Annotated in this window: 54 protein-coding genes (1 of these 54 only partly in view); 38 read left to right on the top strand and 16 right to left on the bottom strand. The window is 37.6% G+C overall.

Translation table 11 applies throughout. From position 1 onward, the window contains the following. Positions 1-41 precede the first annotated feature (41 nt). The 6 genes from QP437_RS01680 to eno all read right to left on the bottom strand — a co-directional run bounded on the left by QP437_RS01680 (position 42) and on the right by eno (position 5583). Complete coding sequence (locus QP437_RS01680; protein WP_285266718.1) at positions 42-1187, bottom strand: iron-containing alcohol dehydrogenase; 1146 nt, start codon at positions 1185-1187, stop codon at positions 42-44. A 48-nt stretch (positions 1188-1235) separates the two neighbouring features. Then, entirely contained in the window at positions 1236-2417 is a 1182-nt protein-coding gene (locus tag QP437_RS01675) for a glutathionylspermidine synthase family protein (protein WP_285266717.1), read from the bottom strand. 2 nt (positions 2418-2419) lie between these two features. Further along, positions 2420-3046: a hypothetical protein gene (locus tag QP437_RS01670; protein ID WP_285266737.1), complete on the bottom strand. Its 627-nt coding sequence runs from the start codon at positions 3044-3046 to the stop codon at positions 2420-2422. Positions 3047-3053: 7 nt separating this feature from the next. Further along, entirely contained in the window at positions 3054-3761 is a 708-nt protein-coding gene (locus QP437_RS01665; RefSeq protein WP_285266716.1) for an HAD-IA family hydrolase, read from the bottom strand. A gap of 8 nt (positions 3762-3769) precedes the next feature. Beyond that, complete coding sequence (locus QP437_RS01660; protein ID WP_049364023.1) at positions 3770-4189, bottom strand: DUF2251 domain-containing protein; 420 nt, start codon at positions 4187-4189, stop codon at positions 3770-3772. 83 nt (positions 4190-4272) lie between these two features. Continuing rightward, positions 4273-5583 (bottom strand): phosphopyruvate hydratase, encoded by a 1311-nt coding sequence (gene eno / locus QP437_RS01655; RefSeq protein ID WP_285266715.1) that lies wholly within the window; start codon positions 5581-5583, stop codon positions 4273-4275. 286 nt (positions 5584-5869) lie between these two features. On the opposite strand from eno, the gene QP437_RS01650 reads away from it, so the two are divergent. Further along, positions 5870-7642, top strand: a complete 1773-nt coding sequence (locus tag QP437_RS01650; RefSeq protein ID WP_197547070.1) for a DUF4153 domain-containing protein — start codon at positions 5870-5872, stop codon at positions 7640-7642. Positions 7643-7715: 73 nt separating this feature from the next. Here the strand turns inward: QP437_RS01650 and QP437_RS01645 are convergent, their stop codons facing one another. The 3 genes from QP437_RS01645 to QP437_RS01635 form a co-directional block, all read right to left on the bottom strand. After that, positions 7716-8651, bottom strand: coding sequence for a glycosyltransferase (locus QP437_RS01645; RefSeq protein WP_197547069.1), 936 nt, complete (start codon positions 8649-8651; stop codon positions 7716-7718). A gap of 226 nt (positions 8652-8877) precedes the next feature. Next, positions 8878-10443: a hypothetical protein gene (locus tag QP437_RS01640; RefSeq protein WP_285266714.1), complete on the bottom strand. Its 1566-nt coding sequence runs from the start codon at positions 10441-10443 to the stop codon at positions 8878-8880. Between the two features lie 36 nt (positions 10444-10479). Further along, the gene (locus QP437_RS01635; RefSeq protein WP_285266713.1) at positions 10480-11319 is read right to left on the bottom strand and encodes a hypothetical protein; all 840 of its coding nucleotides are present in this window, start codon (positions 11317-11319) and stop codon (positions 10480-10482) included. Positions 11320-11613: 294 nt separating this feature from the next. Between QP437_RS01635 and QP437_RS01630 the strand changes: the two genes are divergently transcribed. Then, positions 11614-12534: a hypothetical protein gene (locus QP437_RS01630; protein WP_285266712.1), complete on the top strand. Its 921-nt coding sequence runs from the start codon at positions 11614-11616 to the stop codon at positions 12532-12534. Between the two features lie 93 nt (positions 12535-12627). Here QP437_RS01630 and pyrG read toward each other — a convergent pair whose 3' ends face one another. Continuing rightward, positions 12628-14265 carry a glutamine hydrolyzing CTP synthase gene (gene pyrG / locus QP437_RS01625; RefSeq protein WP_197544942.1) on the bottom strand — a complete coding sequence of 546 codons (1638 nt, stop codon included), beginning with the start codon at positions 14263-14265 and terminating at the stop codon, positions 12628-12630. 257 nt (positions 14266-14522) lie between these two features. Between pyrG and glmU the strand changes: the two genes are divergently transcribed. The 3 genes from glmU (at position 14523) to ispH (ending at position 17442) form a co-directional block, all read left to right on the top strand. After that, complete coding sequence (gene glmU, locus QP437_RS01620) at positions 14523-15893, top strand: bifunctional UDP-N-acetylglucosamine diphosphorylase/glucosamine-1-phosphate N-acetyltransferase GlmU (protein WP_285266711.1); 1371 nt, start codon at positions 14523-14525, stop codon at positions 15891-15893. A gap of 116 nt (positions 15894-16009) precedes the next feature. Continuing rightward, on the top strand, positions 16010-16501 hold the full coding sequence (lspA, locus tag QP437_RS01615) for a signal peptidase II (protein WP_049364014.1): 492 nt from the start codon (positions 16010-16012) through the stop codon (positions 16499-16501). Then, positions 16498-17442 (top strand): 4-hydroxy-3-methylbut-2-enyl diphosphate reductase, encoded by a 945-nt coding sequence (gene ispH, locus QP437_RS01610; protein ID WP_285266710.1) that lies wholly within the window; start codon positions 16498-16500, stop codon positions 17440-17442. Before lspA ends, ispH begins: the two co-directional genes overlap by 4 nt. Positions 17443-17490: 48 nt before the next feature. Here the strand turns inward: ispH and QP437_RS01605 are convergent, their stop codons facing one another. Next, positions 17491-17862 carry a DUF305 domain-containing protein gene (locus QP437_RS01605; protein WP_049357924.1) on the bottom strand — a complete coding sequence of 124 codons (372 nt, stop codon included), beginning with the start codon at positions 17860-17862 and terminating at the stop codon, positions 17491-17493. 131 nt (positions 17863-17993) lie between these two features. Here QP437_RS01605 and rdgB point away from each other — a divergent pair, with 131 nt between their 5' ends. The 7 genes from rdgB to QP437_RS01570 all read left to right on the top strand — a co-directional run bounded on the left by rdgB (position 17994) and on the right by QP437_RS01570 (position 24305). Beyond that, a complete protein-coding gene (gene rdgB / locus QP437_RS01600) occupies positions 17994-18593 on the top strand; it encodes an RdgB/HAM1 family non-canonical purine NTP pyrophosphatase (protein WP_285266709.1) in 600 nt (199 codons plus the stop codon). A gap of 38 nt (positions 18594-18631) precedes the next feature. Continuing rightward, a complete protein-coding gene (locus tag QP437_RS01595) occupies positions 18632-18949 on the top strand; it encodes a heavy metal-binding domain-containing protein (protein ID WP_005698058.1) in 318 nt (105 codons plus the stop codon). Between the two features lie 144 nt (positions 18950-19093). Further along, entirely contained in the window at positions 19094-19444 is a 351-nt protein-coding gene (locus QP437_RS01590; protein WP_285266708.1) for a helix-hairpin-helix domain-containing protein, read from the top strand. Positions 19445-19656: 212 nt separating this feature from the next. Then, positions 19657-20511, top strand: a complete 855-nt coding sequence (focA, locus tag QP437_RS01585) for a formate transporter FocA (RefSeq protein ID WP_049369830.1) — start codon at positions 19657-19659, stop codon at positions 20509-20511. Between the two features lie 53 nt (positions 20512-20564). After that, positions 20565-22877 carry a formate C-acetyltransferase gene (pflB, locus tag QP437_RS01580; protein ID WP_065244605.1) on the top strand — a complete coding sequence of 771 codons (2313 nt, stop codon included), beginning with the start codon at positions 20565-20567 and terminating at the stop codon, positions 22875-22877. 129 nt (positions 22878-23006) lie between these two features. Then, positions 23007-23747, top strand: a complete 741-nt coding sequence (gene pflA, locus QP437_RS01575; protein ID WP_014064228.1) for a pyruvate formate lyase 1-activating protein — start codon at positions 23007-23009, stop codon at positions 23745-23747. A 54-nt stretch (positions 23748-23801) separates the two neighbouring features. Further along, the gene (locus tag QP437_RS01570; RefSeq protein ID WP_054420262.1) at positions 23802-24305 is read left to right on the top strand and encodes a surface-adhesin E family protein; all 504 of its coding nucleotides are present in this window, start codon (positions 23802-23804) and stop codon (positions 24303-24305) included. A gap of 121 nt (positions 24306-24426) precedes the next feature. Here QP437_RS01570 and efp read toward each other — a convergent pair whose 3' ends face one another. Then, positions 24427-24993 (bottom strand): elongation factor P, encoded by a 567-nt coding sequence (gene efp, locus QP437_RS01565; protein ID WP_007241760.1) that lies wholly within the window; start codon positions 24991-24993, stop codon positions 24427-24429. 36 nt (positions 24994-25029) lie between these two features. On the opposite strand from efp, the gene epmB reads away from it, so the two are divergent. The 9 genes from epmB to QP437_RS01520 all read left to right on the top strand — a co-directional run bounded on the left by epmB (position 25030) and on the right by QP437_RS01520 (position 35329). Then, positions 25030-26046: an EF-P beta-lysylation protein EpmB gene (gene epmB, locus QP437_RS01560; protein WP_285266736.1), complete on the top strand. Its 1017-nt coding sequence runs from the start codon at positions 25030-25032 to the stop codon at positions 26044-26046. A 75-nt stretch (positions 26047-26121) separates the two neighbouring features. Beyond that, positions 26122-27513, top strand: a complete 1392-nt coding sequence (gene oapA / locus QP437_RS01555; RefSeq protein ID WP_285266707.1) for an opacity-associated protein OapA — start codon at positions 26122-26124, stop codon at positions 27511-27513. A gap of 105 nt (positions 27514-27618) precedes the next feature. Beyond that, positions 27619-28026 carry an MliC family protein gene (locus QP437_RS01550; RefSeq protein ID WP_049364780.1) on the top strand — a complete coding sequence of 136 codons (408 nt, stop codon included), beginning with the start codon at positions 27619-27621 and terminating at the stop codon, positions 28024-28026. A gap of 7 nt (positions 28027-28033) precedes the next feature. Further along, entirely contained in the window at positions 28034-28738 is a 705-nt protein-coding gene (gene recO / locus QP437_RS01545) for a DNA repair protein RecO (RefSeq protein WP_285266706.1), read from the top strand. Between the two features lie 36 nt (positions 28739-28774). Continuing rightward, on the top strand, positions 28775-30085 hold the full coding sequence (gene rlmD, locus QP437_RS01540) for a 23S rRNA (uracil(1939)-C(5))-methyltransferase RlmD (RefSeq protein ID WP_285266705.1): 1311 nt from the start codon (positions 28775-28777) through the stop codon (positions 30083-30085). A 101-nt stretch (positions 30086-30186) separates the two neighbouring features. Beyond that, positions 30187-32436, top strand: a complete 2250-nt coding sequence (gene relA, locus QP437_RS01535) for a GTP diphosphokinase (protein ID WP_285266704.1) — start codon at positions 30187-30189, stop codon at positions 32434-32436. A 20-nt stretch (positions 32437-32456) separates the two neighbouring features. Next, the gene (locus QP437_RS01530) at positions 32457-32813 is read left to right on the top strand and encodes a diacylglycerol kinase (protein ID WP_005695266.1); all 357 of its coding nucleotides are present in this window, start codon (positions 32457-32459) and stop codon (positions 32811-32813) included. Between the two features lie 114 nt (positions 32814-32927). Next, entirely contained in the window at positions 32928-34184 is a 1257-nt protein-coding gene (locus QP437_RS01525) for a GntP family permease (RefSeq protein WP_285266703.1), read from the top strand. A gap of 14 nt (positions 34185-34198) precedes the next feature. Beyond that, the gene (locus QP437_RS01520; RefSeq protein ID WP_285266702.1) at positions 34199-35329 is read left to right on the top strand and encodes a glycerate kinase; all 1131 of its coding nucleotides are present in this window, start codon (positions 34199-34201) and stop codon (positions 35327-35329) included. Positions 35330-35387: 58 nt separating this feature from the next. Here QP437_RS01520 and xerD read toward each other — a convergent pair whose 3' ends face one another. From xerD to proC, 3 genes are read right to left on the bottom strand one after another with little or no spacing between them, the layout of a single operon-like run. Continuing rightward, on the bottom strand, positions 35388-36281 hold the full coding sequence (xerD, locus tag QP437_RS01515) for a site-specific tyrosine recombinase XerD (protein WP_005698164.1): 894 nt from the start codon (positions 36279-36281) through the stop codon (positions 35388-35390). Positions 36282-36283: 2 nt separating this feature from the next. Then, positions 36284-37444 (bottom strand): 3-phenylpropionate MFS transporter, encoded by a 1161-nt coding sequence (locus tag QP437_RS01510; protein ID WP_285266701.1) that lies wholly within the window; start codon positions 37442-37444, stop codon positions 36284-36286. Beyond that, on the bottom strand, positions 37444-38259 hold the full coding sequence (gene proC, locus QP437_RS01505) for a pyrroline-5-carboxylate reductase (RefSeq protein ID WP_285266735.1): 816 nt from the start codon (positions 38257-38259) through the stop codon (positions 37444-37446). The genes QP437_RS01510 and proC overlap by 1 nt, the downstream gene beginning before the upstream one ends. A 68-nt stretch (positions 38260-38327) precedes the next feature. Between proC and rdgC the strand changes: the two genes are divergently transcribed. After that, positions 38328-39239 (top strand): recombination-associated protein RdgC, encoded by a 912-nt coding sequence (rdgC, locus tag QP437_RS01500; RefSeq protein WP_285266700.1) that lies wholly within the window; start codon positions 38328-38330, stop codon positions 39237-39239. 84 nt (positions 39240-39323) lie between these two features. Here rdgC and typA read toward each other — a convergent pair whose 3' ends face one another. After that, positions 39324-41174 (bottom strand): translational GTPase TypA, encoded by a 1851-nt coding sequence (gene typA, locus QP437_RS01495; protein WP_197570398.1) that lies wholly within the window; start codon positions 41172-41174, stop codon positions 39324-39326. 248 nt (positions 41175-41422) lie between these two features. On the opposite strand from typA, the gene glnA reads away from it, so the two are divergent. The 16 genes from glnA to QP437_RS01415 form a co-directional block, all read left to right on the top strand. Next, complete coding sequence (glnA, locus tag QP437_RS01490) at positions 41423-42841, top strand: type I glutamate--ammonia ligase (protein WP_128786879.1); 1419 nt, start codon at positions 41423-41425, stop codon at positions 42839-42841. A gap of 203 nt (positions 42842-43044) precedes the next feature. After that, entirely contained in the window at positions 43045-44178 is a 1134-nt protein-coding gene (locus QP437_RS01485; RefSeq protein ID WP_285266699.1) for an LPS O-antigen chain length determinant protein WzzB, read from the top strand. A gap of 2 nt (positions 44179-44180) precedes the next feature. Then, complete coding sequence (locus QP437_RS01480; RefSeq protein ID WP_014064211.1) at positions 44181-44810, top strand: acetyltransferase; 630 nt, start codon at positions 44181-44183, stop codon at positions 44808-44810. Between the two features lie 2 nt (positions 44811-44812). Next, positions 44813-45850 carry an N-acetylneuraminate synthase gene (gene neuB / locus QP437_RS01475; protein WP_285266698.1) on the top strand — a complete coding sequence of 346 codons (1038 nt, stop codon included), beginning with the start codon at positions 44813-44815 and terminating at the stop codon, positions 45848-45850. 14 nt (positions 45851-45864) lie between these two features. Further along, a complete protein-coding gene (locus tag QP437_RS01470) occupies positions 45865-47124 on the top strand; it encodes a GDSL-type esterase/lipase family protein (protein WP_285266697.1) in 1260 nt (419 codons plus the stop codon). Then, a complete protein-coding gene (neuC, locus tag QP437_RS01465; protein ID WP_285266696.1) occupies positions 47121-48290 on the top strand; it encodes a UDP-N-acetylglucosamine 2-epimerase in 1170 nt (389 codons plus the stop codon). The genes QP437_RS01470 and neuC overlap by 4 nt, the downstream gene beginning before the upstream one ends. A gap of 62 nt (positions 48291-48352) precedes the next feature. After that, on the top strand, positions 48353-48790 hold the full coding sequence (locus QP437_RS01460; protein WP_269446108.1) for a serine O-acetyltransferase: 438 nt from the start codon (positions 48353-48355) through the stop codon (positions 48788-48790). A gap of 6 nt (positions 48791-48796) precedes the next feature. Continuing rightward, a complete protein-coding gene (locus QP437_RS01455; RefSeq protein ID WP_285266695.1) occupies positions 48797-49990 on the top strand; it encodes an oligosaccharide flippase family protein in 1194 nt (397 codons plus the stop codon). A 3-nt stretch (positions 49991-49993) separates the two neighbouring features. Beyond that, positions 49994-50896 carry a glycosyltransferase family 52 gene (locus QP437_RS01450; protein WP_285266694.1) on the top strand — a complete coding sequence of 301 codons (903 nt, stop codon included), beginning with the start codon at positions 49994-49996 and terminating at the stop codon, positions 50894-50896. A 13-nt stretch (positions 50897-50909) separates the two neighbouring features. Then, on the top strand, positions 50910-51983 hold the full coding sequence (locus QP437_RS01445) for an EpsG family protein (RefSeq protein WP_285266693.1): 1074 nt from the start codon (positions 50910-50912) through the stop codon (positions 51981-51983). Positions 51984-51992: 9 nt separating this feature from the next. Then, positions 51993-52964: a glycosyltransferase family 2 protein gene (locus tag QP437_RS01440; protein WP_285266692.1), complete on the top strand. Its 972-nt coding sequence runs from the start codon at positions 51993-51995 to the stop codon at positions 52962-52964. Positions 52965-52972: 8 nt separating this feature from the next. Then, positions 52973-53788 carry a glycosyltransferase gene (locus QP437_RS01435; RefSeq protein ID WP_285266691.1) on the top strand — a complete coding sequence of 272 codons (816 nt, stop codon included), beginning with the start codon at positions 52973-52975 and terminating at the stop codon, positions 53786-53788. A gap of 13 nt (positions 53789-53801) precedes the next feature. Beyond that, positions 53802-55013: a DegT/DnrJ/EryC1/StrS aminotransferase family protein gene (locus QP437_RS01430; RefSeq protein WP_285266690.1), complete on the top strand. Its 1212-nt coding sequence runs from the start codon at positions 53802-53804 to the stop codon at positions 55011-55013. Positions 55014-55015: 2 nt separating this feature from the next. Then, positions 55016-55603, top strand: a complete 588-nt coding sequence (locus QP437_RS01425) for a sugar transferase (RefSeq protein ID WP_285266689.1) — start codon at positions 55016-55018, stop codon at positions 55601-55603. A gap of 37 nt (positions 55604-55640) precedes the next feature. After that, complete coding sequence (locus QP437_RS01420; RefSeq protein ID WP_285266688.1) at positions 55641-57536, top strand: nucleoside-diphosphate sugar epimerase/dehydratase; 1896 nt, start codon at positions 55641-55643, stop codon at positions 57534-57536. Positions 57537-57541: 5 nt separating this feature from the next. Then, a protein-coding gene (locus QP437_RS01415; protein WP_285266687.1) for an O-antigen ligase crosses the window boundary here: on the top strand, positions 57542-57671 show its 5' end (the start). Its footprint extends 1124 nt past the window's final position; the window shows 130 of its 1254 coding nt (coding positions 1-130); it begins with the start codon at positions 57542-57544; its stop codon lies off the right edge, out of view.

Raw genomic sequence — 57671 nt, 5'->3', positions numbered from 1 at the left:
TTCCATTGTTTTGTGAATTTGACCGCTCTTTTTATGAGAGATTACTTCGCTAAAGCGAAAATTGCTTCAATAGCTTCTTTGGTGTAAATCTTATCCATTTTCGCCTTAATCGCAGTTTGAACCGCATTATCAACAATTTCAGATAAGGTTTTATCATCAATGCTGAGTTGCTCAAGGCGAGTTGGTGTGCCGATTTTATCAAACCAAGCTTTTAAGGCTTGAATACCATCTTCAGCCTTATCTAAGCCAAATATTTCTTTAGCAAAGCGTTTGAATTGAGTAGGTCTTTGAGATTGATACCATTGCATCCACGCAGGCATAATTACGGAAAGGCCAGCACCATGTGGCACATCTGAAATCGCACTCATGGAATGCTCAATCATATGATTTGGGAAACCGTAAGGTGAGATACCTAAATGCGTTAAACCATTCAACGCAAGTGTAGCAGCCCAGGCAAATTCACCACGAGCATTGAGATCTTGTGGATCATTGAGCAAGATTTCAGTCGTACGAATAACAGTTTTAATATTGCTTTCTACTAAGAAATCAATAATTTCAGGACGATATTCAGCTGTGAAATAGGCTTCAATAGAATGAGCAATAATATCTGCGGCAGAATACACTAAATAATCACGACTGACGGTCGCTTGCAATTTCGGGTTAATGACAGATACTTTTGGGAATAAATGATTGCTGTGAATTGAATATTTTTGCTGTGTTTCTTCATTGGTAATGACGGCTCCCCAGTTCATTTCACTGCCTGTTGCCGCAAGGGTTATTACATCAAAAATCATCAACGCTTTTTGCACCGGTGTACCTTTAAAAAAGTCCCAAGTATCACCCTCATAGCACGCACCAGCCGCGATAGCTTTCGCACTATCAAGGCAAGAGCCTCCACCGATACTCAGCACACTATCAGCACCAAAGGCCTTCGCCATTGCAACGGCTTCACGGACTTTGCTGATTGTCGGGTTACTTTTTACCCCGCCACATTCAATGTATTCAATTCCCTGCTCACGCAAGCTTTTCGCCACATCTTCAAATAAACCAGATTGTTTGACTCGCTCACTGCCATAGATAATTAAGGCCTTTTTTGCACCGTATTCGTGCATATATTTACCCATCTCTTTTTCTTTATCGAGGCCAAATTCAATACGAGTAGGGTTTTGAAAACTAAATGGATACATATTTATCTCCTTATTATCTGTTAAGTGCGCTTAGTTTTGGCGTTGTTTTTATTCTACAAAGTAATGCGGAATGAAGTGGCTATCATTGCCGGTAACTGGGGTAAAATCTTCTCTTAATCCGATGCCGCATGCCACATCACCCACTACCCAAGAACCAATCATAGGGTACATGCCATCAAAATTTGGCAGTTCAAATTTTTGTTGATAAATGTAACCTGCTTGATCGTAAAAAGCAGAATGTTCACTGCCTTTAGCGGCAAATTCCAGACCATTACGTTTTTCATAGTAAGAAACATTGGCGCCCTCACGACCTAAAGTCGGTTTTTTCACCCATATTGATTGACGATCGGTAATATCATGCTTGCTAAAGTAAGCGGGTAGTAATAATGGATGATTTGGATGTTTTTGCCACAATTTCGCTAACAGCACTTTATTGCTTAATAGTAATTTCCACGCAGGTTCAATAAAAGTGGTGGATGAATTAAGCATGTGTGGTGCATATTCTGTCGTAGTCATCCATTCAAGCGGGTAGAGCTTAAATAAACAATCAATAGGCTGATTATTCAGATCGAGGAATTGCTGACTGTCTTTATCGTAGCCCACATCTTCAATAGCGAGCTGATGAATATGCCAACCTGCGTTGTAAGCTACATCTGCCAAGTAATCGATATTGCCCCAATCTTCACGACCCGCTTCTTGCATGGCACTAAAATGGAAATCGTTTAGTCCTGTTTGCTGTTGAATAAACTGAAAGCGATTGAGCAATTCTTCGTGAATCCAATTAAATTGGTCACGATGCGCTAAGCCTTCAATTTGCTCTAACCATTGCCATTGCACCACAGCAGCTTCAAGCAGGGAAGTAGGGGTGTCGGCATTGTATTCAAACATTTTGAGGTTTTCACCGTCATAACCAAAATCAAAACGACCATATAAGTGCGGTACGTTTTTAGCCCATGTTTGTTCAATCAGATTTTTCTGTAAATCGGTGAAGCGATAATGGGTATAATCACCTTGTTTAATTTCATCGGCAACAAAATCCATACACATTGCATGTAATTCGTTGGTGGCATCTTCAATACGATCAATTTCAGCTAGGGTAAATTCATAAGCCACATTGTCCGACCAATAATGGGAGCCATCAGAAGAAGGCAGATTATAATAATCAAAGCCCACATCTAATAATTGTTGCACCATATTGTGGCGAGTAGGAAAGCCCGTAATTCGTTTCATATTTAACCGCCTGAGCTACGGCTGCTGCTTGAGCTAGAGCTTTTAAAGCCACCGCGTGAAACCGGTTTGCTGTAAGTGCTACCTGCATTGCCTTTAACTAATACAGGCTTACCGACAGAACGATTGGTTTGCGGTTGGATAACTTGCCCCGTTGGTGTTGAAACGGCGCGATTACTTGGATTGTAGCTAGGGCCTAAAAATGAACCCATCGTACGCGCAATCATATAGCCCATTGCGGCACCTGCAATCGCACTGCCCATACTGCCGTGTCCTTCTCCTGTTGCAGAACTCGTGTGGCTTGTTCCCTCAGAACCGCTTGAGTTGCCAGAGTGAGTTGCACCATCAGGATTTAAGGTTTGTTTGACGGTTTGATTGTCTTCTGACCATTCACTATTATTGCTTGGACGTGTATTTAAATTGCCCGAGAGAGAGGAGCCAGAGCCAGCATGTGCAGTTGTACCGCTGTTATTTTCATTAGATTGGTCAGCTTCGCATAATTCGATTTTTTGCCAATCGGCTAAACAATCCTCAAGGCTGTTATAAACATCACGTTGAACTTGCTCTTCTGAGCAACCGCCCAATAAAGCCACAATAGAAAGGCTTACAAGAACTTGATTTTTCTTTTTCATCATAGGGTTAAAGTGTTAATAATTCAGTTAAATGATTAATTTCTAATGTAGGCAAAACACTTGCTTCAGTAAATGAATTGAGATCTTTGCCTGATAAATTGATCCATACAGCTTGGCAGCCAGCTTGAATAGCGCCTTGAACATCCGTGGTTAAGTTATCACCAATATGTAAAATTTCATTCGGTTTTACGCCAAAATGATCGGCGGTTTGGTGGAATAAATCTTGATGAGGTTTCGCTCTGCCTTGCTCTCCTCCACGTAAACTCAATTGAAAGTGTTCAAGCCCAATGCGTGTTGCAATCACATTGCCGTTAGTAATCACGCTTAACAGGTAGCGATCTTTCAGTTGATTCAGCAGTTCAATACTTTCTGCGGGTACATCAATTTTATGTCGCCATTCAATAAATTCTTCCATGGCAAGGGCCAAAGTGCGGTCAATTTCAACCGCACTTTTACCATGATGCGTCAGTAAGTGCCGTAACGTTTCGACACGCCAGGCAATCACATCTTCAGCAATCAAGGGATCTTTCTCCGCCAGTTGCCATTTCCATTCTCGCCAATATTCTGAGGTAAGTTCACTCAGTTGCGCGTATTCTTGCACACATTGAAGAAAGCGTTCTTCGGCTAAACGAATGACATCACTGTTATCGTAAAGGGTGTCATCAAGATCAAAACTCATGATCTTGAAAGGCTGAAGACCGCGGTAAAATCGCATAGTTAATCCTATTTAATGGTATTCACACCAAGCCATGCGGTCGCACGTTCATTGGTAATTTCTTCGTGTGTCCACATGCTCATTAAGTCAGGCTGAGGATGCTTGTTGGTGTTATAGCCGATCAAATGAGCAAAATCAAATACGGCATGCGGATAGCCATTAATAAGCAATAAGGCTAAATAACCACTTTCATCCCAGCAGATTTCTAATTTACGTGCTTCGTGGTGATTGCGAGTGTTATCGACGTTATAAACATGTAAGCAATCGACAACAGGCTGCGCATTTTGACGCATATCTAATGCATAAAAATAGCCGGTTTCACCGTCATCTTCAAACATCACTGCTAGGTGATCATGCACAGTCGAGTGTGTGCCGACTTGTTTTGGTTGACCGAGAAAGAGTTGGTCTTCGAGGGTTAAGTGTAACATTTTCTTTCCTTTAAATATTAGATAGAAAAACACCGCACTTTTATGCAAAGTGCGGTGCTATTTTACATTAAATTAAGCAAAAATTATGCTTGACCTTTAACCGCTTTTAAACCTAAGAACGGAGCCGGTGTGCCAGCACGTTCTAATGCTTCTTCGATACGGATTAATTGGTTGTATTTCGCAATACGGTCAGAACGGCTCATAGAACCAGTTTTGATTTGACCTGCTGCTGTACCAACCGCTAAATCAGCGATAGTCGCATCTTCAGTTTCACCTGAACGGTGAGAGATAACCGCGGTGTAACCTGCATCTTTAGCCATTTTGATTGCTGCTAAAGTTTCAGTTAAAGAACCGATTTGGTTGAATTTGATTAAGATAGAGTTTGCGATACCTTTTTCGATACCTTCTTTTAAGATTTTGGTGTTAGTGACGAATAAGTCGTCGCCCACTAATTGAACGCGGTCGCCTAACACTTTAGTTTGGTATGCAAAACCATCCCAGTCAGATTCATCTTGACCATCTTCGATAGACACGATTGGGTATTGTTTGGTTAATTCTTCAAGATAATGTGTGAACTCTTGAGAAGTGAATGAACGGCCTTCGCCTTTCATTTCGTATTTGCCAGTTTCTTTGTTGTAGAACTCAGAAGAAGCACAGTCCATTGCTAAAGTCACGTCTTTACCTAATACATAACCTGCTTTTTCAACTGCTTCTTTGATACATGCTAAAGCGTCAGCGTTAGATGCTAAGTTAGGCGCGAAACCACCTTCATCACCTACAGCAGTGCTCATGCCTTTAGATTTTAATACTTTCGCAAGGTTGTGGAATACTTCAGCACCGATACGAAGTGCTTCACGTAACGTTTTCGCACCAACTGGTTGAATCATGAATTCTTGGATATCAACGTTGTTATCTGCGTGCTCACCACCGTTGATGATGTTCATCATTGGTAATGGCATAGAGTAAACGCCTGGAGTGCCGTTAAGTTCTGCAATGTAAGCGTAAAGAGGTAAACCTTTAGACGCTGCTGCAGCTTTCGCGTTTGCTAAAGATACCGCTAAGATTGCGTTTGCACCGAAGTTAGATTTGTTTTCAGTACCGTCTAAATCGATCATGATTTGGTCGATTTCAGATTGGTTAGACGCTTCTTTACCTACTAATGCATCAGCGATAGGCCCGTTTACTGCAGCAACCGCTTTTAATACACCTTTACCTAAGAAACGAGATTTGTCGCCGTCACGTAATTCTAATGCTTCACGAGAACCGGTAGATGCACCTGATGGAGCAGCTGCTAAACCAACGAAACCACCTTCAAGATGAACTTCAGCTTCTACAGTTGGGTTACCACGAGAGTCGATGATTTCACGACCAATGACTTTAACGATTTTTGCCATTTTGTTTTCCTCTGTTTAAAGTTAATTAAAATTAGTTAGGCGAACCTAAAACGGGGATATAATAAAGCAAATTTAGAAATTTGTCTTGGAAAAATAACCGCACTTTGATCTGTATCTTATTTTTCACTCAAGTGCGGTGAGATTTTATCTCTTTTTATCCAATATCTATTTAATTTTAGTGGATTTATCCACAAAAGTTCGTTAAAGTGTCAGTAAATTCCATACTGTTTTAGTATGAATTATTAAGTGTTAATTAAGGCTTTATAGAATAAAAAAAGGAATGATTATGTCTGTTTCAACATTTTTCGAAAAGACTAAAGCGCAGATAAAAAATGCAGTGTCTGCACATCCGATTGAAATTTTTCTAATTAGTGCATTTGCAATTGGAATTTGGTTTATGGAATTAGAGCCTCATCAAGGAAATGATCATTTGGCTTATTGGGTATTTGAGCCAATGCTGTTTATCTTTGTTTATCTCTCTCGCCCTTATTCTTGGTATCGTTTTTCATGGATTGTGCCATTGGTAGCGCTGGCTATCATTGGCATGACTAATGATAGCGCAGAGTTTTATCTATCGAGCCCAAAATTCTGGGGCGCAAATTTTATTGCGTTACTGGTGTTATTAGGGTTTCCATTTGAAAAAAATAATCAAGGGTTTACCTACCGTAATTTTATCAATCTATTCCATCTTGGCTTAGCAACGGCGGTATGGTTATTGGTATTTGGATTAGTAGCGGCTATTTTATTTACGATTACAACGCTCTTTAATGTCGAGTTTTCTGATAGTTTCTACAGTCATTTTTATACTTCTTTAGGCATTTTTACTCAGCCACTGTTTTTCTTAGTATTCCAACAGCGCCAAGCTAAATCGGAAATGACGTTAAATCGCATTTTTGAAATTTTAGTTAATTTCGTATTAGCACCCGCATTGATGATTTTCACTGTGTTGCTTTATGCTTATGTTGTTCAAATTATTTTTGAAGGCGTATTACCAAAAGGCATGCTGGCTAATATTACCTTGCCTTACCTGCTTGGTGGTTTAGGCGTATATGCATTACGTTCTATTTGTGCTAAAGCCCGCTGGGAAACTTTCTTTAAGTTCTATCCATATCTTGCTATTGTGTCAATCGTGTTGCTATGGCTGGCGATTGATCGCCGTATTAGTGCGTATGCTTGGACTGAACCACGAATTTATTTAGTAGCCTTAGCTACGGCGATTACGATTGCTTATGCGATTCTAACTGTGCCGAAAATTCGTCAATATCGTTTAATCTCTGCAGTTGTAATATTGGCAATTTTTGCCATGACTTGGGTGGTGAAACCACAAGAAATTGCTTACCAAAGCCAAACTGCACGTTTTGAACAGTTATTGAAAAAGCTTAATTTATCAGATGATTCAGGCAAAATTCGTGATGATGTAGATTTTGTCGAACGTTTAGAAAATATGCCAAAAAGCGAGCTTAAGGATTGGAAAGAATTAGACAGTGTATCAGACTATTTGCTTTACAGTATAGAGCTAGACTCTTCTGTAGAAGATGCTTATCAAGAAAGACGAGAGGTATTTCAGAAGCAATATGGTGAAAAATCGAAAGAACTTTTGAAAGTCGATATTTATCGTGATGAGATCCGCATCGATGGCCAAGCAATTAGCGACCAAGGTACAAAAGTAGCATTTCTATGGGAGTCAATTGATGTCACGCCGTATAAAAAATGGATTCGTGTACCGATGCCTGGATTTGATCGTACAGAGGTTCAGACTTATATGAAATCTGATGGAAAAGCGGATAAGCCCGAAGAGAAGCCAGAGGTTTGCTTTATTGAAGATCATGACAGATATTGTACGAATATGGATGAACATATTCATAAAGTATTCAAAGAACATCAGCTAGACCCGATGAAAAAAATCTCTAACGCTGAGCTTAAATCGCTTAGCCAAGATTTATTAAAAATTGATAGACCAAGCTTTACGATTTATTTGAATGAGCTTTATATGGGATTTAGACCAGAAAGTGGTTATTACTATAGTCGAATATATACGAAAGCTATTTTTGATAAGTAATCGTAAATATAAAACGCTGTGATGTTTCACAGCGTTTTTTGTAAAAATTAGCTAAAAATGACCGCTTTAAATATTAAGATATGTGTTTATAGAATACATTTTTTAAAGCTTGCGTATGTCTGTCTAAAATACTAAACATTATCTCTCGATCTTCTCCGAATCTCGAATCTCCATTATTGGAACGAACTTTGTCATAAGCCGAAAAGGCGATTTCAAACTCTTCAGTGCGTAATTTAATGGTTTTGCCGTGCAGTATAAGACTTAATAGGCTGACTTCTTTAGGTGTTAATTCTGGAAATAAATGACTTATCCATAGCTCCATAGAGTATTGAACAGACTCGCTAATTTTGTCATGTATTTTACTCGCTTGGGCTTGATGTATCCGATAAAGCAACAAGGGTTCTGGTAAATTCGCAAATGTCTTTTTGTGTAATGCGCATTGTACCCACATATGAAAATCGGGTGCAGTGGCTGTTTGTGCATAATTGATCCCGAGCGCCTTGATACTAGAATGTCGCCACATTGAAGAGGGATTAATGATATTGTCTCGAGCTAAAGAAAAATGTGCTTTTATATCTTTATCTAAAAGAGGAAGTGTACTCACTTTAGTCGCTTTATCAGTTTGCCCATCATTAAAGAGCAGTGCATTACTTCCTAAAATATCAATTTCGGAATGCTCGTCTAAATATTGAACTTGTTTTTCAAAACGGTGTGGAACACAAATATCATCAGCATCCATCCGAGCAACATATTCAACATTCATATAGTTAAGCATATCCATGGCAAATTGCATTACAGCAGGTTCACCTTGGTTTTGAGGTAAATGGTAAACACGTAAGCGAGCATCTTTTTCTGCATAAGTTTCGAGAATCTTGCCTGTGTTATCGGTAGAAGCATCATTAACCGCAAGAATACAAAAATCACTAAATGTCTGATTCAATAATGAATCTAAACATTCAGCAATAAAATTTTCTGCATTATATGCGGGTAAAATAACAGCAAGTTTCATTTTTTCATTTCCGTGTAGATAAAAGCGTATTCTATTTAAATTACGACCGCAGCGATAGTCAGAAGTTTAACTGTGTTAGTTATCTAAAATATTTTTATAGATCGGGGTTTTAATTACTTTTCACTCACATTACAAATTCCGCTATTCAATCACTGAGATATTTTGCAAAAATGCAACAAAAACTGACCGCTCTTTATTGCTGCTAGGACGTTTTCCTATCTGAAATTTAATGGTTGATAGGTAAATTTAATATATCTGCAATTTCTATTATGCAAGGTGCTGCTGATTTTGGACAAACTAAGCAATAGAAATTATCGGAACCCGTATCAACATAAAGCAAAGTATAATCACTTTTTGCTTCTACTTTAGCCTTAATGCGTGCAAACTCATGCTTTGCCTCTTCGAAAGTGATTTCGAAAGTTTGTTCAAGAGACTCAGAAAGAAAATGATTGAGTGAGTCATAATCAATTTTCCAGTCATCTTGGTAGCAATGTAGATAACTTCTGATAAGCTCTAATTTAGCGTATTCTTCATCGAAATCTTCGTCCTCATAGATATCACCAAATGCGATCATTTTCTCTCGACATTTCTCTAGGTCTTTATTTAGCCATTTATAGAGGCTTTTAACTTGCTTAATGTATTTTGCTTTGATGTATTTTTTCGTTTCAAGCAACATAAGTAACTCATCAAATAAGGCATCTTGATTGATTTCAGTTTCACGTCTGTCAATGCTATCGCAAATCAAATCAACGGCTTGTTTTAACAAATCAAACTTGTAATGTTGTTCATCAAGCGGTTTGGCATAATAAATCGCTGCCATTAAATTAGAAATAAAAAGCTTATCAGCATGTTGTAATGAATATGCGCCATCGCAAATAGATTGCCCAGCAAATAACTCAATTCTTTGCGGAAATTCAAATTCAATTTCTTTAATAATATGTTCATATTCCTTATGCGGTTTTATGCCGAACCCAATATTTAAAAAAGAATAGCCAGAACCATTAAAAAATTCTTCTCGAGAAGCAGGTACGAATCCCATTGGGTTACAGAATTGGCTTTGTAAATCATACATATCGCCGTCAAAATCTAATTCCTTAAATTTTTCTTTGGAATAATCATCCCAATTGTCGGAATAGTAAAATTGATAGGCATGGATAGGCGTTTCAAAGAGGGTGTTTTTGACGTCGATACATCCATCTTGTTGCGTTTGAAGATAATGCTCAATTTTGGCGAGTTTTTGGTCTAATAATGCAAAATCTTCAGGCTTTTCAATAGCTTTTAAAACCGCATCAACTGAAGATAAAAATTTCTCATAATGTGGACTATGTTGATTAAATGGCTTTGCCTGTATCATACTCTGAAAAAGGTTGTTCGCTTGATCCGTTTCGGCGAAAACGAAGCTATCCTGATCAGGAAAAATAAAAACTCTAAAAAGTGAGCTATCTGTTGGGTTTAATTTAAAATCAATAGAAAGAAATAATTGACCCCAATTTTCCTCTTCAAATTCTATGCGCGTAATACAAGGCAGTTTCATTGTTTTTGTCAGAAGCAATTCTAGAGGTTGGTATAAATCAGATAACCCCGTATTTTCTAGAAATTCAGATTCATCTAAATTGGCTTTACCATAATGCCAATAGGTTGCGATTGCCATTGGCGCAACTTTGTGATTTCGGGCAAACAACCACTCAGATGGTTCTTTTTTCGCCTTAAAATATTGAAAGATTTTGTCTAGTTTGGTTGTTAATGTGTAGTCTAATTTTTCAGCGCGTGGTTTAGATTTAAAAAACATCATATGTAGTCTAGTTAGAATAGGTAGTTCAAAAGTAGTTTATTGATAATATTCATATTTCTTTGTGGTTTTATTTAACCATATACCTTTTTCATCATACATAATGCTTTCAATTACATTACCGTGTTGATCAAATTTATGACGTGTTGTGAGCGTCTCTTCTAATTTCCCATGTAGGTCAAAAATTTCGCGTTTTAATTCATTGTGGTTTTTATCATAAGTAAAATCTGCTCGTCCATTATTAAAAGATGTGTTATTTACAAAGTTACCATTTTCTAGATAACGATAAGTTTCGCAATTGCTTTCTTTTCCATTGTCATCAAAGTCACAAGCTTTGATGAGTTTATCGTCCTTGTAATGGAATTTTTTCGCATGGCCGTCAAGCATCCCTGCATAAGAAACGTCTTCAGAGATGAGTTTGCCATCTTTGTCGTAAACTCTTTTGATGTAATCTTCTTGAAAATTCGGTTTTTTCGGCTTTTTGCCTACATAGGTGATTTCTAAAATGACGCCTGAACCATCGCGGTTTTCTTGATAGTGGTAGAGTCTTCCATGAGTCTCTTTATAGATATCGGAACGAATTTCTTCTAATCGATTGTTTTGATCATATCGATAATTCGCCGTCGTTTTATCGGAAAATTCAGATTCTTGGGTAATCTCTTCAGTCTTAATTAAAAAGCCTTGTTCGTTATAAAATTGACGAACATCGTTCGTGACCACTTCTCCTTCTGCCGCTTCAGGATTATCTTCCGAATGTGAAATAACGGATTTCACTTTGCCTTGTAAGTGATTCGCTTGCCAATCAGTTTGAACAGGGAAAAGTGCGAAAGCAGAGGTAGAAAGGCTAGCGAGAAGGGCTGTCAGTAAAAATTTATGCATGGTTATTCCTTTTATCATAAGCGGTCGGATTTAATAAATGTTTTGCAAATAAATGCTGAAAAATAACCGCTTGTTTAAGTTGGGTAAATAGTTGATTTAAATGTTATACTAATTTAAATTGGTTTTAAAGTGCAGTGAAATAATCTCGCTTTTTTATAAGGCAAGCAGATTATAAATGTATTCAAAAAAGTAAAAGTTTAGCGCTATCGCTTAGAAAAACATCATATACAGATATGTTGATTAAGAGAGATATTAGAAAATATGCAAAGGTTAAAGACATCATTAGAAATATTTTTGTGGACAATTGGTATATTGTTTGGAATTGTCACGTTATTATTTATTTTGAGTTATTTTGTATTTTATGTTTTGTTCTCTTCAGCTCCACAAGATTGGGGGCTTAGAGGCGTTCAGTTACAAGATAAACCGTATTTAGCAGGTATTGATGATTTATCTCCGAATGCATTTGTTTTTGCAACAACCGGAGAAGATGCACCAGATTATGTTATTACGCTCGATAATACGTATTTTAAGTGGGGCGATTTTCGTTTAAATAAACTTTCATTAAATAGTAATGTAGTTGAAATCAATGATTTGGTTAGATTGGGTAAACAACATGATACTGACTTAGGCATGCCGGAAACGATTTCTATTAATGGACAGTCTTGTTTGAGTAGAGGAAGTTTTGTTTTTGTACGAATAAAAGGTAAGGGGCCTTCGATACCTTATTCTGATTTTACCTTAGCCAGTTGTGAAATACCTGAAGGTGAAGTTATTCTACCGACGATTCGTTTAAAGACTAAAGTTGCATTTTATGAAAATCGCCAGCTCAATTATGATTACCTTTGGAAAGATAATGAGTTAATAAGCTCACAAATAAAGCAAGCTCATAGTTATAATACGAACTTTATAGAGCCGAGTTTGCAAGTTCAGTTAGCTAATGATAAAGATAAATTTGATATTTGGTGGTATTACACTGATTTAACCAATCATGCGAAGCTTATCCAAGTTGTTCACGGTGATTATATGGATGAAGCAAGTAGTGAAAGGAATTTTGTTATTGGTGAGTGTCGTTATAAAGTAGATAACACTCGAATTTATCTCACTGATTTAACAAAAGATACCGCACATTGGCATTTTATTGATGATTTCGATTCAGGTGATATTTCTGATAAATGTAAAATGCAGATCTTGCCTTATCGTTTGGTGAAACGGTAATCGAATCAATCAAATTAAAATGCTTAAAAATACAAAGTGCGGTCAAAAACACAAGGATTTTTGACCGCACTTGTTTATGGAATTATCAGAAAATTACTTTTCAGTTTTTAACTGATTTTCTCTGGCTGCTTTGACAAAGCCTTCGAATAATGGGTGGCCATCACGTGGCGTTGACGTAAATTCTGGATGGAATTGACATGCTACAAACCATGGGTGGTTTGGTACTTCAATAATTTCCACTAATTTACGATCCGCAGATAAGCCAGTCACTTTAAGTCCCGCTTTTTCAATTTGTGGAAGCAGGTTATTGTTCACTTCATAACGGTGACGGTGACGCTCTTCAATCGTTTCTTTGCCATATAATGCACGCGCTTTTGAGCCTTCAATTAAATGACATTGTTGCGCACCTAAACGCATCGTACCACCCAGATCTGAATTATCATCACGGGTTTCAATGTGGCCTTCCGCATCTTGCCATTCTGTAATCAAACCCACAACAGGTTGCTCACAGTGACGATCAAATTCAGATGAGTTGGCTTTTTCAAGACCAGCGACATTACGCGCGTATTCGATTAACGCAATTTGCATCCCTAAACAAATACCAAGGTAAGGAACATTGTTTTCACGCGCATATTTTGCGGTCAAAATTTTGCCTTCTACACCACGATAGCCAAAGCCGCCCGGTACTAAAATACCATCGACACCTTTTAATACATCAGTGCCTTTGGTTTCAACATCTTGAGAATCAATGTATTTGATATGCACGCTTAAACGGTTTTTCAAACCTGCGTGTTTTAAGGCTTCATTCACGGATTTATAAGCGTCTGGTAATTCAGTATATTTACCTACCATACCGATGGTGACATCGCCCACAGGGTTTGCTTCTTGATAAAGCACTTGTTCCCATTCTGAAAGGTCCGCTTCTGGACAGTCTAAGTGGAAACGTTGGCAGATGAATTCATCCAAACCTTGTGATTTCAATAACGCAGGAATTTGGTAGATTGAATTTACATCTTTTAATGAGATGACCGCACGTTCTGGTACGTTACAGAATAAGGCGATTTTTGCACGTTCGTTTGGTGGAATCATGCGATCTGAGCGGCAGATAAGCACATCTGGCTGAATACCAATCGAAAGTAATTCTTTTACAGAATGTTGCGTTGGCTTGGTTTTCACTTCGCCCGCCGTTGGGATGTATGGCACTAACGTTAAGTGCATAAAGAGAGTATTCTCACGACCTACTTGTACGGCAAGTTGACGAAGAGCTTCTAAGAATGGAAGTGATTCAATATCACCTACTGTTCCGCCTACTTCCACGATAACCACATCATGGCCTTGTGCGCCGGCAATCACGCGATCTTTGATCTCATTGGTGATGTGTGGGATAACTTGAATTGTCGCACCTAAATAATCACCACGACGCTCTTTGCGTAATACTTCAGAATAAATTTTACCTGTAGTGAAGTTGTTGCGTTTGGTCATTTTGGTACGAATAAAACGCTCGTAGTGACCTAAGTCTAAATCGGTTTCCGCCCCGTCTTGTGTCACGAACACTTCGCCGTGTTGGGTTGGGCTCATTGTACCCGGATCCACGTTGATATAAGGGTCTAATTTCATAATAGTCACGTTTAAGCCACGTGCTTCTAAAATGGCTGCCAATGATGCTGCAGCAATACCTTTACCTAACGATGAAACCACACCGCCTGTGACGAAAATATAATTTGTAGCCATAGTGAGAGACCTAAAATGTTGGGATAAAAATGATTATAGCCAATCATCTTTTATGCAAATTTGTGTAGAATGCTGAAAAGTGCGGTCAAAAATAAAAGAAAAGATGATTAGCTATCAAGACGGGAGGATAGTTTACAGGATTTGAGATTTTTATACAATCTTGTCTTGTCAGGAATGTATGAAAATTAAATGGCTTATCATATTCTCCATTCTACGATAGAATACGCCCAAATTTTTTATAAAGAAGAGAAGAATTTATGACAAATAAAGCATTAAGCGTGGTGATTTTAGCAGCCGGTAAAGGCACTCGTATGTATTCTGATTTACCTAAAGTCTTGCACAAAGTGGCAGGTAAACCGATGGTAAAACATGTGATTGATACGGCAAATCAATTAGGTGCGGAAAACGTGCATTTGATTTACGGTCACGGTGGCGAATTAATGCGTGAGTGTTTGGCAAATGAAAGCGTGAACTGGGTATTCCAAGCGGAACAATTGGGTACAGGACATGCTATGCAACAAGCAATGCCTTTTTTCCGTGATGATGAAAATGTTTTAATGGTGTATGGCGATGGCCCAATGATCACACCGGAAACATTGCAAAAATTAATCGATGCGAAACCTGAAAATGGTATCGCAGTGTTAACCGTCGTATTAGATAACCCAACAGGTTATGGTCGAATCGTACGTGAAAATGGCAAAGTTGTAGGGATTGTTGAACAAAAAGATGCAACGCCTGAGCAGCTTAAAATTCAAGAGATTAATACAGGTGTGTTAGTTTCAGATGGTGCAAGTTTCAAAAAATGGTTAGCGCGTTTAGATAATAATAATGCACAAGGCGAGTTTTATATTACTGATATAATTGGCTTAGCTCATCAAGATGGTTGTCCGATTGTAGCTGTGCAAGCAACTGATTTTATGGAAGTTGAAGGGGTAAATAATCGCCTACAATTAGCCAAAATGGAACGCTATTATCAACGTAAACAAGCAGAAAAACTTTTACTTGCAGGCGTGATGTTAATTGACCCTGAGCGTTTTGATTTACGCGGTACATTAGAACACGGTAAGGATGTTGAAATTGATGTGAACGTAATTGTGGAAGGCAATGTGCGTTTAGGTGATCGTGTAAAAATTGGTGCAGGTTGTGTATTGAAAAACGTGACGATTGGTGATGATGTTGAGCTCAAACCTTATTCTGTTTTAGAAGACGCAACAATTGGTGAGAAAGCAGCGATTGGCCCATTCTCTCGTTTACGTCCAGGTGCTGAATTAGCCGCTGAAACCCATGTGGGTAACTTCGTGGAAATTAAAAAATCTACAGTAGGTAAAGGTTCTAAAGTAAACCACCTCACTTATGTGGGTGATACCGAAATCGGAGAGAACTGTAACATTGGTGCCGGTGTCATTACTTGTAACTATGACGGTGCAAATAAATTTAAAACAATCATTGGTAACAATGTATTTGTTGGATCGGATACGCAGTTAGTCGCGCCAGTTACCGTTGCAGATGGCGCAACCATTGGAGCTGGTTCAACGATCACTCAAAATATTGAGAAAGATGAGCTGGTGATTACTCGCGTGCCACAACGCCATATTCAAGGTTGGCAAAGACCGGTGAAGAAAAAGTAATTAACATTGAAAGGCGAACCAATGTGTTCGCCTTTTATGATTTGATGCCTTTTACTTTATAAAGGTTGTTCGAGTTGCTAAAATCATCGTCCATTTATAAAGACAGATAATTTCCTATGACAAAAAATAAAACAGGACTTTCATTCCTTTGGATAAGTGCGGTCGCATTTATCCTCGATTTACTGACCAAATATATTGTAGTGCAACGCTTTGATCTCTATGAAAGCGTGAACCTATTACCCATTTTTAATTTAACCTACGTACGTAATTACGGTGCAGCATTTAGCTTTTTAGCTGAGCATGATGGTTGGCAGAAATATTTTTTTATCGTGCTAGCAATCGGGATTTCTTTAATGCTGGCTTACTTTATGAAAAAGAATTCGGCAGAGCAAAAATTACAAAACTCAGCTTATGCACTGATTATTGGTGGCGCTTTAGCCAATATGGTGGACCGTGCGTATAACGGTTTTGTGGTGGATTTCTTGGATTTTTATTGGGATATTTATCATTATCCGGTATTCAATGTGGCAGATATTGCAATTTGTATTGGTGCGGGTTTATTAGCATTAGATGCCTTTAAAGGTGATAAAAAGAGCGGTCAAAAATGAAGATAATTTTAGCTAACCCTCGCGGATTTTGCGCGGGTGTCGATCGAGCCATTAGCATTGTTGAATTAGCACTTGAAATTCATGGTGCACCAATTTATGTACGTCATGAAGTGGTGCATAACCGTTTTGTGGTGAATGGTTTGCGTGAGCGTGGGGCGATTTTTGTAGAAGAACTAAGTGAAGTGCCAGATGGCGCCATTGTGATTTTCTCCGCCCATGGCGTGTCACAAGCTGTTCGTCAAGAAGCAAAAGATCGTCAGTTAAAAGTATTTGATGCAACTTGTCCGTTGGTAACCAAAGTACATATGCAAGTGGCACGTGCGAGCCGTAAAGGGACGAAAGCGATTTTGATTGGACACAAAGGCCATCCCGAAGTGGAAGGCACAATGGGGCAGTATAATAATGCCGAAGGTGGTATTTTCTTAATTGAAAGCGTGGAAGATATTGCTCGTTTGCCGGTTCAAGAAAATGATGATTTAACCTTTATGACGCAAACCACACTCTCTCTTGATGATACAGCAGAAACTATTAGTGCATTGAAAGATAAATATCCTGCTATTCAAGGCCCACATAAAAACGATATTTGCTATGCTACAACCAATCGCCAAGAAGCAGTGCGTGAATTAGCGAAACAATGTGAGCTAGTCGTGGTTGTAGGCTCTAAAAACTCATCGAATTCTAACCGTTTAGCTGAGTTGGCATCGCGTATGGGCGTGAAATCAAAATTGATTGATGATCCAAATGATGTGGCAGCAGATTGGTTTGAAGGCGTTGAAACAATTGGTGTGACAGCAGGGGCTTCAGCACCGGAAGAGTTGGTGCAATCCGTGATTGCTCGATTAAAAGAATTTGGTGCGGATAGTATCGAAGAGCTTCAAGGCTTAGAAGAGAATATGTTCTTTGAAGTGCCAAAAGAGCTACGAATAAAAGAAGTAAACTAATTCTATTAAAAAAGTGCGGTTAATTTACCGCACTTTTTTTGTGTTATTTTATTTTTTATTGTGCACTTTAAGCCATTTTTGCATTTGTTCAATTTCTGCCTGTTGAGCGTTAATAATATTCTCAGCAAGCTTACGCATCTCAGGATCTTTTCCGTATTTTAATTCAACTTCCGCCATTTTTACTGCGCCAATATGGTGTGGCAACATACCTGCTGCAAAAGCAACATCAGGATCTTTATATTGCGCAGCTGCCATCATGTCTTGATGCATTTGACTCATACCTTGCATCAATTCTTGTTGCATTGCAGAATCTGTCGACATTGGCATATTCATGTGTGCTTGATGCGGTTGTTCATTAGCTTGGGCATAAATTGAAACTGCAGCAGCGCTAAGTGTGATAAAAGTCATAAGTTTTTTCATGTTTTTCTCCTATGTGATAACTGAATGAGCACGAATCATAAACCTTGACCTAAGGTTAAAGTCAATATTTATTCCGAAATTTTTTGGTGAGATGTTAAAATGAGACAACGTTTGATATAAAGGACAAAATCATGAAACAAAAAATTGTGCTTGCCACGGGCAATAAAGGCAAAGTAAAAGAAATGGCAGATGTGTTAGCCGATTTCGGTTTTGAAGTGATTGCTCAGACAGATTTAGGCATTGAAAGCCCAGAGGAAACTGGCTTAACGTTTGTGGAAAATGCCATTCTGAAAGCACGTTATGCATCTGAAAAATCAGGTTTACCAGCCATTGCAGATGATTCCGGTCTTGTGGTGAATGCGTTAAATGGTGCGCCAGGATTGTATTCTGCACGCTATGCGGGTGTAGATGGTGAGGAAGCCGATGCGAAAAATCGTGAAAAATTACTGACAGAATTAGCAGATGTACCAACTGAACGTCGCCAAGCAAAATTTGTGAGTACGATTGTGTTATTACAACACCCAAGTGATCCTTCTCCAATCATTGCTCAAGGTGAATGTGATGGTAAGATTATTTATGAAGAGAAAGGTGAAAATGGCTTTGGTTATGATTCGCTCTTTTTTAGCCCAGAAAAAGGCTGTACTTTTGCAGAATTAGAAACCGTAGAGAAAAAGAAAATCTCTCATCGTGCGAAGGCATTAGACGTTTTAAAATCAAAATTAAGCGTCTAAAGTGCGGTTAATTTTTAACGAGAATTTAAGGATACAAAATGATTGTGACAACAACCCCTAATGTTGAAGGGAAACAAATCGTAGAATACAAACAAGTCGTCTTCGGTGAGGTGATTGCGGGCGCCAATTTCATGCGTGATTTTTTTGCAGGCATTACGGATGTGATTGGAGGGCGTTCTAGTGTTTATGAGCGTCGTATTAGTCGTGCGCGTCAAGATGCGTTGAAAGAACTAGAAGAAAAAGCGTATGCCTTGGGTGCTAATGCTATTGTTGGCGTGGAAGTTAACTACACAACAGTGGGCACGAAAAGCATGTTTATGGTGATTGCAAGTGGCACGGCAGTGGTGGTGCGCTAAGGTCGTTTTTTCATTTACTTAAATGTGATTTTTGCGATCAGGATCGCAAAAGTGCGGTCAATTTCTTGCGTGTTTTTGGTGTTTCTTAAAAATGTCGCTGTTGATATGAATCAACGGTACTTTTTGTTAATAAAGGGCATTTTTATGAAATTGATGAAACATTTATTTAGTTCATTATTTGTTGCGACCACAATGTTGAGCTCGCAAGTGTTTGCAGAAGAAAAGGTGGCTGAACAGGCTCAACCTCAAGTGCAAGTTCAGCAACAAACCGCATCACAAACTACACAACAAGCAGTGAGTGATAAATTAAATATCAATACCGCCAGTGCATCAGAAATTCAAAAAGCGCTAATTGGTATTGGTGCGAAAAAGGCAGAAGCCATTGTGCAGTATCGTGAAAAGCACGGTAATTTTACTATGGCAGAGCAATTGCTTGAAGTACAAGGCATTGGTAAAGCAACGTTAGAGAAAAATCGCGATCGTATTGCGTTTTAATCTGCGTTATTTATATATAAAAAGCGGGATAGTGATATCTCGCTTTTTTTGTATTTGAAGATGAAATTTACCAAAACTTGCAAAATATCAAATTTTTTTGAAATAAATGGGGGATTTCTTGCAAAGGTTTTTTAAGAGAGTAGAATGACGATAGGTATCAAAATACCTATGTTGAAGTATAAAAATAATCAATTAATTATTTGGAGTAAGATATGGCATCAGAAAATTTAAATCAATCTTCTGTTGCTCTCACACCAGTTGAAGCAACGGATTATGCTGAAAACGTCGCTGCGTATAAAGCGCAAAAACGTCCATTTTTATCATTCATGTCTGGTATTAGTGCTGGGGCTTGTATTGCATTAGCTTTTGTATTTTATACGACAACTCAAACAGCGAGCGCTGGCGCGCCTTGGGGATTAACCAAGTTAGTTGGTGGATTAGTCTTCTCTTTAGGCGTAATTATGGTGGTGATTTTAGGATCGGAATTATTCACCTCTTCTACTTTAACCTTAGTTGCCCGCGTAGGCGGTAAGATAACCACAACTCAAATGATCCGAAATTGGATTGTGGTATATTTAGGCAACTTCGTCGGCGGTTTATTTATTGCTGCGGTGATTTGGTTTGGGGGACAAACCATGGCAGCAAGTGGTCAATGGGGTTTAACCATTTTAGCAACCGCGCAACATAAAATTCATCATACTTGGTTTGAAGCATTTAACCTTGGTATTTTATGTAACATTATGGTGTGTGTAGCGGTATGGATGTCTTATTCCGGTAAAACTGTTACAGACAAAGCATTTATCATGATTATGCCAATTGGCTTATTTGTGGCATCAGGTTTTGAACACTGTGTGGCAAATATGTTTATGATTCCGCTTGGCATTATTACAGCACACTTTAGTACACCAGAATTTTGGCAACAAATTGGTGTGGATCCAATGAAATATGCAGACTTAGATCTTTATCATTTCATTGTGAAAAATTTAATTCCCGTAACGTTGGGCAACATTGTGGGCGGCGCAGTTTGTATCGGCTTATTCCAACGTTATTTAACTAAAGCTCACTAATGTACTAACGAACTAACAGACTTATTTTTTATCAATTAAAAAAGGAAATGACTATGTCAGAACTTAATGAAGCACAAAAAGTTGCGTGGGCAGGATTCGTTGCCGGTGATTGGCAAGAAAACGTCAACGTGCGTGATTTTATTCAGAAGAACTACACCCCGTATGAAGGTGATGATTCTTTCTTAGCAGGTCCAACCGAAGCGACAACAAAACTTTGGGAAACCGTAATGGAAGGGATCAAAGTTGAAAACCGTACTCACGCGCCATTAGACTTTGACGAGCATACGCCTTCAACGATTATTTCTCACGCTCCAGGTTACATCAATAAAGACTTGGAGAAAATCGTAGGTCTTCAAACTGATGCTCCATTAAAACGTGCCATTATGCCATTTGGTGGTATTAAAATGGTGGAAGGTTCATGTAAAGTTTACGGTCGTGAATTAAATCCTGAAGTGAAAAAAATCTTCACTGAATACCGTAAAACACATAACCAAGGTGTATTCGATGTTTATACGCCAGATATTTTACGTTGCCGTAAATCAGGTGTATTAACAGGTCTTCCAGATGCTTACGGTCGTGGCCGTATTATCGGTGACTACCGTCGTGTAGCACTTTACGGTGTAGACTTCTTAATGAAAGATAAATACGCACAATTCTCTTCTTTACAAAAAGACTTAGAAGATGGCGTAAATCTTGAAGCAACTATCCGTTTACGTGAAGAAATCGCAGAACAACACCGTGCATTAGGCCAAATGAAACAAATGGCAGCAAGCTACGGTTACGATATTTCTAACCCAGCAACCAATGCTAAAGAAGCAATTCAATGGATGTACTTTGCTTACTTAGCTGCAATCAAATCACAAAACGGTGCAGCGATGTCATTCGGTCGTACTGCAACCTTCATCGATATCTATATCGAACGTGATTTAAAAGCGGGTAAAATTACTGAAACTGAAGCGCAAGAATTAGTTGACCACTTAGTCATGAAACTTCGTATGGTTCGTTTCTTACGTACACCTGAATACGATCAATTATTCTCTGGTGACCCAATGTGGGCAACTGAAACTATCGCAGGTATGGGTTTAGATGGCCGTACATTAGTAACTAAAAATACATTCCGTATTTTACACACTCTTTACAACATGGGTACTTCTCCAGAACCAAACTTAACGATTCTTTGGTCTGAACAATTACCTGAAAACTTCAAACGTTTCTGTGCGAAAGTATCGATTGATACCTCATCAGTTCAGTACGAAAATGATGATTTAATGCGTCCAGACTTCAATAATGATGACTACGCGATCGCATGTTGTGTATCACCAATGGTTGTTGGTAAACAAATGCAATTCTTCGGTGCGCGTGCAAACTTAGCGAAAACATTGTTATACGCAATCAATGGCGGTATCGATGAAAAATTAGGTATGCAAGTAGGTCCGAAAACTGCACCAATCACTGATGAAGTGTTAGATTTCGACACAGTCATGACTCGTATGGACAGCTTTATGGATTGGTTGGCAAAACAATATGTGACTGCCTTAAACATCATCCACTACATGCACGATAAATATTCATACGAAGCAGCATTAATGGCGTTACATGATCGTGATGTATACCGTACCATGGCTTGTGGTATCGCAGGTCTTTCTGTTGCGGCAGACTCACTTTCAGCAATTAAATATGCGAAAGTTAAACCAGTTCGTGGCGACATCAAAGATAAAGATGGCAATGTTGTAGCAAGCAACGTAGCAATCGACTTCGAAATCGAAGGTGAATATCCACAATATGGTAACAACGACAACCGTGTTGATGACATCGCTTGTGACTTAGTTGAACGTTTCATGAAGAAAATTCAAAAACTTAAAACTTACCGCAACGCTGTGCCTACACAATCTGTATTAACCATTACTTCTAACGTAGTTTATGGTAAGAAAACAGGTAATACCCCAGATGGCCGTCGCTCAGGTGCGCCATTCGGACCAGGTGCGAACCCAATGCATGGTCGTGACCAAAAAGGTGCGGTAGCGTCATTAACTTCTGTTGCTAAACTTCCATTTGCTTACGCGAAAGATGGTATTTCTTACACCTTCTCAATCGTACCAAATGCGTTAGGTAAAGATGCAGAAGCACAACGTCGTAACCTTGCTGGCTTAATGGATGGTTACTTCCACCATGAAGCAACAGTAGAAGGTGGTCAACACTTAAACGTGAACGTGTTAAACCGTGAAATGTTATTAGATGCAATGGAAAATCCGGATAAATATCCGCAATTAACTATTCGTGTATCTGGTTACGCAGTACGTTTCAACTCTTTAACTAAAGAGCAACAACAAGACGTCGTCACTCGTACATTCACAGAATCGTTCTAAAACACGATAAAATTTAACCGCACTTTAGCGGGAACATAAAAATTATGAGCCTGATTTAAGTCAGGCTCATTTTTTATAGATGATATTTTTGGTAAAATTTAGTTATATTCATTTTTGGGAAATTTATGTATGTCTGTTCTAGGAAGAATTCACTCCTTTGAATCCTGTGGAACCGTGGATGGCCCGGGGATTCGCTTTATTTTATTTATGCAAGGCTGTTTAATGCGTTGTAAATATTGCCACAACCGTGATACTTGGGATCTTGAAGGTGGTCGCGAAATCAGTGTTGAAGAGCTCATGAAAGAAGTGGTGAGTTATCGCCATTTTATGAATGCAACTGGTGGTGGTGTGACTGCATCTGGTGGTGAGGCTGTTCTTCAAGCAGAATTTGTGCGAGATTGGTTCCGAGCTTGTAAAGCAGAAGGCATTAATACCTGTTTAGACACCAATGGTTTTGTGCGTCATTACGATCATATTATTGATGAATTGCTTGATGTAACCGATCTTGTGTTGCTTGATTTGAAAGAGCTGAACGATCAAGTGCACCAAAACCTGATTGGCGTGCCAAACAAACGTACGTTGGAATTTGCAAAATATCTGCAAAAACGAAATCAACGTACATGGATTCGTTATGTCGTGGTACCAGGTTACACAGACAGCGACCATGATATTCATTTATTAGGGCAATTTATTGAAGGTATGACCAATATTGAAAAAGTCGAACTTCTTCCTTATCATCGATTAGGCGCCCACAAATGGAAAACCCTTGGGTTTGACTATGAACTCGAAGATGTATTGCCTCCGACAAAAGAGTCGCTTGAGCATATTAAAAATATCTTAGAGGGATACGGACATACCGTAAAATACTAAGTGATAGTATGAAACGGTAAACAGCAAGCTTCAGTAAGCTTTAAGGAGAGAAAAATGAAAAAATTAGCATTAACGTTTTTAGGTGTAGCCCTTTTAGCAGGCTGTTCAGCTGTTCAACCGCCACTTCCTCAAGAAGAGGTGAAACTAAGCCCACCTTCTAAAGATAGAGTGGGTTATGTTCGATTGGTAAAAGATAAAAATTACTACATTGATGCTGATTCTATTTGGGTCGATAACCAAGATTTAAACCAAGTGCATTTTGATGCGGTAGTGAATTTGGATAAAGGCTTATATGTGTATCCAAACGAAACTAGACGTTATGCACGTTCTGTTCGTCAATATAAAATCTTAAACTGTAAGAACTACCATTTAACCCAAGTTCGTACCGATTTTTATGATGATTTCTGGGGTGAAGGTTTGCGTGCTGCACCGAAAAAACAAGAGAAATACACAATCAGCTTGAAGCCTAATACAACGCTTTATGCGGCGGCACAAATCATTTGTGTGAACTCAGATAGAAAACCTTCTTTAGAATTAGAAGGTTCAAAAGCGAAATAATCAATCAAAGTGCGGTTAGAAATAACCGCATTTTTTATATCCATAAAATTAATGCGCAAACAATAAAAAACGGCCAATATTCATTAAATATTGACCGCTCTTTTTATCTCGCGATGAAAGATTATTTCACGCGAGAAACGTATTCGCCTGAACGAGTATCGACTTTAATCACTTCGCCGATTTGAACGAAAAGAGGTACTTTCACCACAGCGCCAGTGCTTAATGTTGCTGGTTTACCGCCTGTACCTGCAGTATCACCTTTAAGACCTGGGTCTGTATCGATGATTTCTAATTCTACGAAGTTTGGTGGAGTAATGCTAATTGGCGCACCATTCCATAAAGTCACGATACAATCTGCTTGGTCTAATAACCATTTTTCTGCATCACCCACTGCTTTTGCATCAGCAGAGTATTGTTCGAATGTTTCTGGGTGCATGAAGTACCAGAATGCATCATCTTTGTATGAATAAGTGAGGTTAAGATCCATAACATCAGCAGCTTCAACCGATGTACCAGATTTGAAGTTTACATCTAATACTTTGCCTGAAATTAATTTACGAATACGAGTACGAGTAAAAGCTTGGCCTTTACCTGGTTTAACGAATTCGTTTTCAACGATCACACAAGGCTCACCGTCTTGCATAAATTTTAGACCTGGTTTGAAATCACTGGTAGTATATGTAGCCATATTAAAAATATCCTAAAAAATAGAGATTGTTTGAAAGTGCGTATTTTAACCCGAAATATTGCGATTAGAGAAGAACAAAATTGGTTAGAAACCCTAAAAAATGCGATTTCTGATCCGAAAATCTTATTAAAAACCTTAAATTTGCTCGTTGAAGATTTTGCCGAGGACATCGCAGCTCGTAAACTTTTTGCTATGCGAGTGCCTTTGCCTTTTGTTGAAAAAATGGAAAAAGGGAATCCGAAAGATCCACTTTTTTTGCAGGTGATGACGGTTCAGCAAGAATTTATTGACGCGGAGGGTTTTAGTCAAGATCCTTTAGATGAGCAGCAAAAAAATGCCGTGCCTAATATTCTGCATAAATACCAAAATCGCTTGCTGTTCATGGCAAAAGGGGGATGTGCAGTCAATTGTCGTTATTGCTTTCGTCGTCATTTTCCTTATGATCAAAACCCAGGCAATAAAACCAGTTGGCAACAAGCAATAGACTATATTGCCGCACATCCTGAAATCGAAGAAGTGATTTTTTCTGGGGGCGATCCGATGATGGCGAAGGATAGTGAATGGGCGTGGCTATTAGAACGTCTTGAAAAGATACCGCACTTACAGCGTTTGCGTATTCACTCTCGTTTGCCGGTCGTGATTCCAGAACGCATTACGGATGAATTTTGTGATTTATTGCAAAAAAGCCCATTACAAACAGTGTTTGTGACGCATATCAATCATCCAAATGAAATTGATGAAGAACTCGCTTTGGCTATGCAAAAACTGGCAGGTGCTAAGGTCACGTTACTCAATCAATCAGTCCTTTTAAAAGATGTGAATGATAACCCACATACATTAAAAGTATTAAGCGATAAGTTGTTTCAAGCGGGCATTCTGCCTTATTACTTGCATTTGTTGGATAAAGTGCAAGGTGCGAGCCATTTCTATATTTCAGATGAGAAAGCGTTACAAATTTATAAAGAATTACAGGCGCTCACTTCTGGCTATTTAGTACCCAAATTAGCTCGAGAAATTGGTGGAGAGCCAAATAAGACTTTATACACAGCGTAAGATCCGATAAAATACGATCCAATTTTTTACCGCACTTTTTGTGCGATCTTTAGTTTAGCAAATCGAGGTAATCCCGTGGATAATAAAAATCAACCTAACGACAATTCATCTCAAAATGAATTAGATTTAGGATTTAATCATTCAGACTCTGTGACCCCAAGAAAGCCGGTTCAACAAAGTGGCTCAATTTTTGATAAAGCCAAAGGTTTATTTGGTAAAAAAGAGCAACCAGATACGCAATTCCATGTTCGTCGCGAACCAACTTTTGGTGCGGCAGCAAGCCAACCTTTTTCACCTTCTCAAGCATTTCAAAGTGAAAATACTGAACAATCAGCTCCATCAAGTGCTTTCGGAACTCAAGAGCCCGTTGAGAATGTTCAGGTAGAAAACGTAGCGGAAGAAAAAGTGATTTTTGAAAATTCTCCTGCAGAAGAGATTGTGGAAGAAGTGACAACTCAAGCTGAAACAGTTGCACCGGCAGCCGCTGCGGCAGCAAGCTTGAAATCACCTGAAAAATGGAAGGTTCTACAAATGTTACCAGAAAAACATCGTCGTTTATTTATTGCAATTTTGGGTTTAGTGGTATTACTGATCATTTTCTTCACCCTAAAACCAAACTCAGATACGGTGGAGTCTTTTGAACAACAAAACAGTAATGAAATTCCAGTTCAATTCCAATCATTGGATCAGTCTCAACCAGTTGAAACTACAGTATTAGATAACAATAATACTACGGCTCCTGCAACAACAGAACAAACAGCAAATGATGCTAAATCAGATACACCTCCAGCAATGGAATATGTAGGTGATAAAGCAGATGCCGCTAAATCACAAACTGCAGAACCTGCACAACAAACTGTTGCTCAACAACCAGCAACTCAACCTGTGCCAGTTAAACCAACTCTTGATGCAACAAGTAAAGAACCATTGCTAAGAACACTGCAGCCAACGGCAGAAAAACATACTGCAACGGTTGAGCATAAAGCAGAACCTCGTCGTGAACATACACCAGTGGTTCAAGAGAAAAAACAACCTAAACCAGCAACTGAAAAAGTGACAGCTCAGCCGACTCAAACCGTGAAAAAAGAGCAAAGCAAAATTCAAGAAGCTAAACCTGTTGCGACTAAAGAAACTAAAGTTCAAATTGTGGAAGCGAAATCCGCAACCAACAAGACTGTGAAAGCTGCAGAACCAGTAGCTCAAACTGCTTCAACAGGTGCAACAAAAACATTAACTGTGCCGCAAGGTGTTTCACTGATGCAAGTATTCCGTGATAATAAATTGAATATTGCCGATGTGAATGCGATGACCAAAGCAAATGGTGCAGGTAATGCATTAAGCAGCTTTAAACCTGGTGACAAAGTACAGGTTTCAGTGAATAGTCAAGGTCGAGTAAGTGAGCTTCGCTTATCAAATGGCGGCAAGTTCATTCGTCAAGCCGACGGTTCATATCAGTATAAAAAATAATTTTTAGTGGGCGAGTAATCGCCCATTTTTCTAGATAAGATTGTTTATCCTTGCTCATTTTGCAAAGTGAGCAATCATAAACAACCCTTGATGGAAATAGAATTCATGTTAAAAAAATTAAGCGTAATTTTGACCGCACTTTGTCTTTCTGCTTGTTCACAAAATGTTGAATTAAGCAAACCAGCACCACAGAAAATGAAAGTGCAAACCGTTGATAAAAAATCCCAAAAGGGTTCAGCGACGGTTTATTTGTGTAAAGGCAATAAAGAAGTGAGTGTGGTTCATACCAAGCAAAAACAGAAAAGTAAAAAAACACTTAGTCAGGTGACCGTTACTTTTAATGATGTAACCGAAAAATTGACACGAGTGATTTCTGAGCGTGGGAGAAATTATGCGAATATTCGTTGGTATTGGCAGGAGCGTGATGACTTCAGTCAATTACAAACTAGCGTAGGTGAAGTGCTCGCAGAACGTTGTGTTAAACAACCAAGTGAATTAAAATCAGGCAAATAATTCTTTTATGGATCTCCAACGCGGCTTTGTATTACATCGTCGTCCTTATAGTGAAACCAGCCTTTTGGTGGATTTATTCACTGAAGAAACGGGACGTTTGACGGTTATTGCAAAAGGTGCACGTGCGAAACGTTCAGCATGGAAATCTGTCTTACAGCCTTTTACGCCATTACTTCTACGTTGGTCAGGGAAAGGTTCGTTAAAAACACTCACCAAAGCTGAGCCAGCTGCGATTACATTACCTTTACAACAGACGGCTCTATACAGCGGGTTTTATGTGAATGAATTGATTACGCGTGTGATCGAGCCCGAAACGGCCAATCCACAGCTTTTTCAGCATTATCTACAATGCTTAACAGGCTTAGCCACTCAGCCGCAGATTGAGCCTACACTGCGTCTATTTGAATTTCATTTACTTAAAATCTTAGGTTATGGCATTGATTTTTTGCATTGTGCAGGCTCAGGTTTGCCAGTGGATGACTCAATGACTTACCAATACCGTGCGGAAAAGGGCTTTATCGCTTCGTTAGTGAAAGATAACTTGACCTTTTATGGTCGAGATTTACTCGCCTTTGACCGTTTGGAATTTACCGATGAGGCGGTATTGCAAGCGGCAAAACGCTTTACCCGTATCGCACTTAAACCTTATTTAGGCGATAAGCCGCTGAAAAGTCGAGAATTATTTACGCAAAATGTACTTTATTTAAAGTAATCCCTTTCTTTGATACAAATAGATTAAAACACCATCATGGCTTTACTTTACGCTCCACAAAAAAAACAGAAAACCACACAAAGAATCGTCGCTGAAATTCAGGATTTAGATTATCAAGGGCTAGGTGTCGCCAAAATTCAAGGTAAAACCTGGTTCATTGAAAATGCTTTACCAACGGAAAAAGTGGAAGCGGTAGTGACCGATGAAAAACGTCAATATGGATTAGCGACTGCACAAAAATGGCTACAAGAGAGTAATCACCGTGTTGAGCCACAATGTCGTTATTATGGGCGTTGTGGTGGCTGCCAAGGTCAGCATATTCCTGTAGAAATGCAACGTAACGCTAAAGAGAAGGCCCTTTTTTCTCGATTAAGTAAACTGCAAGCAGAGCCCATTCAATTAATGCCAATGATTTGTGGTGAACAATGGGCTTATCGTCGTCGAGTACGATTAAGTTTACTGTGGAATGCTAAAAACAAAACCGTTGAAATGGGATTTCGTCAGAAAAACTCCAATCAGTTAGTGAGTATTCAACAATGCTTAGTCGCAGAGCCAGCGATTAATCATCTTATTCCCAAATTGACCGCACTTTGGGCGCAATATTCAGCCCCGAAACAATTAGGGCATATTGAATTGGTTTCTGCTGAGAATGGCGTAGCTATGTTGTTACGCTATAAAGGAAATTTAGCCGAAACTGACCGCACTTTATTGCTCGAGTTTGCACGCGTAAATACCGTAAATTTGTTTTTACAAGATGATCAAGGTATTCAACTTGTACATGGTGAAATGCCTTATTATGCATTAGACGGTATTCGTTTATCTTTTGATATCCGCGATTTTATTCAAGTGAATACCCACTTAAATCAGCAAATGGTTGAGACGGCTTTAGATTGGCTTGATTTGAATCAGGACGATCACGTTTTAGATTTGTTCTGTGGCATGGGCAATTTTACGTTGCCTTTAGCCAAACGTGTGAAAAGTGCGGTTGGAATTGAAGGTGTTTTTGATATGGTACAAAAAGCCCAATTGAATGCACAGTTTAACCACATCGATAATGTTGAATTTTATCAAGCCGATTTAGACCAAGCTTTTTCAGAACAACCTTGGGCCAAACAACATTTCAATAAAATTCTTCTCGACCCGCCTCGTAGCGGTGCGGCTTTTGCGCTGAATGCGTTATGTGAGCTAGGTGCAGAAAGCATTCTTTATGTATCTTGTAACCCTGCAACTTTAGTACGAGATGCAGAAATTCTCCGTTCTTTCGGGTATCGCATCATCAAAACGGCCATGATTGATATGTTCCCACATACCAGTCATTTGGAGTCGGTGACATTATTTATCAAATAAGGTGTAAATTCTGATAGAATAGTCAGACTTTTTTGTTGTCTTAAAAAGACAACTCGGTTGACAGGATGTCACCGAGCCATATTCATCAACAAGGGGGTATTATGGTTGCAGTTCGTGGTTCTCACTTATTAAATCCGCAAGATTTTGTGATCGAACAATGGTGTTCGAGCCTTAAACTTCCTGCCGCTACTGAAAAATCCCTGATTGATGCCTGGTATCACGCTCAAGCTAAAATAGCTGAACATGCCGATAAAATGGAAAATGCAGTGCTTACATTGCAATCCGGTGTGGAAATGGTGGAAATCCTGCATGAAATGAATATGGACAGTGAGAGTTTGCTCACTGCGATGCTATTCCCATTAGTGGCCAACCAACTCGTAGATTGGGAACAAATTCAAGAAGATTTTGGCCCTAAAATTACCAAATTACTCAAAGGTGTGGAGGAGATGGATAACATCCGTCAGCTCAACGCCAGTCATTCTGCCAATGCTTCCCAAGTAGATAATGTGCGCCGAATGCTCCTTGCGATGGTGGACGATTTCCGCTGTGTGATCATCAAACTTGCCGAACGTATTACCTTTCTTCGCGATGCGGAAAATCATTTTTGCGAAGAAGAAAAAGTACTGGCTGCCAAAGAGTGTTCCAATATTTATGCCCCGTTGGCGAACCGTTTAGGTATCGGTCAATTGAAATGGGAGCTTGAAGATTACTGCTTCCGTTATTTGCATCCAGAACAATATCGAAATATCGCCAAATTATTACATGAGCGTCGTTTAGATCGTGAGCAGTATATTACTGATTTTGTGACAGAATTAACCGGTTATTTAAAAGAAAATATTGATCAGGTTGAGGTTTACGGTCGTCCAAAACATATCTATAGCATTTGGCGAAAAATGCAAAAGAAACATCTGGAATTCAGTGGTTTATATGATGTGAGAGCGGTTAGAATTATCGTGCAAAAATTGCAAGATTGTTATACCGCGCTTGGTATCGTACATACCCATTTCAAACACTTACCAAAAGAATTTGATGACTATGTCGCCAATCCTAAACCGAATGGCTATCAATCCATTCATACTGTGGTATTGGGCAAAGGCGGTAAGCCGATTGAAGTGCAAATTCGTACTCAACAAATGCATGATGATGCTGAACTTGGCGTCGCAGCGCACTGGAAATACAAAGAAGGGACGACGGGTAGCCTTTCTGCTTACGAAGAAAAAATCACTTGGTTGCGTAAATTACTTGCATGGCAAGATGATATTACTGATTCTGGCGAAGTGATGGCCGAATTGCGTAGCCAAGTCTTTGATGACCGAGTATATGTATTTACACCGAAAGGTGAAGTGGTTGATTTACCAGCAGGATCAACCCCTCTTGATTTTGCTTATGCGATTCATAGTGAAATTGGACACCGTTGTATTGGGGCGAAAGTCGGGGGACGTATCGTGCCATTCACTTATCACCTGCAAATGGGTGAGCAAGTGGATATTATTACGCAGAAAAATCCGAATCCAAGCCGAGATTGGGTAAACCCAAATTTAGGGTTTACGCATACGTCAAAAGCGCGTGCGAAAATCCAAGCGTGGTTCAAAAAACAAGATCGTGATAAAAACGTTCCTGCGGGTAAAGAGCTGTTAGATAATGAGCTTGCGCGTTTGAATATCAGTTTAAAACAAGTAGAGCAGGTTGCATTACCTCGTTATAACTTAAAAAATCTTGAAGATTTATATGCGGGTATTGGTAGCGGGGATATTCGTTTAAATCAGTTGGTGAATTTTTTACAAAGCCGATTGATTAAAGTGACGGCTGAAGAGGCGGATCAAGAAATTCTCCGTCATGTGGCGAGCAAAAGTGCGAATACTGCGCAGCAGAAGGCACAACAAAAAGCAGACCAGCAGCAGAAAAAAGGCTATGTAATTGTTGAAGGCGTCGGTAATTTACTGCATCATATGGCACGTTGTTGCCAACCGATTCCAGGCGATGCAATCGCAGGCTACATTACTATGGGACGTGGCATCTCAATTCATCGCTGCGATTGTGAGCAATTTATTGAATTACAAGCTGCACATCCTGAACGCGTGGTGGAAGCCCTTTGGGGGGATGATTATGCGGCTGGTTTCCATATTAATATTCGTATTGTGGCGAGTGATCGCAATGGTTTATTACGCGATATTACGACTGTACTGGCGAATGAAAAAGTCAGTGTACTAGGTGTTTCAAGCCGTGCGGACACCAAAAAACAAGTAGCAACGATGGATATGGAAATTGAACTGAAAAATGTCGAAAGTTTAAGTAAAATACTGGCCAGATTAGCGAAGTTAGACGACGTTATCGAAGCAAAACGTTTATAGATTACAATATAGGAACTTTTATGTATAAAACCACGGGATTAACCCATTTAATTAACTCCACAAAATATTCCTTGCAAGGTTTAAAGAGTGCATTCAAAAATGAAACTGCATTTCGCCACGAATGTTTTCTTGCGTGCATTCTGATTCCGCTCGCATTTTGGCTCGGTGACACTAAAATTGAAATCGCGCTGATGATTTCATCGGTTTTACTCGTGATGGCAGTAGAGCTATTAAATAGTGCAGTTGAAGCAGTGGTGGACCGTATCGGTACAGAACGCCACGAGCTTTCAGGGAGAGCTAAAGACCAAGGCTCAGCAGCGGTATTCATTGCGCTTTGCATCGTTGCCGTTGTTTGGGGAAGTATTTTATTTTTCTAAAGTGCGGTCAATTTTAAGTAAAAATGTCGGCTTATGTGTTTTACATAAGCCGTTTTTGTATAATGTACACAAACATTTATATACCTCAGCGGTATTGGATATAAGTAGGTATTTATGACAACAGTTTCGTCTTTCGGTGCATTAGTTGCGCTTATTGTGGCCATTTTTCTCATTTTGAAAAAAGTCTCGCCAGTCTATGGCATGTTGACGGGGGCTTTGATAGGCGGACTAGTTGGTGGTGCAGATTTATCCGAAACGGTGAACTTAATGATCGGAGGGGCCCAGGGTATTACGACAGCTGTTATGCGAATTTTAGCGGCAGGTGTACTAGCAGGTGTGCTCATTGAATCGGGGGCGGCCAGCACGATTGCCGAAACTATTACACATAAACTTGGTGAAGCAAGAGCGTTATTGGCCTTAGCTTTAGCAACACTGATTTTAACCGCAGTCGGTGTGTTTATTGATGTGGCCGTTATTACGGTTTCCCCGATTGCACTGGCGTTAGCTCGTCGCACCAATTTATCAAAATCAGCCGTTTTATTGGCGATGATTGGAGGGGGTAAAGCAGGAAACTTGATGTCGCCAAATCCCAATGCGATTGCTGCCGCAGATACCTTTCATCTGCCTTTAACGTCGGTAATGGTAGCGGGGATTATCCCCGGGATCTTTGGGTTAGCCTTAACCTATTTCTTAGCAAAACATTTAAAAAACAAAGGCTCTTTTGTATCCGAACAAGAGAGCGTTGCCGTTGATACTCAACATTTACCCTCATTTTTGACCGCACTTGCTGCACCATTAGTGGCCATCTTATTACTTGCGCTACGTCCATTGGCGGACATTAAAGTCGATCCTCTCATTGCATTACCTTTAGGTGGTTTAATTGGTGCGTTATGCATGGGAAAACTTCGCCACGCAAATAGCTACGCAATTAGTGGCTTAGGAAAAATGGCACCGGTGGCGATTATGTTGCTCGGTACAGGGGCTTTAGCAGGCATTATTGGCAACTCTGGCATGAAAGATGTGCTCATTGAAGGCTTAAAACATTCTGGTTTGCCTCCTTATATTCTCGCGCCGATTTCTGGTGTATTGATGTCTCTTGCGACGGCATCAACGACGGCAGGCACAGCGGTCGCATCCAATGTATTTAGCTCAACATTATTGGAACTCGGTGTAAGCAGTCTTGCGGCGGCTGCCATGATCCACGCAGGGGCGATCGTATTCGACAATATGCCACACGGTTCTTTCTTCCATGCGACTGGCGGCAGTGTGAATATGAATATGAAAGAACGATTAAAACTGATTCCTTATGAAAGTGCGATCGGTTTGATTATGACGGTCGTTTCTACGCTCATTTTCGGTGTGTTTTATTGATGTCAGGAGAGTGTATGAAAATTTTGATTGCGCCTGATTCATTTAAAGAAAGTTTAACCGCGCTCGAAGTGGCAAATGCGATCGAAAGGGGCTTTAAACGTATTTTCCCGAATGCTGAATATGTGAAATTACCTATGGCGGATGGTGGTGAAGGTACCGTACAATCCTTGGTAGATGCCACTCAAGGTCGCCTGATTGAAACGGAAGTCACTGCACCGTTAGGCAATCAAGTAAAAAGCTTTTTCGGTTTATCGGGTGAGGGTAAAACGGCGATTATCGAAATGGCAGCCGCATCGGGATTGCATCTTGTTCCAATGGATAAACGCAATCCTTGTCAAACCACCAGTTTTGGTACGGGGGAGCTAATTAAGCAAGCCCTTGACCTTGGTGTTCAACATATCATTTTAGGAATTGGCGGGAGTGCCACAAATGATGGTGGCGCGGGTATGCTGCAAGCATTAGGCTTACGTTTATTGGATAAAAATGGTCAATCCATTGGCTTTGGTGGCGTAGAATTATCTAAAATTGCTGAAATTCAAATGACTGATTTAGATCCTCGATTGCAATACGTGCAAATCGAAGTAGCTTGTGACGTGAATAATCCACTTTGTGGTGAACGAGGTGCCTCTGCGATTTTTGGTCCACAAAAAGGTGCAACGCCTGAGATGGTGAAAGAACTGGATGAGGCATTAGCCCATTTTGCTGAAATCGCTGGGCGAGATTGTGGTAAACAAATTAAAGAGCAGCCAGGCGCGGGGGCGGCAGGTGGTATGGGCGGAGGTTTATTGCTCTTACCCAATGTGCAACTCAAGGCGGGTGTGCAGATTGTGTTAGATAATTTGAAACTTGCTGAACAAGTTAAAGACGCTGATTTAGTGATTACTGGCGAAGGCCGTATGGATGCACAAAGTATCTTAGGTAAGACCCCAATCGGTGTGGCGCGCACAGCGAAACAATTTAATAAGCCAGTCATCGCGATCGTAGGTTGTTTACGTGAGGATTATGAAGTGGTGTATGAACATGGGATTGATGCGGTGTTCCCAATTATCCGTAATCTGGGTGATTTACCGATAGTTCTCAAGCAAGGCGAGCAGAATTTAATCTCAACAGCTCAAAATGTGGCAAGATTGTTGTCATTAAAATAATGTTTTCATACAAAGTGCGGTCATAAAACATAATGAATTATAACCGCACTTTTTGATCTTATCCCCTTGGATGAAATCTTTCATGAAGGTGTTTCAAGCGTTCTTTAGCCACATGAGTATAGATTTGCGTGGTGGAGAGATCGCTGTGTCCGAGGAGCATTTGCACAACACGGAGATCCGCACCGTGGTTCACTAAATGCGTTGCAAAGGCATGACGGAGAACATGTGGTGAAAGGGCATCCGTATCGATTCCCGCTAACACAGCATAATGTTTTATACGATGCCAAAAGGTTTGGCGAGTCATTTGCTGAGCTCGTTGACTTGGAAAGACCACATCTGAACTTTGTCCATTAAGCAAAATAGGACGACCGTAAAGTACGAATTGTCGTACCCAAAACGCGGCTTCTTCTCCCATTGGCACAATGCGTTCTTTGTTACCTTTACCAATCACTCGCACGACACCTTGTTGCAGGTTCATATTCTCAATAGTGAGCGTGACCAATTCCGTGACACGTAATCCTGTGGCGTACAGCAATTCCAACATGGCTTTATCGCGTAACTCGAGCGGAATTTCTACATCTGGCGTATTTAATAAATCCGTGACTTGTTGCTCTGTTAAATATTTAGGCAAACGGCTTGGCAATTTAGGTGAGCTCAGTACGGCACTCGGGTCATCCGTACGATATTTTTCACGATATAAATATTGGAATAATTTCCGCATCGCACTTAGCATTCGTGCAGTGCTAGTAGCTTTGTAACCTTGCTCTAAACGGCTGCCTAGAAATTGTTGCAGATCTAATGGTTCAAGGGTTTCGAGGGATAAATTTTGTTTATCCAACCAGTCACAAAGTGCGGTCAAATCGAGACGATAAGACTGTACGGTGTTTTCAGACAATCCTTTTTCGATCCAATATTCATTCAAGAACAAATCGACTAGCGTGAGATTATTCATGTTTACACTCTATGGGGTAAAAAGGCTTTTACACCACGTGGGGTGATAAATAAACCAATGAATGCAAAGGCAGCCATTAAGCTGAAAGCATAAACTGGCGAAATTGGATAAAGCACACCAGAAAGTGCGGTGAAAATGGCAATGGCTGCACATCCTGCTAAGGCATTGTATAAACCTTGTAATTTCGCAATATGGGTTTGTGGTTGCGTGGTGATGTAACGCACGGTTGCGTAATGTCCCGCAACATAAGTAAGGCTGTGAAAACATTGCAATAGGATGATTTCAACAAAGGTATCGGCATAACCGAAAGCAAGCCAACGTATGATGGCGGCTATTCCTGTGAGATAGAAAAGGGCAGTAATGCTCCAATTTTTGAATAATCGGGTGGAGAAGAAAAAGACGACAATTTCTACTAATACGCTGATTCCCCAAAATAAGCCCGCATCGGAAACAGAATGACCGTGGCTTGTCCAGAAGATAGTGCTGTATGAGTAATAAGCCGCGTGCGATCCTTGAATCAGTGCAATAGCAATAAATAAACGAAGTGTCGTTTTATTTTTGAGTAAGCCTAAAAATCCAACAGAATTTTCGAGCGCACTTTGAGGCTCATCTTGTGGCATTGGATTGGGATGAAGTAATTGCACAATGCTATAGAAAATAAGGATGCCCGTAATCATCCATGTGATGTATTGCTCACCAACCATCCCCGCTAAATACCCAAACACCATCACGCCGACAACAAATGCAAAGGAGCCAATCAAGCGTACTTTGCCGTAATCTAAATGAATTTGTTGTTGCCACGTACTGGCTAGGCTATCACCAATCGGCATGCCCGCCGCATTCACCATGGAATACAAGGCAAGTCCAATAAATAATAACCAGAAATTATGCGACATCAGTCCAATTAACGCCATGGTGATAGCGCTGGCAACAGCTAAGTAACGTAAGCCATTCACTAAAAGGGAAACGCGTTTTATCAAGCCAGAAAATAAAATACTGCCACTAAAACGGAAAATATAACCACAGGCCAGCAATAAACCGATGCTTTCTTCACTATAAGATTGCGTTTTCAACCACGCAGGGAAAAGGGGAAGAAACACACCGTAGGCACAATAGTAACCAAAAAAGCTCAGGGTGAGCCAGGTAAAAGGACGAACTTGCATTAGAATAATTTTTCCATTTCTTGTGAGCGTGCTACGCAGGCTTGCATCGCTTGTTTAATGATGTCGTTAAATTGATGTTGATTGAACACATTTAATGCGGCTGCGGTGGTACCGCCTTTTGAGGTGACATTTTCTCGTAAAGTCGAAAGGGCAGTTTGTGGATTTTCACTCACTAGCTTCGCCGAGCCTAACATAGCTTGTTGTACCAACTCACGAGATTGCTTTTCATCTAAGCCCATTTCTATTAAGCCTTGTTGCATAGCCTCTAAAAATTGGAAGAAGTAAGCAGGGCTGCTGCCAGATGCGGCAGTGACTGCATGCATTTGATCTTCATTCGTTACCCTAGTGGTTTTTCCTACAGATGAAAGTAAATCTTCCGCAAAAGTGCGGTCAGTTTCAGGCGTATTTTTGTCAGCAAATAAGCCTGCCATACCTTCTCCAACTAACGCAGGGGTGTTTGGCATCACGCGAACAATGGATTTTGCTGTTGGAATGAGTTCGGCTAATCGAGCAGTCGAAATACCCGCAGCAATAGAAATGATTAATTTATCAGAAAAATCAACCGCACTTAATGGCTTGCAAACATCAGCAAGCACTTGTGGCTTAACAGCAAATAACACAACTTGGGATTGTTTGATGGATTGCTCGTTGTCTGTCGAAACGGAGATGCCATATTGAGCAAAAAAAGCACGTTTCTCTTCATTAGGATCATTAACGATAATTTTATCAGCTGGATAACCTTGTTTTAATAGGCCTAACACAATGGCTTGTGCCATATTGCCACCGCCGATGAAGGCAATTAATTTCTGTTGCATCATTTTTTCCCGTGAGTTTATGGGCTACAATGTCGCGTATTTTACCCTATTATGAAGGAAGTGTTACGATGTGGTTTAAAAATTTAATGTCATATAGGCTGACTAAGCCCTTAGATTGGGATCTTAATGAATTACAACGCCAGTTGTCAGATTGTGAATTTCATCCTTGTGGCTCACAAGATCAAAGTAAATTCGGTTGGGCGAGTCCCTTGAAAGGCAGTGAACTATTGCATTTTTCAGTGGGTAAACACATTTTATTGGTTGCGAAAAAAGAAGAGAAAATGTTGCCGGCGAATGTGGTGAAACGTGAATTAGATGAACGCATTGAAAGCCTTGAGCAAAAAGAAAACCGTAAATTGAAGAAAACAGAAAAACAAACGTTAAAAGATGATGTGGTGATGAATCTACTGCCACGTGCATTCACTAAAAATCAGCAAACAGCCGTGTGGATTGATACGGAGAATAATCTTGTTCATGTCGATGCTGCATCCAGTAAACGTGCAGAAGATGCCTTAGCATTATTGCGTAAATCACTTGGTTCATTACCCGTTGTGCCATTGGCTTTTGCGAATGAACCTTCGACCATTTTAACGGATTGGATTGTGCAGGAAAAAATTCCGCATTGGTTGGTGGCGTTAGAAGAGGCTGAACTTCGTGGAAGCCAAGAAGACAGTGTGATCCATTGTAAGAAACAGCCTTTAGAAAATGAAGAGATTCTCGCGCTTCTACAAGATGGTAAAAAAGTGGTGAGCAAGCTTGCATTAGAATGGGAAGATACGCTGACTTTTGTGTTTAATGAAGATTGCACGCTCAAACGTTTGAAATTTGCTGATGCCGTGCGTGAGAAAAATGCGGATATTTTAAAAGAAGATTATGCGCAACGCTTTGATGCTGATTTTGTATTAATGACGGGCATTTTATCTAAACTGACAGAAAACTTACTCGATGAATTCGGTGGCGAGAAAGTAAGATTAGGCTAGTTTTAATCATGAAATAAAAAAGGCGAACATCATGTTCGCCTTTTGTTTGTTTAAAAGTGCGGTCAAATTTCCGCACGTTTTTAATTAGTGTGTACTCGTACTGGTTGTCGTACGGTTTGCACGTTTACGATCGTTTTCCGTTAAGAGTTTTTTACGGATACGGATCGACTCTGGTGTCACTTCCACTAACTCGTCATCATCGATAAACTCGATAGCTTGTTCAAGGGAGAATTTTACCGGTGTAGTTAATACGATTGCATCATCTTTACCCGATGCACGCATATTGGTGAGTTTTTTACCTTGTAAACAGTTTACGGTTAAGTCATTTGTACGGCTGTGAATACCGATGATTTGGCCTTCGTAAACTTCTACGTTAGCTTCGATCATTAATTTACCACGCTCTTGTAAACCAAATAGCGCATAAGCTAATGCTTTACCGGTTGCGTTAGAAATTAATACACCGTTTTTACGTTGGCCGATTTCACCTGGTTTGATGTCATCGTAGTGATCGAAACTGGAGTAAAGTAAACCGGTACCAGACGTCATAGTCATGAATTCACCACGGAAACCGATCAAGCCACGGCTTGGAATAATGTATTCTAAACGTACACGACCTTTGCCATCTGGCATCATGTCACGAACTTCACCTTTACGGATACCTAATGCTTCCATAACAGAACCTTGATGCTGTTCTTCTACGTCGATAGTCACTTGCTCATAAGGCTCTTGTTTTCTGCCGTTGATTTCACGGTAGATTACTTTAGGGCGAGAAACCGCAAGCTCATAACCTTCACGACGCATATTTTCAATTAATACAGAAAGGTGTAATTCACCACGGCCAGAAACACGGAATTCATCTGGGTTTGGTGTTTCTTCTACGCGTAATGCCACATTGTGAACTAACTCTTTGTTTAAACGTTCAAGAATTTGACGAGAAGTCACATATTTACCTTCTTGACCCGCAAACGGAGAAGTATTTACACAGAAGAACATGGTTACAGTTGGTTCATCAACGGTTAATGAAGGTAGTGCTTCAACCGCGTTGATATCACAAAGCGTGTCAGAAATATTTAATTCACCTAAACCAGTAATCGCAATGATGTCGCCCGCATAAGCGATATCTTCTTCATAACGTTGTAAACCAAGGTGACCTAATACTTGACCCACACGGCCTTGGCGAGTTTTACCTTCGCCATCAATAATTGTTACAGGTTGATTTGGTTTGATTGCACCACGTTTGATACGACCGATACCGATAACGCCCACATAGCTGTTATAGTCTAATTGTGAGATTTGCATTTGAAATGGTGCATCAAGTTCTACTTTTGGCGGTTCAACGTGTTGAACGATCGCTTCAAATAACGGCGTCATATCTTCCGCTAATTCTTCGTGTTCAAGACCTGCGACACCATTTAATGCAGAGGCATAGATAATCGGGAAGTCTAATTGCTCATCGGTTGCACCAAGGTTAACGAATAAATCGAATACTTGATCCACAACCCAATCAGGACGGGCGCCTGGACGGTCAACTTTGTTGATAACTACAATTGGTTTTAAACCATGAGCAAAGGCTTTTTGGGTTACGAAACGTGTTTGTGGCATTGGGCCGTCAAAGGCATCTACGACTAAAAGTACAGAGTCCACCATAGAAAGTACACGTTCTACTTCACCACCGAAGTCGGCGTGTCCTGGGGTATCTACGATGTTAATGCGATAATCATTCCAGTTAATTGCGGTATTTTTTGCAAGAATGGTAATGCCACGTTCTTTTTCAAGATCGTTTGAGTCCATTACGCGTTCATCAACATCACCACGAGTTGATTCAAATGTACCGGATTGTTGAAGAAGTTTGTCAACGAGGGTGGTTTTACCATGGTCAACGTGAGCGATAATTGCGATATTGCGCAATTTATTAATATCAATGTCGTTTTTCATTTATTACGTTCTTAATGTTTAAGTTTTGTAGGGTGGAATTTTTATGCCACCGAATAGTCCAAGTAGTTTGAATTAGTGAGTAAACCCACTCTACGAGAATCTCGAAAGGGCAAAAATTATACACGATATTTCGTTACTCTGCTATGCCAGTGTTTAAAATAAATCCCATGAAAAAAGTAAGCGGTTGCGTTATAATGCTCCTTTAATTTTTATAAAGATTATATACATAGCAAAATAGAGGACTCCTTATGCCAAATGCAAATGCAATTGCCAACGTATTCAAACTGATCGAAGAGAACGATATTAAGTTCGCGCTACTTCGTTTCACCGACATTAAAGGTAAAGAACACGGTGTTTCTATCCCAGTTAGCCTTGTTGATGAAGATATGTTTGAAGATGGCAAAATGTTCGATGGTTCTTCTGTTGAAGGTTGGAAAACCATTAACAAAGCCGATATGCTTTTAATGCCAATCGCTGAGACTGCGGTAGTCGATCCATTTGCGCAGATCCCAACCCTCTCTATTCGTTGTAGTATTTATGAACCAACAACCATGCAAAGCTATGATCGTGACCCGCGTTCAATTGCCATTCGTGCCGAAAACTATATGCGTTCAATCGGTATTGCGGATCAAGCATTCTTTGGTCCAGAACCCGAGTTCTTCTTATTTGATGATGTCCGTTTTGATGTATCAATGAACCGTGCTTCTTTTGCCGTTGATGACATTGAAGCGGCTTGGAACACCAACAAAAAATACGAAGATGGTAACAACGCTTATCGTCCATTGAAAAAAGGCGGTTACTGTGCAGTTGCTCCAATTGATACAGCACATGATATTCGCTCTGAAATGTGTTTGATTTTAGAAGAAATGGGCTTAGTAGTAGAAGCTCACCACCATGAAGTGGCGACTGCAGGTCAAAATGAAATTGCAACGAAATTCAATAGCTTAACCTTGAAAGCGGATGAAACTCAAATCTATAAATATGTTGTACAAAACGTTGCATTAGAACATGGTAAAACCGCTTGCTTTATGCCAAAACCAATCACAGGTGATAATGGTTCGGGTATGCACTGTAATATGTCATTAAGCAAAGACGGTAAAAATATTTTCCAAGGTGATAAATATGCAGGTCTTTCTGAAACCGCACTTTATTACATTGGCGGTATTATTAAGCATGCTAAAGCATTAAATGCATTCACTAACCCAAGTACGAATTCATATAAACGTTTAGTACCAGGTTTTGAAGCGCCAGTATTGTTGGCTTACTCTGCAAGCAACCGTTCTGCTTCAATCCGTATCCCAGCAGTAACCAACCCGAAAGCAATTCGTATTGAAGCGCGTTTCCCAGATCCATTGGCAAACCCATATCTTGCATTCGCTGCGCTATTAATGGCAGGCCTTGATGGTGTGGTAAACAAAATTCATCCAGGTGATGCAATGGATAAAAATCTTTACGATCTTCCACCAGAAGAATTAAAAGATATTCCAGCAGTAGCGAGCTCACTAGAAGAAGCATTGAATTCATTAGAAAAAGACTATGAATTCTTAACGCAAGGTGGTGTATTTGCTAAAGACTTTATCGAAGCATTTATTAGTGTTAAACGTAAAGATGTGGAGCGTTTAAATATGACACCACATCCAGTTGAGTTTGAGATGTATTATGCGTAATTAGTGTGTAATTAATTGATTTTAATATATAAAAGGTTTCGCTTGTTAAGTGATGCCTTTTTTTATTTATATCAATAACTTATTTTGTTATTACGATTAGTTATTTTTCATTAAGATTATTTTAATTCCCTTGTTAGAGCAGGGGAAGTCAGGTAGAATGCGATAAACTTATAGTATGTTTAATTGACCTGAAAGGATTAATAATGAGTGATAGTCGTTATCAAAAACTAAACGAGTCGGATGAGATTGATTTGGTTGAATTAGTTAAAAATCTGTGGAAGAAAAAGCTATGGATTATTTTATCTGCTTTCGTTTGTACTGCCATTTCGGCAGGCTATGCTTTTACAGCTAAAGAGCAATGGACATCTAAATCAGTAGTAATTGCGCCCAAGGTGGCCAATTTAGGCGATTATTTATCATTTCGTAGTGAATACGCATCTATTCTAGATATCAAAGATTTTTCTCAAGATAAAGTTTCAGAAAAGGTATTTAATGACTTTAAAACGGCTTTATTTTCACGTAGCTTGAAAGAGGTATTCTTTTCTCAATCTGCCTGGTTTAACACTAATGCAGCTAAAAATACTAATTCCGAAGAGGCTAAACAAAAACAGCTATCCAATTTGATCGATAAAAATCTGATTGTTACCGTACCAGATCCTAAAAAAGATCCAAATGCAATTGGAGTGAATGTGAGTTTTGCTGCTGAGACTCCAAAAGATGCGCAGAATGTGTTATTGGACTATATCCAGTTTGTAAACCAATGGGTGCTTGCTGAAAATAAAAAAGACTTTCTAGCGAATATTAATTTGGTGCTTAGTGGATTAGATGTTCAGAAAAACAAGATTGAACGCGATACAGAAACTGTGCGTCAAATTCAGTTAGAAAACCTTACAACGGCATTAGATATTGCAAAATCAGCTGGGATTAAAGATTATTCAAAATCTTTAAGTGGTAATGTAAGCGTACCAGAAGTATTGTTAGGTGATGCGAAGGTGCCATTTAGTGATTCTAAACTCAGTGATGGATCATATTTATTTATGTTAGGAGAAAAGTACTTACAAGCTCAGGTTGATACATTGAAAAATGCCCCTTTAGTCTATCCTCTGAATTATTATAATATTGAAAAACAAGCTAACTTATTAAATGTATTAGAGAAAAAAGTAGAGAAAGAAGGTGCTGTTAGCGGATATTATTATTTAAGTGAACCAGACTATCCGGTGATTAAAGATAAGCCCCAAAAAGGATTAATTATTGTAATTGGGTTTATTATTGGTTTGATGATTTCTAGTTTTATTATTTTGTTGAGTTCATTGATTCAAAGTACTAAAAAACGTTAATAATGAAAAAGAAAGTAGTTTTTATTGGCGCAGGTGGCTATGCGAAATCTGTACTAGATTCTTTAGATTTATCAAGATATGAATTTTGTGGGTTCATTGATAATTTTAAACCAGAAGGAACGAGTCATTTAGGTTATCCAATTCTTGCTAAAACGATTGATGATTTCCAAGAAAGGGAACATTACAGTTTTTTTATAAGTATCGGAAATAACACTTATCGCCTAGATAAATATTTAAAGCTTATGAAATATCAATGTGACGTTATTAACATCATTGATAAAACAGCGGTCGTATCTAACAACTCTTCTCTAGGTAGAGGGGTTTTTGTAGGGAAAATGGCCATAGTGAATAGCGGTGTTACTATTGGAGATAATGTCATTATCAATACTAAGTCATTAATTGAGCATGGTTGTTGTATTGGTGATCACAGTAATATTTCTACAAATAGTACATTAAATGGTGATGTTATAATTGAAGATTATTGTTTTATTGGAAGCTCATCGGTGATCACTGGTCAATTGAGAATTGGGGAAAGTGCTGTTGTTGGTGCAGGTGCAGTTGTAATTCGTAACGTAAAACCTCGTACTATTGTTGCTGGTGTTCCAGCAAAATTTATTAAGGAAGTAGAATAAAAATGAGTCAAGTATTTATTGTTGCAGAAATTGGTTGTAATCATAATGGAAATCCTGAGTTAGCAAAGAAAATGATAGATGTTGCAAAGGAATGTGGTGTTGATGCAGTTAAATTTCAAACATTTAAAGCAGATAAACTGATTTCAAAATATGCTCCGAAAGCGGAATACCAAAAAGCAACTACAGGTACTGCAGATAGTCAGCTTGAAATGACTCGTAAACTAGAGCTTTCTTATGATGAGTTTCGTAAATTAGAAGCTTATGCGCGTTCTTTAGAGTTAGAAGTGTTTTCTACGCCATTTGATATGGAGTCCATTGATTTTCTTGCTAGTGAAAAGCAAAAAGTATGGAAGATTCCATCTGGCGAGCTAACTAACTTACCTTACTTAGAGAAAATTGCTAGTTTGCCGATTGAAGGAAAAAGCGTGGTAATTTCAACAGGAATGGCGACTATTGAAGAGATCAAAGATGCTTTATCTATATTAGAAAAAAATGGTATGAAGAAAGAAGAGATTACTATTCTTCACTGTAATACCGAATACCCAACCCCTTATGAAGATGTAAATTTAAATGCGTTTTATCAGTTAAAAACATTATTCTCTGATTATAATTTGGGTTTTTCAGATCATTCTGTAGGTTATTTTACAGGGCTTGCAGCTGTGCCGTATGGTATTACTTTCATTGAAAAACATTTTACTTTAGACAAAAATTTTGAAGGTCCAGATCATAAAGCATCTGTGACACCAGAGGAATTGAAATTGCTTTGCGAAGGAATTCGAGCAGTCGAAAAATCATTAGGTTCTTCTGAGAAAATTGTTACTGTTTCTGAAGCTAAAAACAAAATTGTGGCTCGTAAATCCATTATTGCAGCTCGCCCAATTAAAAAAGGCGAAACCTATACGACTGAGAATTTGACCACTAAACGTCCAGGAAATGGTATTAGTCCGATGTGTTGGTATGATATTTTAGGTAAAGATGCGGAAATGGATTTTGAAGAAGATCAATTAATTCAAGATAGTCGTTTCTCAAATCAAGAATAAGAGCGGTTAAAATTATGAAGAAAATTGCAATTATTACAGCGAGATCAGGCTCAAAAGGGTTACCTAATAAAAATGTTTTATTTGCAAATGGTAAACCACTAATGGCTTATAGTATTGAGGCTGCATTAGAAAGTGAAGAGTTTGAAAAGATTATCGTAAGTACAGATTCTCAAGAATATATTGATTTACTTTCTCATTATCCGATTGAATTTATAAAACGTTCTGCCGAGCTATCCTCAGATAAAGCAAGTTCTTTTGTCGTAATTGAAGATGTATTGAATCGATATAGTCATGTTGATTATGATTATTTTGTATTGCTGCAACCGACTTCACCATTAAGAACTGCTCAACATATTCAAGAAGCGAATAAAAAATTTGAAGCACATTTTGATAAATTTGATTTTTTAGTTTCTGTATCTGATGCGCATAAACCAACAACATTAACCCGTCCAATTGATGAGGATGAGAGTTTAAAAAACTTTAAATTAGATTATTCTAATTATGCTCGCCAGCAATATCATCCAGAGTATTCACCAAATGGGGCAATTTTTTCTGCAAAACCTCAGGCTTATTTAGAGCAAAAACACTTCTATGGAGAGAAGTGTGTTGCGTATTTTATGGCTAAAGAAGTTTCAGTTGATATTGATGATCGTCTTGATTTCGAATATTTCTATTTTATTCTTCAGCAACGTAATAAAGATAAAATCCTATTAGAAACAATCAAAAAAACAATATCCGCTAAGAAAGATAATTTTAATCAAACAAAAGAAATCAGCTTAATTGGTCACTCAATTTTAGATTATTGGAATATTGAAGAAGTTAACAACCAAGCCGTTAATAATTTAGCTATTGCGGGGATTACTACTAAACAATATATTGATTTGATTCTAGATCAAGGATTGATTAAATCTTTAGGTAATAAAGCTATTTTGATGTTTGGAACTAATGATATCGTGTATGCTGATTGGACAAAAGAGCAAATTTTATCAGACATTCAGAAAGTTATTGAAAAACTAAAAGCAATCAATAATAACATTCAGCTTTATTTCTTAGAAATTACCCCTGTGGCCTTAAGGATTGATCGTAATAATGCAGTGATTAGAGAACTTAACGCATTTCTAAAAGAAAATCTTAAATCTGCAAGATGGATTGCTCTAGATAGCAGATTTAGTGATCACTATGGCAAATTAAACTTAGATTACACTAATGATGGCTTACATTTGAATGAACAAGGCTATCAGTTATTGGAAGAGATCATCAAATCAGAGCTATGACGAAAAAGAGAATTGCCTATGTAACAGGCTCACGTGCTGAATACGGTATTGTTAAGCGCTTACTAAGACGATTACAAGAAGACAATGAGTTGGATTTTTCATTGATTGTAACCGCTATGCACCTTGCTCCTCAATATGGAAATACCGTAAATGTGATTGAGCAAGATGGGTTTAATATTTCTGAGAGAATAGCAGTAAAACTTGATAGCCAAAATAACCAAACAATTTTAACTTCAATGGCTGAAACCCTCGATCTCTTTGGTAAACATTTCCAGAAAAATCATTATGATGCAGTAATGGTATTAGGTGATCGTTATGAAATACTTTCTGTAGCAACGGCTGCTGCAATGCATAACATTCCATTAATTCATTTGCATGGTGGCGAGCAAACATTAGGCAATTATGATGAGTTTATTCGCCACTGTATTACAAAAATGGCAAAACTGCATCTCACAGCGACAGAAGTATATCGTAAACGAGTGATTCAGCTTGGCGAACTTCCTGAAAGTGTGCATAACATTGGCTCTCTTGGGGCTGAAAATGGACTAAGTTTAGAATTGCCATCAAAAGAGCGGTTGTTTTTTAAGTTAAATTTGCAAAATAAACTGTATTTTATGGTTGCATTTCATCCTGAAACTATTACTGGGCAATCTGTAGAAGAGCAAGTTGATCAGCTTCTTTTAGCATTAGATTCCTTTAAGTCAGATTATCAATTTGTGTTTATTGGATCTAATTCTGACACGCATTCCGATGTCATATTTGCCAAAGTAAAAAGTTATGCAGATGAAAATCGATTTGCATTTTTCACATCGGTAAAACCGGAGGAATATTTAGCTTTAATTAAGTATTCAAAAGGGTTAATAGGTAATAGTTCATCAGGTTTGTTAGAAGCGCCTTCTTTACAAGTAGGAACAGTAAATATTGGGAAAAGGCAAGAAGGACGCGTTCGTGGCGAATCAGTTATTGATGTAGAAAGTAATCGACAATCTATTGAACAAGGGATTCAACATTTATTATCTGATGATTTCCAAAAACGCTTGCCTACAATGGTAAATCCATATTATCAAGATAGTTCATCGGAAAAGGCTTATGGGCTGATTAAAGCATTTTTAGCTGGTGAGAATGAAAATAAACCGAAGCGGTTTTATGATTTAGAGAATAAGTAATGAAATTGTATAGATTTTTTTTAAGGTCATTAAGTGAGGAGTTGATCTTTTTAATAAGATTGATGCAACGTTTTAATCAAAATATAGAAAGATATAAAGATAGTAAATTTCTTCGTAAAATTAATAGTCTATTGGTCTTTTTATTGCATAAAAGGATATTTCGTAAGTTTGCTTGTGATATTACGCCTAGTTGTAAATTAGGTAATGTTGTTTTTCGCCATCCTACAGGAATTGTCATTGGTGGTGGAGCAGTGCTAGCTGATGGAGTTATTATCCATCAGAATGTTACTTTCGGTGCATTAAGGTTTGACGAGAAAGAAAAAAGAGGTATACCATGTCAGCAAATTGTTGGTCAAGATACTATTATAGGATGTGGGGCAAAGGTTTTAGGTGATATTACTATTGGTAAAAATTGCATAATAGGCGCTAATGCTGTAGTTACAAAAGATGTTCCTGATGGCACAACGGTTGTTGGTTTTAATACTTTCATTTATAAATGATAATTTATGATCTTAAAAGATAGTGTTATTTACTTAATAGGTGAGATAGTTGCTAAAATTTTCCCATTTTTACTGTTACCTTATTTGTCTAGAAAATTAGGTGTAAACGGCTTTGGGGAATTATCCTATTATCAAACAATATTATCTTTACTTATTATTATTATTAGTTTCAGTCAAGAAGGTGCTGTTACAAGGTACTTTTATTTTTATGGAAAGCGCTCGATAAATTTGATCTTATTTTCAGGATATGCTTACGCCTTACTGATAGGTTCCGTAGGATTGTTATTTTGCTATTTTTTTCATTCTGAAATTTTAGCATACTTAATTTTGATCTCAATTTTCCAAACTTTCTTAACAGTTCAATTATGTATAAAACAGTGTCAGAAAAAGGCAATCTCGTATACTTTAATTCAAATTGGAAGTGCATTGTTGACAACATTATTAACGGTATTATTTTTGGAGTTCTCTCACAGTGATCTTGTTGGCAAGCGATTTCTTGCACTATTCTTAGGTAACTTAATAATATTTATATTGGTTTATTTTTCCTATTTTAGGGAGCATAGAAGAAAGTCTTTTAATATAGCAGAGTATCAAAAAGGTTTTCTATATTTTCTAGGATTTGGTATTCCGTTAGCTTTTCATCAGATCAGCATGTTTATAAAAGGTCAATTAGATCGAGTATTTATTTATAATAAATTTACTGAATCTGAATTAGGTCTTTATGCTATGGGGGCTCAAATTGCGTTGGTGCTTGCAGTCATTATTCAAGCAATAAATAAGGCTGCAATACCTTATTTTTATGAAGCATTAAAACAAAAGAAGATTACTTTACAGAAAGTACACCAACTAACATTGCTTTCATTACTTTTAATTCCTATTCCTTCTATTATTATGTGGGCAATTCCAGAGGAATTTGTGATTTTTGTTTTAGGAGAACAGTTCTGGGGAACAAAGTACTATATTATTATGTTCCTTATTGCCACAATGTTCTCGGTACCTTATCTAATTTTAGTAAATTACCTTTTCTTTTACGGAAAGAATAAATGGATATCATTATGCTCAATCCTTTCTACAATACTGTATTTAGGAGGGTTGTCAATCTTTATGCAATTTGGGGTTGAATATGTCCCCTTTGCTAGCATATTAGGAGCAGGTGTTATACTTCCTTTTTTATATGTCATGACATCGAGAGTTAAATAAAATATGAATTTAATTATATGCACAACCCCTTTACAAACTCTTTTAGCAAAAGAGATAGTTAAAAACTATGAAGATGAGGAATTTTACGGAATATTATTTTCTAATCATTTTTCCAAGAAAGTGGATAGATATTTTAATTTATTTGGTGTTTTATGTCATATTTTAAATAAGATTTATTATAAAAGTTCAATAAAGTTAGTATGCCTTATTTTGTATTACAAGATTAAATTCTTTAATAAAAAATTTGATAAGATCTTTGTTGCAAATATAGAAAATATATTGACTCAATCAATTATTTCATCTCTCAAGTTTAATGAGCTAATAACATTTGATGATGGAACTGCTAATATTTTGAAAAACAGTATGCTTTATCAAAATAATGAAAGCTGGAAGCTTAAGTTTATTAAGTTTATCTTTATGATCGATCATGATATTAATACATTAAAAGATATATCGTCTTTACATTATACTATATATGATATGGATAATATTATAAAAAATACCAAAAGAATCTCTATGTTTAAATTTAATAATAGTGTTGGTAATGCTCTTAACGGTGTATTAAAAATATGCTTAGGGCAAAGATTGTATAATGATGATACTAAAAATGTAGATTTGTTTAAAAAAATAATAGATAAATATAATATTGATTATTACCTCCCTCACCCCAAAGAGAGCTTTGTTGTCGATGGAGTGAAGTATTATGATTCAGATTTAATTTTTGAAGATATCATCTGTAATGAATTAAATAATTATAAAGAGATATATGTATATACTATATATAGTTCAGCGATTATAAATATATTGGGTGAAAATAGAATTCATCCAGTGTCTATTCAGGTAGAAGGATTTGAAAAAGAATCGGAATTGATGAGAAAATTTGATATTCTAATTGAGAAATTATAGGTTTGGCTAATCTATGTTAGAAACATTTTTTATATACTATTTAATGTTTGGCAGTAGTGTTATATTCATTTTCGCCTCTGAGAATTGCAGCAATAGAATTGCTAAACACATATTGGTATTATTTTCTCTTATTCCTTTATTTTTAATTTCTGGATTAAGAGAAAATACAGGTGCAGACTATGAGAATTATGTATATATATATAAAAACCTAGATTATTACCATTCACAGTGGCCTTTGGAGCTCGGTTTTTACTATTTGAATAAGTTATATAGTTATTTAGGTCTGCATGTGCAGTTTATTTTTTTGACTATGGCATTTATTCAGTGTTTATTTTTATATCTTTCCCTTATAAAGGTAAGGAAACCTTCTTTATTTTTGACTTTTTATATTCTTATTTTCTATTTAGATAGTTTAAATATAGTTAGGCAGAGTGTCGCTATGTCTATAGTTTTATATTCTTGTATACTGCTCCTATATGATAAATTAACTATTAAATTCTTTTTTTTAATCGGCCTAGCCTCTTTTTTTCATAATGTTTCATTAATTTTTGCTCCATTATTTTTTATACGAAATTTTCATTTAAATAAGACTTTTATGTTGTTAGTTATCCTAACATTTCTTATTGTGTTAAAGTTTGATTTGCTTGGTTTATTGATTAGTCCTGATTATTTTTCTGGTACAAAGTATGAAGCATATTTTTTTATAGATGAGTATGCTAAAGAGGCAGATTTCGGTAGTGGAATAGGGGTTATATTCCAATATTTTATAATATTTCCTATATTGTTCTTTAGAAATAAGCTTTTTGAGAGTGATAAATATAATTTCGTATTGTTTTCTAATGCTCTTGTTTGTATTGCATTCGCTGTCTCCATGAAGTTTTATATCTTTAATAGAGTGTTGTCAGCTCTTAGTATTTCTCTTTTATTATCTGTTGAGCTTATATACTTTTCTAAGATTAAAGTTAGGAAGTTAATTGTTTTGGTTTATTTTTTATTTTCTTTTATTTTATTTTCAAAAGATATTTATGATAGTTTTGGAAATCATGCTAATAAAAGAATTTCACCATATATTAGTATTTTAAATTGAGTATAACTTATGAGATTTTCTGTAATTGTCCCTGCTTATAATGTGCAGGATTATATCGTTAGTTGTATAGATAGTATTTTAAAGCAATCTTTTAGGGATTATGAAATTATCTTGGTGAATGATGGTTCTACCGATGCTACATTTGAGCATTGTCAAGAATTGTGCAAAAAAAATACATGTATAAAATTAGTTAATAAGGAAAATGGTGGTCTCTCTAGTGCAAGGAATGTCGGGATAAATCAAGCAGAAGGTGATTACTTATTATTTTTAGATGGTGATGATTTTTGGAGAGATGATGATTTCTTGGAAAATCTTAATTGTATAATTGAAACTAATTCACCAGATACAATAATTTTCCCTTACTCTTATTATTACGCCAAGGATAGAATTAAGGAGTATCAGTTTAATTTATCTGAAATATCTTCCAGTTCAAATAACTTTTCTGATAACTTATATTCGTTGATTGATAATGGTATATGGTATCCATCTGCATGTAATAAATGTATAAGAAGGGATATTGTAGCTATTAATAATATTTCATTTCCCTTAAATATGACATCAGAAGATGTGAAGTGGTGTTTTGAGCTTTCACAGCATATAGCCTCTTATTATATTTATAATAAAGGAGTTTATATGTATAGACAAAATAGGGAAGGAAGTATTAGTTATAAGCTTAAAATGAAAAATCTAGAAGATCTATTTTTAAATATAGAAAATGTACTTTCAGGTTCAAAGAAGAACAGGGATGCTGATTATTTGTATTTATCGCATTATTATTTGGAAGTTATACCTTATGTGATGCCATTTTTAAAAAACCCTGATGTTAAACGTATGTTAAGTAAATATAAATGGCTTTCTAAGTATTCAAAGAATACGAGAAATAGCAAAAAAAGGGTTATTTATTTTTGTTTAACATATATGGGCTTTAGATTATCTAGTCTTTTATTAAGTATTTTAGTTAAGTTGTATAAGTTGATATAAGGTGCAATATGAATCTTTCAGTATTAATGTCTATTTATTATAAGGAAAAGCCTGAATATTTTCATCAAACAATGGAAAGTATTTGGACCAATCAAACATTAAAACCAGATGAAATTATTTTGGTTCAAGATGGACCTTTAACAATAGAACTAGAAGAAATTATTGCCAAATGGGTGTTAGTATTAGGCGACAAATTGAAAACAGTTCCTTTGGAGCAGAATGTTGGTCTAGGTAATGCGCTAAGTATTGGGTTTAAAAAGTGTAGTGGGGATTTTATTGCACGAATGGACACAGATGATATAGCAATGCCAGAGCGCTTTGAAAAGCAAATATCTTTCTTAAAACAACATCACAATGTTGATGTAGTTGGAACTTGGATTTCTGAAATTGATGAAAATGGACTTCTTACGAGAAATGTAGTTAAGTATCCACTATTTCATAACGAGATGGTTCCATTTTTTGAAAAGCGAGATCCAATGCCGCATGTTACTGTTATGTTTAGAAGAGAATTTTTCTCTGATAGTGTGTGTTATAGTGGAAAATTGAGAATGGCAGAAGATACTCTACTATGGTATCAGGGATTGTTAAATAATCGTATTTTTGCCAATATTGAGTATATAGGTGTTCAGGTTAGAACGAGTAAAGATTTTTTTGCAAGACGAGCCGATTATAAGAAATCTATTGATTTATTAAAATTCCGCCTATTTCATATAAATAGAGATTTAAATTATGGTATTAAAGCCGATATCTATGCAATTGCTTATTTTTTGATGTCTATTTCTCCAAGTTTTGTGAAAAAATTATTATATAAATTATTTAGATAGAAAGGATAAAAACATGAAAATTCCATTTTCTCCTCCATATGTTAATGAAGATGTAATCAATGAAGTTATAGATTCTTTACGTTCAGGCTGGATTACCACAGGACCTAAAGTTAAAGCTTTAGAAGAAGAAATTAAACAATTCTCAGGAGCCAAAGAAGTGCTTTGTGTAAACTCTTGGACTTCTGCAGCGATTATGATGCTTCGTTGGTTTGGAGTAAAAGAAGGTGATGAGGTGATTGTACCTGCTTACACTTATAGTGCAACAGCTTTAGCGGTGTTACATGCGGGAGCCAAACCAGTAATGGTAGATACTTCAGAAGATTTTAATATTTCTTTGGATGCGATTAAAAAAGCAATTACACCGAGAACGAAAGCTATTATGCCTGTTGATATTGCTGGGTTCCCTTGCGATTATGACGAAATTATGGATTTGGTAAAATCTTCAGAAATTCGACCGCTCTTTAAGGCTGAAAGCGAGAATCAAGAAAAACTTGGCCGTATTTTAGTATTGAATGATGCAGCACACTCTTTAGGTGCTTGGTACAAAAAGGGCATGAGAACAGGAAGTGAAACGGACATTGCTATTTTCTCATTGCATGCCGTAAAAAATGTTACAACAGCTGAAGGTGGTGCAATTTGTATTAACTTACCAGCACCTTTTGATAATACTAAACTCTATGGAGAGCTTCGCCAAATGGCATTAAACTGTCAAACTAAAGATGCTTTCTCTAAGAGTAAAGCCGGTGGTTGGCGATACGATATTACTGGCCTAGGTATGAAAATTAATATGGCAGATGTGAATGCTGCAATAGGTTTAGCACAAATTCGTATTTATGAAGATTTGCTGAAAGAACGTAAACGTGTCTTTGATACCTATGGTGAAGCATTTAAACAATATGATTGGGCAATTTTACCGCCATCGAAACAAGGCGAAAAAGAAACTTCATATCACTTATATGCGCTACGTATTAAAGATTTTACTGAAGCACAGCGAGATGCAATGATTGATGAAATTGCTAAGAGTGAAGTGGCTGTAAATGTTCACTTTATCCCAATGCCAATGCTTACTTTATTTAAGAACTTAGGGTATAAAATTGAAGATTACCCGCAAGCATATAATAACTATAAGTGTGAGATTTCTCTTCCTATCTATCCTCAATTAACAGATGAGCAGGTGAAATTTGTAATTGATACTGTTGTTAATGCCTATAATAAGGTTAAGTAAAAGTGATTCGTTTTTTTGATTTTATTCTAAGTTTAGTTGGGCTAGTTGTTCTAGCCCCCATTTTCATTGTATTAGCCATTTGGATTAAGATTGATTCAAAAGGTCCTGTCTTTTATAAGCAAGTTCGAGTTGGACAGAATGGTATCGATTTTGGTCTGTTTAAGTTTCGCTCGATGGTAGTTGATGCTGATAAAAAAGGGTTAATCACTGTAGGAGGTCGAGATCCTAGAATTACCCGTTCAGGTTATTTTATTCGTAAGTATAAACTTGACGAGTTACCACAGCTGATTAATGTACTAGTTGGCGATATGAGCTTGGTTGGTCCTCGTCCAGAAGTAAGAAAATATGTTGAACTTTATACTGATGAACAACAAAAAGTACTTTCTGTAAAGCCGGGGATTACTGATTATGCTTCTATTGAGTATATGGATGAAAATGAAATTTTAGGGAAGTCTAATGATCCTGAAAAGACTTATATTGAAGAGATCATGCCTGAGAAGATTAAATATAATATGAAGTACATTCAGAATAAAAATGTATCAGAATACTTTAAAATAATCTTTCTAACATTGTTGAAGATTGTTAGGTAGATTGTTTAACCAATTTTACTAACTTAAGGATATTTGTATGATTTATTCTCTAGTATTTGGAATGTCGAGAACTAAAAAGAGAGTAATTAGTCTTTTTATTGATGTTGTCTTATTAATATCTGCATTTTTTCTAGCTTATTGGACTCGATTAGGTGGAATAGTTGCATTTGATGATACAGAAATTTGGACAACTCTATTGTGCACAATTGTGATAACTCTTTTTACGTTTATTAAATTAGGGCTTTATCGTGCAGTCTTGCGTTACATTTCTTTTAAGGCTTTAGCAATGGTAGCTGGAGGAGCTTTCGTTTCAGCTGTTAGCCTTATTTTCTTTTCTTTCTTTATCGGTTCGGATATACCTAGAACTGTACCTATTATTTATTTTTCCTATGTGTTCTTGCTATGTGGTAGTGCAAGGATGTTGGTTCGCTATTATGTTAGTTTAATTTTAGATAAAGATAATGAATCTGTCTTGATTTACGGTGCTGGTACAACAGGGCGTCAACTAGCAGTATTACTTAAACATGCTTATCGCTATCGCATTCGCGGATTTATTGATGATAATGCTAAACTACATGGAAGTTATCTTTTAGGGAATAAAATATTTTCGCCAAATGATATTCCAAAACTTGTTCAAAAATATAATATTAAAGTTATTTTGTTAGCGATTCCTAGTGCATCACGTAGCGAGCGTAAGACAATAATTGATAGTTTAATTCCTCTAAAAATTAAGGTTCAGACCATTCCGGATATGGAAGAAATTTTGCAAGGAAATGCAAAAATTGATGAATTGCGAGAGGTTAATATTGAAGATTTATTAGGACGTGAACCAGTATTACCAAATAAAGATTTGTTGCAAAAGAATATTCTTCATAAAGTAGTAATGGTAACAGGAGCTGGTGGTTCAATTGGCTCTGAATTATGTCGTCAAATAATTTTAAATGAGCCAAATATTTTAATTTTATTTGAAGTTTCAGAGTTTTCTCTTTATTCCATTCATCAAGAGTTATTAGAGATTGCTAAGAAAAATAATGTTGTAAATACTAAGATTTATCCTGTTTTAGGAAATGTACAGGATATTGAACGATTAGATCGTGTTTTATCTCATTTTAGTATTGATACTATTTATCATGCTGCAGCATATAAGCATGTTCCTTTGGTTGAGTATAATATGATTGAAGGTGTGCAAAATAATGTGTTTGGTACATATAATGTTGCAAGATGTGCAGCAGAACATGGAGTTAAGTCTTTTGTTCTCATTTCAACAGATAAGGCTGTTCGCCCAACAAATGTAATGGGGGCGAGCAAGCGTATGGCTGAACTCTGCTTGCAGGCATTATCAGAGCAATTAAAAGACTACCAAACTTGTTTCAGCATGGTTCGTTTTGGTAACGTATTGGGGTCATCAGGGTCAGTTATTCCATTGTTTAGAAAGCAAATTCTAAAAGGTGGTCCTATTACTATTACACATCCTGATATTATTCGCTATTTTATGACTATTCCTGAAGCAGCTCAGCTTGTTATTCAGGCTGGAGCAATGGCAAAGGGTGGTGATGTTTTCATTTTAGATATGGGAGAGCCAGTTAAAATAGTAGATTTAGCTAAAAACTTAATTCAATTATCAGGACTCTCAGTTAAGGATGAAAACAACCCGAAAGGTGATATTGAAATTACTTATACTGGGTTGCGACCAGGAGAGAAGTTGTATGAAGAGTTGTTAATTGGCGGAGATAACGTTCGTAAAACAACCCATCCCCGTATTATGACAGCTGAAGAGGTTTATTTACCATTTGAACAATTATCTGAAGTGTTGTCTGAATTAGAGAATTCTTGCAGAGATGCCAATTATATGGCTATTCGTCAAACATTGCTAAATGCTCCTATAGGTTTTAACCCGACTACAGAAATTGTAGATGTATTATATAAGGATTGAGATTTATGCATAATATAGGAGTTTTCCCTAAGGTATTTATTAATGCATCTATATTTTTATTTTTTACTTTACTTTTGATGTTCCCTAAAGGATATAACTACGGTTCGACGGCCTTATTAGTTTTAAGTGTATTAT

It is taken from the genome of Haemophilus sp. UMB1048, assembly GCF_030218125.1.
Lineage (GTDB): Bacteria > Pseudomonadota > Gammaproteobacteria > Enterobacterales > Pasteurellaceae > Haemophilus_D.
This window is presented reverse-complemented; position numbering and strand designations above follow the sequence as displayed.

Bases quoted from the DNA above. Each gene is read 5' to 3' on its own strand.
- glmU (WP_285266711.1), top strand. From the start codon at position 14,523: ATGACAAATAAAGCATTAAGCGTGGTGATTTTAGCAGCCGGTAAAGGC.
- QP437_RS01440 (WP_285266692.1), top strand. From the start codon at position 51,993: ATGAGATTTTCTGTAATTGTCCCTGCTTATAATGTGCAGGATTATATC.
- QP437_RS01590 (WP_285266708.1), top strand. From the start codon at position 19,094: ATGAAATTGATGAAACATTTATTTAGTTCATTATTTGTTGCGACCACA.
- QP437_RS01635 (WP_285266713.1), bottom strand. From the start codon at position 11,319: ATGCATAAATTTTTACTGACAGCCCTTCTCGCTAGCCTTTCTACCTCT.
- QP437_RS01670 (WP_285266737.1), bottom strand. From the start codon at position 3,046: ATGAAAAAGAAAAATCAAGTTCTTGTAAGCCTTTCTATTGTGGCTTTA.
- QP437_RS01450 (WP_285266694.1), top strand. From the start codon at position 49,994: ATGAATTTAATTATATGCACAACCCCTTTACAAACTCTTTTAGCAAAA.
- QP437_RS01530 (WP_005695266.1), top strand. From the start codon at position 32,457: ATGTATAAAACCACGGGATTAACCCATTTAATTAACTCCACAAAATAT.
- QP437_RS01645 (WP_197547069.1), bottom strand. From the start codon at position 8,651: ATGAAACTTGCTGTTATTTTACCCGCATATAATGCAGAAAATTTTATT.
- QP437_RS01445 (WP_285266693.1), top strand. From the start codon at position 50,910: ATGTTAGAAACATTTTTTATATACTATTTAATGTTTGGCAGTAGTGTT.
- focA (WP_049369830.1), top strand. From the start codon at position 19,657: ATGGCATCAGAAAATTTAAATCAATCTTCTGTTGCTCTCACACCAGTT.
- QP437_RS01570 (WP_054420262.1), top strand. From the start codon at position 23,802: ATGAAAAAATTAGCATTAACGTTTTTAGGTGTAGCCCTTTTAGCAGGC.
- QP437_RS01460 (WP_269446108.1), top strand. From the start codon at position 48,353: ATGCAACGTTTTAATCAAAATATAGAAAGATATAAAGATAGTAAATTT.
- pyrG (WP_197544942.1), bottom strand. From the start codon at position 14,265: ATGGCTACAAATTATATTTTCGTCACAGGCGGTGTGGTTTCATCGTTA.
- QP437_RS01550 (WP_049364780.1), top strand. From the start codon at position 27,619: ATGTTAAAAAAATTAAGCGTAATTTTGACCGCACTTTGTCTTTCTGCT.
- QP437_RS01485 (WP_285266699.1), top strand. From the start codon at position 43,045: ATGAGTGATAGTCGTTATCAAAAACTAAACGAGTCGGATGAGATTGAT.
- QP437_RS01430 (WP_285266690.1), top strand. From the start codon at position 53,802: ATGAAAATTCCATTTTCTCCTCCATATGTTAATGAAGATGTAATCAAT.
- relA (WP_285266704.1), top strand. From the start codon at position 30,187: ATGGTTGCAGTTCGTGGTTCTCACTTATTAAATCCGCAAGATTTTGTG.
- QP437_RS01680 (WP_285266718.1), bottom strand. From the start codon at position 1,187: ATGTATCCATTTAGTTTTCAAAACCCTACTCGTATTGAATTTGGCCTC.
- QP437_RS01480 (WP_014064211.1), top strand. From the start codon at position 44,181: ATGAAAAAGAAAGTAGTTTTTATTGGCGCAGGTGGCTATGCGAAATCT.
- QP437_RS01660 (WP_049364023.1), bottom strand. From the start codon at position 4,189: ATGTTACACTTAACCCTCGAAGACCAACTCTTTCTCGGTCAACCAAAA.
- QP437_RS01605 (WP_049357924.1), bottom strand. From the start codon at position 17,862: ATGAAAAAACTTATGACTTTTATCACACTTAGCGCTGCTGCAGTTTCA.
- QP437_RS01510 (WP_285266701.1), bottom strand. From the start codon at position 37,444: ATGCAAGTTCGTCCTTTTACCTGGCTCACCCTGAGCTTTTTTGGTTAC.
- QP437_RS01595 (WP_005698058.1), top strand. From the start codon at position 18,632: ATGATTGTGACAACAACCCCTAATGTTGAAGGGAAACAAATCGTAGAA.
- neuC (WP_285266696.1), top strand. From the start codon at position 47,121: ATGACGAAAAAGAGAATTGCCTATGTAACAGGCTCACGTGCTGAATAC.
- QP437_RS01455 (WP_285266695.1), top strand. From the start codon at position 48,797: ATGATCTTAAAAGATAGTGTTATTTACTTAATAGGTGAGATAGTTGCT.
- pflB (WP_065244605.1), top strand. From the start codon at position 20,565: ATGTCAGAACTTAATGAAGCACAAAAAGTTGCGTGGGCAGGATTCGTT.
- glnA (WP_128786879.1), top strand. From the start codon at position 41,423: ATGCCAAATGCAAATGCAATTGCCAACGTATTCAAACTGATCGAAGAG.
- QP437_RS01665 (WP_285266716.1), bottom strand. From the start codon at position 3,761: ATGCGATTTTACCGCGGTCTTCAGCCTTTCAAGATCATGAGTTTTGAT.
- rdgB (WP_285266709.1), top strand. From the start codon at position 17,994: ATGAAACAAAAAATTGTGCTTGCCACGGGCAATAAAGGCAAAGTAAAA.
- eno (WP_285266715.1), bottom strand. From the start codon at position 5,583: ATGGCAAAAATCGTTAAAGTCATTGGTCGTGAAATCATCGACTCTCGT.
- QP437_RS01650 (WP_197547070.1), top strand. From the start codon at position 5,870: ATGTCTGTTTCAACATTTTTCGAAAAGACTAAAGCGCAGATAAAAAAT.
- QP437_RS01675 (WP_285266717.1), bottom strand. From the start codon at position 2,417: ATGAAACGAATTACGGGCTTTCCTACTCGCCACAATATGGTGCAACAA.
- rdgC (WP_285266700.1), top strand. From the start codon at position 38,328: ATGTGGTTTAAAAATTTAATGTCATATAGGCTGACTAAGCCCTTAGAT.
- QP437_RS01435 (WP_285266691.1), top strand. From the start codon at position 52,973: ATGAATCTTTCAGTATTAATGTCTATTTATTATAAGGAAAAGCCTGAA.
- proC (WP_285266735.1), bottom strand. From the start codon at position 38,259: ATGCAACAGAAATTAATTGCCTTCATCGGCGGTGGCAATATGGCACAA.
- neuB (WP_285266698.1), top strand. From the start codon at position 44,813: ATGAGTCAAGTATTTATTGTTGCAGAAATTGGTTGTAATCATAATGGA.
- QP437_RS01470 (WP_285266697.1), top strand. From the start codon at position 45,865: ATGAAGAAAATTGCAATTATTACAGCGAGATCAGGCTCAAAAGGGTTA.
- efp (WP_007241760.1), bottom strand. From the start codon at position 24,993: ATGGCTACATATACTACCAGTGATTTCAAACCAGGTCTAAAATTTATG.
- xerD (WP_005698164.1), bottom strand. From the start codon at position 36,281: ATGAATAATCTCACGCTAGTCGATTTGTTCTTGAATGAATATTGGATC.
- rlmD (WP_285266705.1), top strand. From the start codon at position 28,775: ATGGCTTTACTTTACGCTCCACAAAAAAAACAGAAAACCACACAAAGA.
- pflA (WP_014064228.1), top strand. From the start codon at position 23,007: ATGTCTGTTCTAGGAAGAATTCACTCCTTTGAATCCTGTGGAACCGTG.
- lspA (WP_049364014.1), top strand. From the start codon at position 16,010: ATGACAAAAAATAAAACAGGACTTTCATTCCTTTGGATAAGTGCGGTC.
- ispH (WP_285266710.1), top strand. From the start codon at position 16,498: ATGAAGATAATTTTAGCTAACCCTCGCGGATTTTGCGCGGGTGTCGAT.
- recO (WP_285266706.1), top strand. From the start codon at position 28,034: ATGGATCTCCAACGCGGCTTTGTATTACATCGTCGTCCTTATAGTGAA.
- QP437_RS01640 (WP_285266714.1), bottom strand. From the start codon at position 10,443: ATGATGTTTTTTAAATCTAAACCACGCGCTGAAAAATTAGACTACACA.
- QP437_RS01520 (WP_285266702.1), top strand. From the start codon at position 34,199: ATGAAAATTTTGATTGCGCCTGATTCATTTAAAGAAAGTTTAACCGCG.
- QP437_RS01420 (WP_285266688.1), top strand. From the start codon at position 55,641: ATGATTTATTCTCTAGTATTTGGAATGTCGAGAACTAAAAAGAGAGTA.
- QP437_RS01525 (WP_285266703.1), top strand. From the start codon at position 32,928: ATGACAACAGTTTCGTCTTTCGGTGCATTAGTTGCGCTTATTGTGGCC.
- typA (WP_197570398.1), bottom strand. From the start codon at position 41,174: ATGAAAAACGACATTGATATTAATAAATTGCGCAATATCGCAATTATC.